We start from the raw sequence: 57534 nt of genomic DNA, 5'->3' as shown, positions 1-57534 counted from the left end.
ATCAGCTCAACTGATCGGTCACCAAACAGCCTGCTTCTCACAGGCTGTTTGGATTAGAACCCCCTCTATCAAACGCAGCGCGCGGTTTCACGTATTCTGGCGAAGCTCGCAACATGCCACCGCCCCATGCAGACGGTCGTGCGGGCGCATCGAATACGAAATGACACAAGGAGGAAGACGATGATTCAACTGACCCGCCCGTTGCGCACTCTGGCAATCGCAAGCGCGCTGCTCGCTTGCGCCGCACCTGCGTTCGCCCAAGCCGACAACCCCGTCGGCATGTGGCAGACGATCGACGACAACACGCATCAACCGAAGGCGCTCGTGCAGATCGCCGATGACGGCGAAGGCTCGCTGTCGGGCAAGGTCGTCAAGGGCCTCGGCGCCAACGACACGCCCGATCGCCGCTGCACCGCATGCACGGACGAGCGCAAGGATCAGCTCATCAAGGGCATGACGATCATCAAGGCGATGAAGAAGGACGGCGACCACTGGGACGGCGGCAATATCCTCGACCCGGAAAACGGCAAGGTCTACAAGTGCAAGATGTCGCTGGAAGACGGCGGCCAGAAGCTCGTCGTGCGCGGCTACATCGGCGTGTCGCTGCTCGGCCGATCGCAGACCTGGGTCCGCGCGCAATAACGCGAAGCGCATCGATACGCGCAACGCAATGAAAAATCGGCCTGACGACGACGTCGCAGGCCGATTTTGTTTTGATATCAGCGTGAATGAAATCGATCGACATCACGCCGCATGCTTCAGCGCGTCCGGTGCATAGCTACCGGGGGCACGATACGCAGGCGCCGCAGCACTGCGCACCTCCGCCGCCTTCGACTGCGCGTGCTTGCGCATGCGCGTGGACAGTTCCTTGCACAGATTCACGCCGGCGTCGCCGTACAGCTCGCGCATCACCTGCATCAACGTGCCGGTCTCGTGCCAGACCTTGAAGCGGCGATGGCATGTCTGGTACGAAGGGTAGCGACGCGGCATCGCGGACCAGGTCGCGCCACTGTAAATCACCCAGAGTACGCCGTTCAGGACGGCGCGCGTGTTGGCCAACGGACGGCCGCGCAACTCGGTGCGCGGCTGCATTTCGGGCAGAAGCGGCACGACGCAGCGCCACTCATGGTCGGTCAGATCGCGATACGGTGTCATGGACATCTCCAGCCTTAGGAACCATGACACACGATATCGACTGCCCTCAACCCTGAACATAAGACAAGTCCGAAAATACCCCGAGATTGCGGGAATTTGACCGGAATTGACGTTTGAACTCCGTCGCTTGTCGAAAACCGCGATCAGGTCAGCGAAGTATCGACGATACGGCGCGGCGTTTCGAGGTACTCCTTCGACTGCATCTCGACGATCCGCGATACCGTGCGCGCGAATTCGTTCGCCATCGGTCCTTCGACGTACAACTGCTCCGCCGGCACCGCGGCGGACATCAGCAGCTTGACCTTGTGGTCGTACAGCACGTCGATGAGCCAGGTGAAGCGCCGCGCCTCGGACGCCATTCGCGGCGACATCTGCGGCACTTCCGACAGCACGATCGCATGGAAGCGGCTGGCAAGCTCGAGATAATCGTTCTGCGAACGCGGGCCGCCGCACAGCGTCGCGAAATCGAACCAGACGACCCCGTCGGCCTTGCGCAGCGCCTTCAGCTCGCGCTTCTCGATATGCAGGATCGGGCTTTCGTCCGGCACCGCGGCGAGCTTCCCGAATGCATGACGCAGTTCGCGATCGGCGTCCGCGCCGAGCGGCGTGTGGTACATCTGCACCTGCGCGAGCGTGCGCTGGCGATAGTCGACGCCCGCATCGACGTTCAGCACGTCGAGCTTTTGCTTGATCAGCGCGATCGCCGGCAGCATGCGGTCGCGATGCAGGCCGTCGGGATACAGATCGTCGGGATCGTAGTTGGACGTCATCACGAACTGCACGCCGTTGTTGAACAGGCGATCGAGCAGCCGGTACAGGATCATCGCGTCCGCGATGTCCGACACATGGAATTCGTCGAAGCAGATCAGTCGGTAGCGCTTGGCGATGCGTCGCGCGAGCTCGTCGAGCGGATCGGCCTGTCCTTTCAGTTCCTCGAGTTCGCGGTGTACCTCACGCATGAATTCGTGGAAGTGCAGGCGCGTCTTGCGCTGCACGGGCACCACCGCGTAGAAGCTGTCCATCAGGAAGCTCTTGCCGCGGCCGACGCCGCCCCACATGTAGACGCCGCGCGGCAGGTCCGGATGAATGATGAGCTTCTTGAACGCGTTCGAGCGGCGCGACTTGTATTCGACCCACTCGTCGAAACAGCGCTGCAGGCGATCGACGGCCGCGCGCTGGGCGGGATCGGACTGATAGCCGCGCGTGGTCAATTCGCGCGTGTAGTATTCGGTGACGTTCATCGGGCAAACCGGAAAGAACGAAGGCGAGCGGGAAACCCCGCCCGCCTTCGTCATGAGACGGCTGCGCCGGCCGGTGGCCGGCAGGCGCTACACCGTGCTCAGCTGTTCAGCGAGCGCTTGTCGACGGCGAGCGCCGCTTCGCGCATCACTTCCGACATCGACGGGTGCGGATGGCAGATGCGGGCGATGTCTTCCGACGCCGCCTTGAACTCCATCGCCACCACGGCTTCCGCGATCAGGTCCGACGCGTTCGCGGCGATCACGTGCACGCCGAGCAGTTCGTCGGTCTTCGCATCCGCGATCATCTTCACGAAACCGTCCGGCGCGTTCATGCCGAGCGCGCGACCGTTGATCGAGAACGGGAACTTGCCCGACTTGATCTCGCGGCCTTCCGCCTTCAGTTGCTGTTCCGTCTTGCCGACCCATGCGATTTCCGGGTACGTGTAGATCACCCACGGAATGCAGTTGTAGTCGATGTGCGGCTTCTGGCCGTCGATCACTTCCGCGACCAGCACGCCTTCGTCTTCCGCCTTGTGTGCGAGCATCGGGCCACGCACCACGTCGCCGATCGCATAGACGTTCGGCACCGCGGTACGGCAGTGGTCGTCCACGTCGATGAAACCGCGCTCGTTCGCCTTCAGGCCGATCGCCTCGAGGCCGAGGTTGTCGGTGTTCGGCACGCGGCCGACCGACACGATCAGGCGGTCGGCGTCGAGCGTCTGCGCGTTGCCGTCCTTGTCGGTGTAGGCGATCGACACGCCGTTCGCCGTCGTCTTCACGTCACCGATCTTCACGCCGAGATGGATGTCGAGGCCTTGCTTCTTGAACAGCTTGGCCGCTTCCTTCGCGAGCGCTTCGTCGGCTGCGCCGAGGAACGCCGGCAGCGCTTCGAGCACCGTCACTTCGGCGCCCAGGCGACGCCACACCGAGCCGAGTTCGAGGCCGATCACACCTGCGCCGATCACGGCGAGCTTCTTCGGCACCGAGTCGAACGTCAGCGCACCTTCGTTGTCCGACACGATCTTGTTGTCGACCGGAATGTTCGGCAGGTGACGCGCCTTCGAGCCCGTCGCGATGATCACGTTCTTCGCGGTGACGACTTCGGCTTCACCCTCGCCGCTCACTTCGATCTGCACGCCGGCGTCGGTCTTGCCGGTGAACTTGCCATGGCCCTTCAGCCAGGTGATCTTGTTCTTCTTGAACAGGAACTCGATCCCGCTCGTCATCTTCTCGACGATCGCATCCTTGCGGCCGAGCATCTTCGCGACGTCGATCTTCACGCCGTCGACCGTGATGCCGTGGTCGGCCAGGTGATGCGACGTGTTCTCGAACTCTTCCGACGAAGCGAGCAGCGCCTTCGACGGGATGCAGCCGACGTTCAGGCAGGTACCGCCGAGCTTCAGCGCGCCGGCCGGGTTCTTCCACTTCTCGATACAGGCAACGGTCTTGCCGAGCTGCGCGGCGCGAATCGCGGCGATGTAGCCGCCGGGGCCGGCGCCGATCACGACGACGTCAAATTCCTTGGACATGACAATCCTTTCTACTTGTACGCCCGCACGGTCGCGCGTGTACGCGAGCGTGCGGAGCGGGTCAATGCAGTGAGACTCGGCTTACAGGTCGAGCAGCAGGCGTGCCGGATCTTCCAGCGCATCCTTCATCGCGACGAGCGACAGGACGGCTTCGCGGCCGTCGATGATGCGGTGGTCGTACGACAGTGCCAGGTAGTTGATCGGACGGATCACGATCTGGCCGTTTTCGACGACCGGGCGCTCCTTCGTCGCGTGCACGCCGAGGATGGCCGACTGCGGCGGGTTGATGATCGGCGTCGACAGCATCGAGCCGAACACACCGCCGTTCGAGATCGAGAACGTACCGCCGGTCATTTCCTCGATCGACAGCTTGCCGTCCTTCGCCTTCTGGCCGAATTCGGCAATCTTCTTCTCGATGTCCGCGAGGCTCAGTTGATCGGCATTGCGCAGGATCGGCACCACGAGGCCGCGCGGCGAGCCGACGGCGATACCGATGTCGAAGTAGCCGTGGTAGACGATATCGTTACCGTCGATCGACGCGTTCACGAGCGGGAACTTCTTCAGCGCATGCACGGCCGCCTTCACGAAGAACGACATGAAGCCGAGCTTCACGCCATGTTCCTTCTCGAACTTGTCCTTGTACTTGTTGCGCAGCTCCATGACCGGAGCCATGTTGACTTCGTTGAACGTCGTCAGGATTGCGTTGGTCTGCTGCGACTCGAGCAGACGCTCGGCGATACGCGCACGCAGGCGCGACATCGGCACGCGCTGTTCCGGACGGTCGTTCAGCCACGTCGCGGCCGACGCCGGCACCTTCACTTCCGGCAGCGACGGCTTTGCTGCGGCGGTCTTCGCCGGTGCGGCGGCCGGAGCGGCCTTCGGCGCGCTGCCTGCGGCCAGCGCGTCGCCCTTCGTGACGCGGCCGTCGCGGCCCGAACCCGCGACGTCACCTGCCGACAGGCCCTTCTCGGCCAGCAGCTTTGCTGCGGCCGGCGATGCAGCGGCCGAGCTCGATGCAACTGCGGCAGCCGGCTGCGCTGCCGGTGCGGCTGCAGCGGGTGCTGCTGCCGGCTTGACTTCGGCGGCGCCTGCCGCTGCTTCGGCAGCACCTGCCTTCGCTTCGGTGTCGATCGTCGCGATGATCTGGTCGGCGACGACCGTGTCACCGTCGTTCTGCAGCACTTGCGCGAGCACGCCCGCGGCCGGTGCCGGCACTTCAAGCACGACCTTATCGGTCTCGAGTTCGATCAGGATTTCGTCCTGCGCGACTGCTTCGCCCGGCTTCTTCTTCCACTGCAGCATGGTGGCTTCCGAAACCGACTCCGAAAGCTGGGGGACTTTGACTTCTACGATAGCCATGTGATTTTCCTGGATGCTTAATCTGGGTAATGACGAGGTTCGTGCGATTCCTTCGGCCGGTGCGGCGCGCGACGCGCCCGGCGGGCCAAAAGACACGGGAAAGCGCAGCGCGCCTTCCCGTTTCGCTTGACGTCGGTTATTTCGCGATCGATGCGCTCTTCAGGCGGCCGAACGCACCTTCGATGAGGGCCTTCTGCTGCTCGTAGTGCTTCGCGTAGTAGCCAACCGCCGGCGAGGCCGAAGCCGGACGGCCGCTGTATGCCAGCTTCTGCCCTTCCTTCATGCCTTCCTTCAGGTGGTGCTCGACGTAGAACCAGGGGCCCTGGTTCTGCGGCTCGTCCTGCACCCAGACCACTTCAGTCGCGTTCTCGTACTTCTTCATTTCGGCTTCGAACTGCTTGTGCGCGAACGGATACAGCTGCTCGATACGGATGATCGCGACGTCGTTCGCCTTCGCTTCGCGGCGGTGTGCGACGAGGTCGTAATACACGCGGCCCGAGCATGCCAGCACGCGCTTGACCTTCTTCGCGTCGATGCCGCCGTCGGTTTCGCCGATCACCGGCTGGAACGAACCCTTCGCGAGTTCCGACAGGTCCGACACCGCTTCCTTGTGACGCAGCAGCGACTTCGGCGTTGCGACGATCAGCGGCTTGCGGAACAGACGGATCATCTGGCGACGCAGCAGGTGGAAAATCTGCGCCGGCGTCGTCGGTTGAACGACCTGCATGTTGTGATCGGCACACAGCTGCAGGAAACGCTCGATACGCGTCGACGAGTGTTCCGGACCCTGGCCTTCGTAGCCGTGCGGCAGCAGCATCGTGAGACCCGACACGCGGCCCCACTTCACTTCGCCCGACGAGATGAACTGGTCGATCACGACCTGCGCGCCGTTGACGAAGTCGCCGAACTGGGCTTCCCACAGCACGAGCGTGTTCGGCTCGGCGGTCGAGTAACCGTATTCGAAGCCCAGCACCGCTTCTTCCGACAGCACCGAGTCGATCACCGTGAACTTCGCCTGGCCTTCAGCGATGTTCTGCAGCGGCACGTACGTGCCGTCGTTCCAGCGCTCGCGGTTCTGGTCGTGCAGCACCGCGTGACGGTGCGTGAACGTGCCGCGGCCCGAGTCCTGGCCCGTCAGGCGCACCGAGTAGCCCGATGCGACGAGCGAAGCGAATGCGAGGTGTTCGCCCATGCCCCAGTCGAGCGGCTGGTCGCCGCGCGCCATGTTGCGGCGGTCGTTGATCACGCGCTCGACGAGCGGGTGGACCTTGAAGTTTTCCGGGACCGTCGTGATGCGTTCGCCGAGGCGCTTCAGTTCGGCGAGCGGCACGGCCGTATCGGCTGCATCCGTCCACTTGCGGTTCAGGAACGGAACCCAGTCGACCGCGTACTTGCTCTTGTAGTTCGACAGAACCGGATCGACGGTGTGGTGGCCGTCGTCCATCGCCTTGCGGTACGCCTTCACGTAGTTGTCGGCGTCTTCCGCGGTGATCACGCCCTGCTGCACGAGCTTCTCGGCGTACAGCGCACGGGTGCCCGGGTGCTGCGCGATCTTCTTGTACATCAGCGGCTGCGTGACCGCCGGCGTGTCCTGCTCGTTGTGACCCAGCTTGCGGAAGCAGACGATGTCGATCACGACATCCTTGTGGAACTGCATCCGGTAGTCGATCGCGATCTGGATCGCGAGCACGACGGCTTCCGGATCGTCGCCGTTCACGTGCAGCACCGGCGCTTCGATCATCTTGACCACGTCGGTACAGTACAGCGTCGAACGCGCGTCGCGCGGGTCGGACGTCGTGAAGCCGATCTGGTTGTTGATGACGATGTGCAGCGTGCCGTGCGTGCCGTAACCGCGCGTCTGCGCGAGGTTCAGCGTTTCCATCACGACACCCTGGCCAGCGAAGGCCGCGTCACCGTGGATCTGAACCGGCAGCACCTGCAGGCCGTCTTCGTCGCCGCGACGATCCATCCGTGCCTTCGCCGAACCTTCGACCACCGGGTTCACGATTTCGAGGTGCGACGGGTTGAACGCGAGCGACAGGTGGACCGGGCCGCCTTCGGTCGACACGTCCGACGAGAAGCCCTTGTGGTACTTCACGTCACCTGCCGGCAGGTCGTCGACGTGCTTGCCTTCGAATTCGGCGAACAGGTCGGCCGGCATCTTGCCCAGCGTGTTGACCAGCACGTTCAGACGGCCGCGGTGCGCCATGCCGATGATGATTTCCTGCACGCCGGTCTTGCCTGCGTGCTGGACGACTTCGTCCATCGCCGCGATGAAGCTTTCGCCGCCTTCGAGCGAGAAGCGCTTCTGGCCGACGTACTTGGTGTGCAGATAGCGCTCGAGGCCTTCCGCTGCCGTCAGGCGATTCAGGATGTGCTTCTTCTTGTCGATCGAGAAGGACGGCGTCGCGCGGGTCGATTCCAGACGCTCCTGCCACCAGCGCTTCTGCTCCGGATCGCTGATGTACATGTATTCGGCGCCGATCGTGCCGCAGTACGTGTCACGCAGGCCCTTGACGATGTCGCGCAGCGAAGCCTGGTCGAAACCGAAATACAGGTTGCTTGCGCTGTACGTCTGGTCGAGGTCGCCTTCGGAGAAGTCGTAGAACGCGGGTTCGAGTTCGGGGATGGCGGGACGTTCGCGACGCTTCAGCGGATCCAGATTGGCCCATTGCGAGCCGAGGAAGCGATATGCGCTGATGAGGGACTGGACGTGGACCTGCTTGCGCGCGGTCGCCAGATTGCTCGTGCTTTCGCGCGGGATGAAGGCATTGGCCTTCGCACGCTCGGCAAACGATTCGACGATCGGGAAATGAGCAACGTCATTGGCATTCGAGCCGTCGGTTGCAGGCACGTTCTGCAGCGCGTCGAAATACTCTCGCCAATTCTCCGGCACCGATGCCGGATTGTTGAGGTATGCATCGTACAGTTCTTCAACGTACGAAGCATTGCCGCCGAACAGATAGGAGTTCAGCTGAAACTGCTTCATTACATCTGACATTTTACGCTCACCTTTCTTCGAGCTTCTCGAGAAATAGCGGGTTACTCAACCTTCCGCGACACGGCCTGACCGTTTAGCGGATTGCGAATCAAGTCTTGCTTGGAAGGACCTAAAACTTGCGTGCGCGCAGCATATCACAGAACCGATACCGGAGTTCACGACGAAATGTGCCTGAAAGCACCGCGTGGCGGCGTTTCGCCGGATTGCCACGACGCGCGGGAACAGTGTTTTGCAACCCGCCCGATTGCACACTGCGCAGATGCAAAAAAGGCCGCCCAAGGGCAGCCTTTTTCGTCATGCACGGGAACAGCCGATGCTTAGTCGACCGCGCCTTCGCGGCTCGCGCGGCGACGCTCGTGCTCCTTCAGGAAGCGCTTGCGCAGACGGATCGACTGCGGCGTCACTTCCACGAGCTCGTCGTCGTCGATGAATTCGACCGCGTATTCGAGCGACATCTGGACCGGCGGCACGAGACGCACGGCTTCGTCGGTACCCGACGCACGCACGTTGGTCAGCTGCTTGCCCTTGATCGGGTTGACGACGAGGTCGTTGTCGCGGCTGTGGATGCCGATGATCATGCCCTCATACAGCGCATCGCCCGGCTTCACGAACATGCGGCCGCGATCCTGCAGCTTCCACAGTGCGTACGCCACGGCAGCGCCGTCGTCCTGCGAGATCAGCACGCCATTGCGGCGCTCGAAGACCGAGCCGTCCTTCACCGGTGCGTACGAGTCGAAGATGTGGCTCATCAGGCCCGTGCCGCGCGTGAGCGTCAGGAATTCGCTCTGGAAGCCGATCAGGCCACGCGCCGAGATCTTGTACTCCAGGCGCGTGCGGCCGCGGCCGTCCGATGCCATGTCGAGCATTTCGCCCTTGCGGCGACCCAGCTCTTCCATCACGCCGCCCTGATGCTCGTCCTCGACGTCGACGGTCAGCAGCTCGTACGGCTCGTGCCGCACGCCGTCGATTTCCTGCATCACGACGCGCGGACGCGACACGGCCAGCTCATAGCCTTCACGGCGCATGTTCTCGACGAGAATCGTCAGGTGCAGTTCGCCGCGGCCCGACACTTCGAACACCGTTTCGTCGCCCGTGTCCTTCACGCGCAGCGCGACGTTGTGATTCAGTTCCTTCATCAGACGATCGCGGATCTGGCGGCTCGTCACGAACTTGCCTTCGCGGCCAGCCAGCGGCGACGAGTTGACGAGGAAGTTCATCGTCAGCGTCGGCTCGTCAACGGTGATCATCGGCAGCGCTTCCGGCGTATCGACCGCGCAAATCGTCGCGCCGATGCCGACGTCTTCGATACCGTTGATCAGCACGATGTCGCCGGCTTCCGCCGACTCGACCTGCACGCGCTCGAGGCCCTTGAACGACAGCACCTGGTTGATCTTGCGGTTCAGCACGTCGCCTTCCGGACCGAAGCGCATCACGACCGGTTGACCCGGCTTGATGCGGCCGCGCGTGATGCGGCCGACGCCGATCCGGCCGACGTACGTCGAATAGTCGAGCGACGTGATCTGGAGCTGCAGCGGCGCTTCCGGATCGGCCGGGCGAACCGGCACGTGCGCGAGAATCGCCTCGAACAGCGGGCGCATGTCGCCTTCGCGGGTCGCCGGATCGAGCGACGCGTAGCCGTTGAGGCCCGATGCGTAGACGATCGGGAAGTCGAGCTGCTCTTCGGTCGCGCCGAGCTTGTCGAACAGGTCGAAGGTCTGGTTGATGACCCAGTCGATCCGCGCGCCCGGACGGTCGATCTTGTTGATGACGACGATCGGCTTAAGGCCGAGCGCGAGCGCCTTCTTCGTGACGAAGCGCGTTTGCGGCATCGGGCCCTCGACGGCGTCGACGAGCAGCAGCACCGAGTCGACCATCGACAGCACGCGCTCCACCTCGCCACCGAAGTCCGCGTGCCCCGGCGTATCGACGATGTTGATGTGCGTGCCTTCATATTCGACCGCGCAGTTCTTCGCGAGAATCGTGATCCCGCGCTCTTTTTCGATGTCGTTCGAGTCCATCACTCGCTCGGCAATCTGCTGGTTCTCGCGGAAGGTGCCGGACTGGCGGAGCAGTTGGTCGACGAGCGTGGTCTTGCCGTGGTCGACGTGAGCGATGATGGCGATGTTGCGAAGGGCGCGGGTCATAGAAACCTGGAAATCGTTGAACGCGCAAACGCGCACGCTCGTCAGTCACCGGGACACGTGCGCGCGCGTTGCAGCTTGGAAACCACAAATTATAGCACGTGAGAGTGGCGAGAGCCGGGCTGTTCGTTGCAGCGCAACAAACGACCCCGCCCTTCCGCTGCCCAGCTCGCGACCAACGGGCCCGACGGCACGCCGAAAACCCTGACGCCGATAAGGGGATTTTGGGGCCACGGAGCGCGCCCTCGCCCGTTCGATTAACATTTGCCGCGGCAAGCAATTGTGCCTATACTGCTGCCTAGTCAACTATTGCAGCTTCAGGGTTTTATGTCGGATTCTCCTTCCCAATCGCCTGTTTCGCCGCTGTCTTCGTATCAGATGAACGACAGCGTCGGTTATCTGATGTCTCGCGTGAAATCGGTGATGACCAACCTCGTCACGCAGCGCACGCAGGAAGAGCTCGGCATCACGGGCACGCAGGCGAGCATGCTGTTCATGATCGCGGTCGGCAAATGCTCGACGGCCGCCGAGCTCGCTCGGGAATACGGGATCGACGCGAGCGCGGTCACGCGCCTGCTCGATCGGGTCGAGAAGCGCGGCCTGCTGTCCCGTGTGCGCAGCATCGAGGATCGGCGGGTCGTGCGCCTCGAGCTGACCGACGAAGGCCGCGCGCTGGCCGAGCGGCTGCCGCCGGTGTTTCGCAGCGTGCTCGACGAGCTGCTCGACGGCTTTACGCCGGAAGAAGTCGGTTTCCTGAAGAGCATGCTGCGCCGCATTCTCAGCAACTATTGCGAGACGGCCGGCGGCACCATCACGTAATAGTTGCCATAACAATTACTTTTGACAGATTAATGTAAGGAAATCCTTGCAGTGTCCATCATTCATTCCGAGTCAGAAAACAGCGCGATGAAATCCTCCCCGTTGTCCCTGCGCGCCGGGTCGTGCCGCGCCGCCGTCGCCGCTGCAGTCGCCGCGCTGGCGCTGGCGGGCTGCGCAAACTACATCGGCATCAAGAGCGACAAGCAGATCGCTCCCGCGTCGCAATTCGAAACCGCCCAGAGCCTGCCCGCCCAGGGCGGCCAGTGGCCGGCGCTCGACTGGGCAAACCAGTTCGGCGATCCGCAGCTGCCGAAGCTGATCGACGAGGCGCTTCAGGGCAGCCCGTCGATCGCGCAGGCACAGGCGCGCATCGCGAAGGCGTCGTCGTACATCGAATCGTCGCGCTCGAACCTGATGCCGAAGGCCGAAGCCAGCTACTCGTGGACGCGCGAACTGTATTCGTCGAACGCGCTGTTTCCGCCCCCGTACGGCGGCCAGTGGTACAGCGAGAACAACGCGCTCGCGAGCGCGTCGTGGGATCTCGACCTGTGGGGCAAGAACCGCGAGCGCCTGCATACGGCCGTGTCGCAGGAAAAAGCCGCCGAAGCGGACATGCAGCAGGCGCGCATCACGCTCGCATCGTCGGTCGCCCGCACCTACAACTCGCTTGCGCAACTGTACGCGCTGCGCGACATCGCGCAGCGCGAGATCACCAACCGCCAGACGGTCGGCAAGATCACCGACGGCCGCGTGTCGGCCGGCCTCGACACCAACGTGGAGCGCCAAACCGCGCGCGGCAACATCGCGACGACCCAGGCGTCGCTGTCCGACCTCGACGGCCAGATCACGACCGTGCGCTACCAACTCGCCGCACTGCTCGGCAAGGGGCCGGACCGCGGGCTGCAGATCGCCGCGCCGGTGATGAACCCGACAGGCGAAATCGCACTGCCCGGCAACCTGCCGGCCGACCTCATATCGCGCCGTCCCGACATCGTCGCCGCGCGCTGGCAGGTCGAGGCCGCGATGCACGACGTGAAGGAGGCGAAGGCCGAGTTCTTCCCGGACGTGAACCTCGCGGCAGGCTTCGGCTTCGATGCGTTCGGCTGGGGCAAATTCCTGAACTTCGCGAGCCGCCAGGCGCAGTTCGGCCCGGCCATCCATCTGCCGATCTTCGATGCCGGCGCATTGCGCGCACAGCTCAAGGGCCGCTATGCGGACTTCGACCTGTCGGTCGCCAACTACAACCAGACGCTGATCAACGCGCTGAACGACGTCGCCACCCAGGTCGCGTCGATCCGCGCGGTCGATCGCCAGATGGACGACGCGCAGCGTGCGCTCGACGCCTCGACGCGCGCGTACGACCTCGCCGTGATCCGCTACAAGGCCGGCCTGTCGCCGCAGCTGCAGGTGCTGACCGCCGACAGCAACCGCCTCGTGTCGGAACAGACCGTGACCAACCTGAAGATGCGCCGGCGCGACATGCAGCTCGCGCTGATCAAGGCGCTCGGCGGCGGGTTCGACGCGACCGGCACGCGGCTCGCCGCGCCCGACGCCGACCAGCACACGAAACAGGCCGCCAACTGATCCGGCGCCACCACTACGCAGACACTCGAAATAACGGACGGAGAAAATCGCCATGAGCGACCCTCAACAAAATGCCGCCAGCGCCCAGCCGCAGAACAACGGGAAGCGCAAGCGGATGATGACGCTGCTGATCGCGGTCATCGTGATCGCGGCCATCGCGTATGGCCTGTACTACTTCCTCGTCGCGCGCTTCCATGAAGAGACCGACGACGCATACGTGAACGGCAACGTCGTACAGATCACGCCGCAGGTCACCGGCACCGTGATCGCCGTGAAGGCGGACGATACGCAGACGGTCAAGGCCGGCGATCCGCTCGTCGTCCTCGATCCGGCCGATTCGCAGGTCGCGCTGCAGCAGGCCGAGGCCAACCTCGCGCAGACGGTGCGCCAGGTGCGCGGCCTGTTCGTCAACGACGACCAGTACCGCGCGCAAGTCGCGCTGCGCCAGTCCGACCTGTCGAAGGCGCAGGACGACCTGCGCCGCCGGATGGCCGTCGCGCAGACGGGCGCCGTATCGCAGGAAGAAATCTCCCATGCACGCGACGCGGTGCGCGCCGCGCAGGCGTCGGTCGACGCGGCGCAACAGCAGCTCGCGTCGAACCGCGCACTGACAGCGAACACGACGATCGCATCGCACCCGAACGTGTTGGCCGCGGCGGCGAAGGTTCGCGACGCGTACCTCGCGAACGCGCGTAACGTGCTGCCCGCGCCGGTCACCGGCTATGTCGCGAAGCGCTCGGTGCAGGTCGGCCAGCGCGTGTCGCCCGGCAACCCGCTGATGTCGGTCGTACCGCTGAACGCGGTGTGGGTCGACGCCAACTTCAAGGAAGTCCAGCTCAAGCACATGCGCGTCGGCCAGCCGGTCGAACTGACGGCCGATATCTACGGCTCGTCGGCGGTCTACCACGGCAAGGTCGTCGGCTTCTCGGCCGGCACGGGCTCGGCGTTCTCGCTGCTGCCGGCGCAGAACGCGACGGGCAACTGGATCAAGGTCGTGCAGCGCCTGCCGGTGCGCATCGAAATCGATCCGAAGGACCTCGAGAAGCACCCGCTGCGCATCGGCCTGTCGATGCAGGTCGACGTCGACATCAAGGACGAGCGCGGCGACCAGCTTGCGAACGCGCAGAACACCGTCTACGAGACGAACGTGTTCGCGAAGTATGGCGACGAAGCCGACGCCGAGATCGCGCGCATCATCGCCGAGAACGCCGGCGGCAGCGCGCCGGCCCCGGCCGCGGCGAAATCGACCAACGCCGCCAAGATGATGTAACGGTTCCGACTCCGGAAAACTACCGACATGGCACAGGCTCCTGTCTCCCACCCGCCGCTGCAAGGCGGGCAACTCGTGCTCGGGACGATCGCGGTATCGCTCGCGGTGTTCATGAACGTGCTCGACACGTCCATCGCGAACGTCGCGATCCCGACCATCTCGGGCGACCTCGGCGTGTCGTCCGACCAGGGCACGTGGGTCATCACGTCGTTCGCGGTCGCGAACGCGATCTCCGTGCCGCTCACGGGCTGGCTGACCGACCGGTTCGGACAGGTTCGCCTGTTCCTCGCGTCGATCATCCTGTTCGTCATCTCGTCGTGGATGTGCGGCCTCGCACCCAGCCTGCCGTTCCTGCTCGCGTCGCGCGTGCTGCAGGGCGCGGTCGCCGGGCCGATGATTCCGCTGTCGCAATCGCTGCTGCTGTCGAGCTACCCACGCGCGAAAGCGCCAATGGCGCTCGCGTTATGGTCGATGACGACGCTGATCGCGCCGGTCGCCGGGCCGATTCTCGGCGGCTGGATCTCGGACAACTATTCGTGGCCGTGGATCTTCTACGTGAACATCCCGGTCGGCATCGCCGCCGCGCTCGCCACGTGGTCGATCTATCGGACACGCGAATCGACGGTGCGCCGCGCGCCGATCGACGGGGTCGGTCTCGCGCTGCTCGTGCTGTGGGTCGGCTCGCTGCAGATCATGCTCGACAAGGGCAAGGATCTCGACTGGTTCGCGTCGACGACGATCATCGCGCTCGCGCTGATCGCACTCATCTCGTTCGCGTTCTTCGTGATCTGGGAGCTGACTGCCGAACACCCGGTCGTGGACCTGTCGCTGTTCCGGATGCGCAACTTCACGGGCGGCACGATCGCGCTCGCGGTCGGTTACGGCCTCTACTTCGGCAACCTCGTGCTGCTGCCGCTCTGGCTGCAAACCCAGATCGGCTACACGGCAACCGACGCAGGCCTGGTCATGGCGCCGGTCGGACTGTTCGCGATTCTGCTGTCGCCACTGACCGGCAAGTTCCTGCCGCGCACGGATCCACGCTACATCGCGACCGCCGCGTTTCTCACGTTCGCGCTGTGTTTCTGGATGCGCTCGCGTTACACGACCGGCGTCGACGAGTGGTCGCTGACGTTGCCGACGCTCGTGCAAGGCATCGCGATGGCGGGCTTCTTCATTCCGCTCGTGTCGATCACGCTATCCGGCCTGCCCGGCCACCGCATTCCCGCGGCATCGGGCCTGTCGAACTTCGTGCGGATCATGTGCGGCGGTATCGGCACGTCGATCTTCCAGACCGCGTGGGATCACCGCAACAACTTCCATCACGCGCAACTGGTCGAGCAGACCAACGTGTACAACCCGACGTTCAACCAGGCCGTCACGCAGATGGGCAACCTCGGGCTGACGCCGGACCAGGCGCATGGCCTCATCAACAACATGGCCACGCAGCAGGCCGCGCAGCTCGGCGTGAACGATCTCTTCTACATCTCGGCGGCGATCTTCGTGCTGCTGATCGGACTGATCTGGATCACGAAGCCCGAACGCGCGGGCGGCGGCGATGCGGGTGCGGCCGCGTCGGCTGCACACTGAGCCGGCCCGCGCCCCCACACGCTCACGCAGCAAAAAGCCCGGTCGAGACCGGGCTTTTTTCATTTCGATGGGCGCCAGCGCGCCGTGCATCATTGAGCCGTCACGACGAGACGTTCAGGCGCAAGCACGCCGTTTGCCTTGCGGGCGACGCCGAGCAGCCGCACCTCGTCGTACACGCGCACCCGCTCGCCTTCTGCCGCGTCGATCGGATCGAGCGCCGACAGCGGCAGACGCTGGCCATGCAGGAACCGCTTCGCGCAGGCTTCGTCGAGACGCACCAGCGGAAACGTCGACAGCAGCGCGTCGACCGGCTGAAGCCACGCGTCGCGCGCTGCTTCGGTGGCGTCGGACAGCGCGTCCAGCGTCACCGCGTGCTCGAGCGTCAGAGCGCCGACGCCCGTGCGACGCAGCATCGTCAGATGCGCGCCGCAACCGAGCGCCTCGCCGATATCCTCCGCCAGCGTGCGCACATACGTACCCTTGCTACAAGTCACGCGAAACGTCACGTCCGGTAGTTCGCAGGCCAGCAGGTCGAGCGCATGGATCGTCACGTTGCGGCCTTCCCGTTCGACGGTCTGGCCCGCGCGCGCATATTCGTACAGCGGCTTGCCGTCGCGCTTGAGCGCCGAATACATCGGCGGCACCTGCACGATCTCGCCGGTAAAGCGAGCGAGCGCCGCCTCCACCGCAGTCCGGTCGCATTCGACGGCGCGCGTGTCGAGCACGTCGCCTTCAGCATCGCCGGTGGTCGTGCGCACGCCGAGGCGCATCGTCGCTTCGTAGGTCTTGTCCGCTTCCAGCAAGTCCTGCGAGAACTTCGTCGCCTCGCCGAAGCACAGCGGCAACAGACCCGAGGCCAGCGGATCGAGCGTGCCGGTATGGCCGGCTTTCTTCGCGAGAAGCAGGCGCTTCGCGCGAATCAGGGCGTCGTTACTCGACAGGCCGACCGGCTTGTCGAGCAGAAGGACGCCGTCCAGCGCGCGCCGCGGCACGCGTGGACGCTGAGGAGCTGCAGTCGTCATTGGGGCACGCGCGCTCACTCGCCCTTCGCAGGCGCGTCGGCTTCGTCGTCGTCCTTCGCGCGCGTCGAGTTGGCTTCCTTGATCAGGCGCGACATTTCCACCGCCTTTTCGATCGTCTGGTCGTAATGGAAATGCAGCGTCGGCACCGTATGGATGTGCAGGCGCTTGAACAGCAGGTTGTGCAGGTGACCCGATGCGTGGTTCAGCGCTTCCTGCGTCTTCTCCGGATCGCCGGTGAGCGCCGTGAAATAGACCTTCGCGTGCGCGTAGTCCGGCGTGAGCTCCACACTCTGGATGGTCACGATGCCGATGCGCGGGTCCTTGACCTCGCGCATGATGAGTTCGGACAGATCGCGTTGAATCTGGTCTGCAATCTGAACGTTGCGATTGGGGGAAGTACGTTTCCTGGACATGATCGATCCGTGATCCGTTTATCAGGATAAAGCGGCGCGCTGTTGGCACGCCACCATGAAAATGGGCGGGACAGGCTCAAGCCTGCCCCGCCCAAGAGCCGATACGCGATGATTACAGCGTACGTGCGACTTCAGTTACTTCGAAGACTTCGAACTGGTCGCCTTCGATGACGTCGTTGAAGTTCTTCACCGACATACCGCACTCGAAGCCTTGCTTGACTTCCTTCACGTCGTCCTTGAAGCGCTTCAGCGATTCGAGTTCGCCCGTGAAGATCACGACGTTGTTGCGCAGCACGCGAACCGACGACGAACGCTTGACGATACCGTCGGTGACCATACAGCCGGCAACCGTACCGACCTTCGGCACCTTGAACACCTGGCGCACCTCGACCATGCCCGTCACGACTTCGCGCTTCTCCGGCGCCAGCATGCCCGACATCGCGGCCTTCACCTCATCCACTGCGTCGTAGATGATGTTGTAGTAGCGAATGTCGATACCGTTCGCTTCGGCCAGCTTGCGCGCCTGTGCATCCGCACGCGTGTTGAAGCCGATGATGACCGCCTTCGATGCCGTCGCGAGGTTGACGTCGTTTTCGCTGATGCCGCCCACCGCGCTGTGCACGATCTGCACGCGCACTTCGTCGGTCGACAGCTTGAGCAGCGACTGCACGAGTGCTTCCTGCGAGCCCTGCACGTCCGCCTTGATGATGAGCGGCAGGTTCTGCACTTCGCCTTCGCCCATCTGCTCGAGCATGCTTTCCAGCTTCGCGGCCTGCTGCTTCGCCAGCTTGACGTCGCGGAACTTGCCCTGGCGGAACAGCGCGATTTCGCGCGCCTTGCGCTCGTCCGGCAGCACGATCACTTCCTCGCCCGCACCCGGCACTTCCGACAGACCCTGGATTTCGACCGGGATCGACGGGCCGGCTTCCTTCGTCGGCTTGCCGTTCTCGTCGAGCATCGCACGCACGCGGCCATAAGCCGTGCCTGCCAGCACGATGTCGCCACGGTTCAGCGTACCGGACTGCACCAGGATCGTCGCGACCGGGCCCTTGCCCTTGTCCAGCTTCGCTTCGATCACGATGCCCTTGGCCGGCGCCTCGATCGGTGCCTTCAGTTCCAGCACTTCGGCCTGCAGCAGCACGTTCTCGAGCAGGTCGTCGATACCGGCACCCGTCTTCGCCGACACCGGCACGAACGGCGAATCACCACCGTATTCTTCCGGCACGACGCCTTCCGCGACCAGTTCCTGCTTGACGCGGTCCGGGTTCGCTTCCGGCTTGTCGATCTTGTTGATCGCCACGACGATCGGCACGCCACCCGCCTTCGCGTGAGCGATGGCTTCCTTCGTCTGCGGCATCACGCCGTCGTCGGCAGCCACCACCAGCACGACGATGTCGGTCGCCTTCGCGCCGCGTGCACGCATTGCCGTGAACGCCTCGTGACCCGGCGTATCGAGGAACGTGATGACACCGCGCGGCGTTTCGACGTGATATGCGCCGATGTGCTGCGTAATGCCGCCCGCTTCGCCCGCTGCAACCTTCGCGCGGCGGATGTGGTCGAGCAGCGAGGTCTTGCCGTGGTCGACGTGACCCATCACGGTGACGACCGGCGGACGCGGCAGTTGCTCCGCATCGGTACCGGTCTCGCCTTCGACCAGCAGTGCTTCCGGATCGTCCAGCTTCGCGGCGACCGCGCGGTGACCCAGTTCCTCGACGACGATCATCGCCGTTTCCTGGTCCAGCACCTGGTTGATCGTGACCATCTGGCCCATCTTCATCATCACCTTGATGACTTCGGAGGCCTTGATCGACATCTTGTGTGCAAGATCGGCAACCGAGATGGTTTCCGGCACGTGCACTTCACGCACGATCGGCTCGGTCGGTGCCTGGAACGTCGATGCGCTGTCCTGGTGACGGCCGCGACCCTTCGGGCCGCCGCGCCAACCGCGGTCGACGCCACCGCTCGAATCGCCGCGCGTCTTGATGCCGCGGCGCTTGGCCGCGTCGTCCTGCCAGCCGCCCTTGCCGCCGCCCGGCTTCTTGTTGCGGTCGCCCGCGCCTGCCGGTGCCTGCGTCGTCGCCGGCGCTGCGCCGGCCGGCTTCTTCACGGCCGGACGTGCCTGCGCGCCTGCGCCTGCCGGCTTGGCCGGCTTGTGCAGCGTGCCCTTCGCTTCGGCCGGCTTCGGCGGTTCCACCGGCTTCGGCGGCTCGACTGCCTTGACCACGGCCTTGCGCGGCGTGTTCATCATTTCGCGGATCGCGCGCGCTTCGGCCTCGGCCGCCTCGCGACGCTTGCGAATCTCTTCCTGCTCGGCCCGCGCCTTGTCGGCCGCCTCGCGGGCAGCGTCCTCGGCCTTCTTCGCCGCTTCACGCTGGGCCGCACGTTCGGCGGCCGCGCGTGCTTCGTCCTGCGCGGACTGCGCACCGGTTGCTTCCTGCTTGGCTTCAGCGGCCTGCTGGGCCGCAGCCTGCTGTGCCGCTGCGGCTTCGGCCGCGGCGCGCTTCGCCGCTGCTTCTTCCTCGGCACGGCGGCGCTCGGCTTCGGCCGCTTCCTCGCGGGCACGGCGCTCGGCTTCCTCGCGCTCGAGGCGTTCCTGGCGCTCGCGCAGTTCCTGCGCCTGCTTTTCGAGCAGCTCGGCCTCGCGGCGCGCTTCTTCCTCGCGACGCTTCAGATCCGCATCGTCATCCGCTTCGGCGACTTGCGCCTGACCCTGCTCCGCACCCTCGGCCACGTCGTCGCGCTTGACGAACGTACGCTTCTTGCGGACCTCGACCTGAATGGTGCGAGCCTTGCCCGTCGCGTCAGACTGCTTGATCTCCGACGTATGCTTGCGGGTCAGCGTGATCTTGCGCTTGTCGCCGTCGGTTGCGCCGTGCGACTTGCGCAAATGATCGAGCAGACGCGCCTTGTCCGCCTCGGACAGCGCATCGTCTTCACTCGCTTTCTGGACGCCCGCTGCCTGCAGCTGTTCGAGCAGCACACCAGCAGGCATTTTCAGTTCCGCGGCAAATTGGGCTACGTTGTTACTCGCCATTCATTCCTCTTAGTGCAAGGACCGATTCCTTGCGGTTAGCATCGGGTCAGGCCATACGGCCGCCATCAAATCAGTGCGCCATGGTCATTTCTCACTGGAACCAGTGTTCACGTGCTTTCATGATCAACGCCTTAGCGGCATCCTCTTCCATCCCGGTCATGTCGACCAGTTCATCCACAGCCAGCTCGGCGAGATCGTCCCGCGTCTGCATGCCGTGTTCGGCCAGCTTCGCGAGCAACTCCGGCGTCACGCCGTCGAGGCCCTTCAAATCCAGCGCTGCGTTTTCGACCTTTTCTTCGTTCGCGATCGCCATCGTCAACAGTGCGTCGCGCGCGCGGTTGCGCAACTCGTGCACGGTGTCCTCGTCGAACGCCTCGATTTCGAGCATTTCGTTGAGCGGCACGTAAGCGATCTCTTCGAGGCTCGTGAAGCCTTCGTCGATCAGGATGTCGGCAACTTCTTCGTCAACGTCGAGACGCGCCATGAACAGCGAACGCAGTCGATCGCGCTCTTCACCCTGCTTCAGGGCGGATTCGTCCGGCGTCATGATATTGATCTGCCAGCCGGTCAGCTCGCCGGCAAGGCGAACGTTCTGACCGCTGCGGCCGATCGCGACAGCCAGCTCGTTCTCGTCGACGACGACGTCCATCGAGTGCTTTTCTTCATCGACGACGATCGACTGGACGGCTGCCGGCGCGAGCGCGCCGATCACGAACTGGGCGGGATCCTCGGACCATAGCACGATGTCGATGTTTTCGCCACCGAGCTCGTTGCGCACGGCCTGCACGCGCGAACCGCGGATGCCGACGCAGGTGCCGATCGGATCGATCCGCTTGTCGTAGGCGATCACGCCGATCTTCGCGCGCACGCCCGGATCGCGAGCGGCTGCCTTGATCTCGAGCAGGCCCTGCTCGATTTCCGGCACTTCCATCTCGAACAGCTTCATCAGGAACTCGGGCGCCGTGCGCGAGAGTTCGATCTGCGGGCCGCGCGCGGTGCGGTCGACCTTCGCGATGTATGCACGCACGCGGTCACCCACGCGCAGGTTTTCCTTCGGGATCAGCTGGTCGCGGCGCAGCAGCGCTTCGACACGGCCCGATTCGACGATGAAGTTGCCCTTGTCGAGGCGCTTCACCGTGCCCGTCATGATCTTTTCGCCGCGCTCGAGGTAGTCGTTCAGGATCTGCTCGCGCTCGGCGTCGCGCACCTTCTGCAGGATCACCTGCTTGGCGGCCTGCGCGCCGATACGGCCGAACTCGATCGACGGCACCGGCTCCTCGATGAATTCGCCGACTTCGACGTCGGGCTTCTGCTCACGCGCTTCGAACAGCAGGATCTCGCGATCCGGCTCCTGCAAGCCTGCCTCGTCGGGCACGACGAGCCAGCGACGGAAGGTTTCGTGCTCGCCGCTTTCGCGATCGATATGGACGCGGATTTCGGCGCCTTCGTCGAACAGCTTCTTGGACGCGGACGCGAGCGCAGCCTCGAGGGCGCCCAGCACCACATCCTTGTCGACGTTTTTCTCGCGCGCCAGCGCATCCACCAGCATCAAAACTTCGCGACTCATTATTTGCGGCTCCTAAAGTCAACTTGCGGAATCAGGCGGGCTTTGTCGATATCGGCCAGCGTGAAATCCAGCATGGCTGCCTCGCCCTTCTTCCTCTCAAATTCCAAACCGATCGTTTCGCCATTCGGCGCGTGCAGAATGCCCCGGTACGTCTTGCGCCCGTCCAGCGGCTTTTTCAAGGTCACGGAAACTTCGCTGCCAGCGAAGCGCTCGAAGTCGGCCAGCTTCTTCAACGGGCGGTCGAGCCCCGGGGACGAGACTTCGAGCCGTTCGTAATCGATGTTTTCGACCGTCAAGACGTGCTGGAGCTGACGTGTGACCTTTTCGCAATCTTCGAGCGAGATGCCGGCAGGCTGATCGATATAGATGCAAAGCATGCCGCGCCCGGTGCGCTCGAGATCCACCAGCTCGTAGCCGAGCCCGGTGACCGTGGTTTCTATCAGTTCCGTCAGTTGCACAGTGTCCTCTCAGGTGTTCGCGCCCGCCGCTCGCGATTCACCCGCGGGCGCGCGCCTTAGCCGGCGCAGGAAGCGCTACCCGAGATGCCTAACCGTTTCAGCAAAAAAAAATGGGCGGAACGCCCATCTTCTTACTGGTGGTCGCACCTGAGCCGCACATTGAATCCGTACGCCCAGCGACTCCGCGATTATAGCGATTTTTGGCGCAAACGCCAAGCCAGCCGGTAAAAGCAGCGTCCAGACCGCCTTTACCGACCAAAAATGCGAAACCGGACTGTCCGACCAGGCGGCACAATCCGGCAGCGCGATATATATACAGTCAAAAGCAAACCACGCAAGGCGAAGTGCCGACCCGACCGGACTCGCACCGATATTGCCGGCACACCGGCGGCTTCACGCCGCCGACCGCCCGGAAACGCTCAGCGACTGCGCGAGCGACTGCGCTGCGGACGCTGGCCGCCGCGCGCGCCACCACCGCCGTTGCCGGCGCCTTCGGCGCGATTGCCGTTGGGATTGCGATTGCCGCCCTTGCCGCCGCTGCGCTTGCCGGCCGCGCCTTCACGCTTGGGGCCGGCGCCATACGACGCGCGATTGCCATCGACATCGCGACCGCCACCCGAGCGGTTGCCATAGCCCGACGGCGAAACCGGCAGGCTGCCGTAGCCGCTCAGGCCGGGCAAGCCCGGGGCGCCACGTCGACCGCCACCGCGACGCGGCTGATCGAGCTGACCGTGCGTGGTCAGCACCGGCTCGCGGCTGATGAAGCCCATCGATGTCTGCATCGGATCCGGCTGGCGGCGCTCGGCCTGCCCGCCACCACCACGCTTGCCCTTTTCCTCGGACGGCGCCTTCAGGCCGACGGTCGCCATCAGCTTGCGCACCTGCGCTTCGTCGAGCTCTTCCCAACGACCGCGCTTCAGGCCGCGCGGAAGCGGAATCGGACCGTGACGGGTACGGATCAGGCGACTCACCATCAGGCCGGCCGCCTCGAACATCCGGCGCACTTCGCGGTTGCGGCCTTCTGCCAGCGCGACGTGATACCAATGGTTCGTGCCTTCGCCGCCGCCGTCGCGGATGCGCAGGAAGTTCGCCGGGCCGTCATCGAGTTCGACGCCGTGCAGCAGCTTCTGCCGCATCCCTTCGGACAGTTCGCCGACGACGCGCACCGCATACTCGCGCTCGACGCTGTAGCGCGGATGCATGAAACGGTTTGCGAGATCGCCCGACGTCGTCAGCATCAGCAGACCTTCGGTGTTGAAGTCGAGACGACCCACCGCGAGCCATTTCGCCGTCTTCATCGGGGGCAGGCGATCGAACACCGACGGACGACCTTCCGGGTCCGCGTGGCTGACGATCTCGCCCGTCGGCTTGTGGTACAGCAGCACGCGCGGCGGCTTGTTCGGCAGCTTGCGCTTGACCGGCTTGCCGTTGATACGGACCTGGTCGGTCGGCATGATGCGCTGGCCGATGTGCGCGGGCTCACCGTTCACCGACACGCGGCCGGCGACGATCAGCTCTTCCATTTCGCGGCGCGAGCCCATGCCGGCTTCTGCGAGCACCTTGTGGAGCTTCGGCGCGTCGTCGTCCGGCGACAGCACGCGCTTGTTCGTCGGCTGGTTGCGGCCGCGACGCAGCATCGGCGCACGTACGCCGCTGCCGCCCGCCGAATTGTCGGCATCGAACGCCGGCGACGTCACATAGGCGAACAGGTCGTCCTGCGACGCTGCGTCGCCGTCGGCCTTCGCTGCGCCGCCCTCGGCCTTCGCTGCGCCACCCTCGGCCTTCGCCGAACTGCCGCGCCGCCCCTGGCCGCCTTGCCCGCCCTGGGCACCCTTGGCCGCACCTTCACGCTTACCGGCCGGCTTGCGGCCGCCCTTGGCCGCGCCTTCCTTGCGCGGCGCGCGTGCGGGCTGAGCTTCCGCGGCCGCGGCCGGTTGCGCGTCCGCGCCCTCGCCGCCCTGCGACTCGCCATCGCCCTTCGACTTGGCCGCCGCGCGGCGGCGCGCGATCAGGCTGCGCGGGCCGCGCCGCAGCCCGCGGCGGGGACGCTCGTCACCACCCGTAGCCGGAGCATCCTGCTCCGGCGCATCGTCGGCACGCGCGGCCTGCACGGCAGGCGCGGACGATTCAATATCGTGGATATCAGTCAAAACAACCTCAAAATGTCAGGTCTCGCGCCCGGCTCGGGCGCGGCAAGAAGTCGGCCGCAATCAGGCGCGGCGCTGTTCGGGTTCTGCTTCGTCGTCCGGCAGTGCGTCGGCGCCGATGGGCGCGCTCGCACTGCGTACGGCGTCGGCGAGGCTGTCGGACGTATCGTCCAGCAGCTCGCCGTCAGCGGGACGGGCGCGTGAGGCATCGGCCTGGCCAGCCTCGCCCGGCATGTCGCCGGCCGCTTCCGCTCCGTCTCCGGCAACCGCGTCGGCGGTCGCCTTGCGATCTTCCTCGTTCCCTTCCGCGCGCAGCGGCTCGGGCTGCCCGCCGGCCGGCGCTGCGTCGGCGCCGCCCTGTTCCATCTGAACGCGATCAGTTCCCAGCGTATCGCGGTTCGGCATTTCCTGCGTCGATGTACCTTCCGCCGCGGCGTCGTCCGGCAATTCATCCGGCCGCATGTGCGACACGTCGGCCGCCGCTTCGCCGGCTTCCGGCACCCCGTCCGCTACCGGCGCATCGCCGTCGAAGTCCATCGCCTGCTGCGCGAGCAACGCGGCCTCGATGTTCGCGGCCGGCTCCTCGAGCGCCGGCAGGTCGTCGAGCGCCTTCAGTCCGAGATCGTCGAGGAACTGCTTGGTCGTCGCGTATAGCGCCGGACGTCCCGGCACGTCGCGATGCCCGATCACCTCGATCCAGCCGCGATCCTCGAGCTGCTTGACCACCTGCGTATTGACCGTGACGCCGCGAATCTCTTCGATGTCGCCGCGCGTGACGGGTTGCCGATACGCGATGATCGCGAGCGTTTCGAGCACCGCGCGCGAATATTTCGGCGGCTTCTCGGGATGCAGCCGGTCCAGATACTGGCGCATCACCGGCTTACTCTGAAAGCGCCATCCGGTTGCCAGCGCCACCAATTCGACACCGCGGCCGGACCAATCCTGTTTCAGATCTTCGAGCAACGTGCGGACCGTGTCAGCCGACACGACGTCGGCAAAGAGCTTGCGCAAATCGCCGAGTTTCAGCGGTTCTTGCGCGCAGATCAAGGCAGTCTCGAGGACGATCTTCGCCTCTTGGGTATTCATGCAGCTAGGCCAGACCCTGTGGTCAAACGAACCGGATCAACAAACAGACGAAAGGAACGGAAGACGCGCTCGCCCGATTCTGATCGGTCATATTGATGGGAGCACGAACCGGGGGCGGCGAACCAACTTCAAGCCAGGCCCAAACCGGACGGAACAGCACGGCTCAACGACGGAACCGCGTGACTGAGCGCCATCTTACGCAAAATTGCCCGGTGCGTAAAGATGAGCCGAACGGCCCGCCGCCGCAGCTCGGTCCCGCCTCAACGCAGGCCCGCGCCGCGCGCGACGAACGCCCGCAGGCGCTCGACGCCCGCGTCGAGCCGCACCGGATCGCACGCGTAGCACCAACGCACGAACCCTTCCCCCTCCGGGCCGAACGCGCGCCCCGGCGCGAGCCCAAGCCCGACCTCGCGCACCAGCGACTTGCAAAACGCGAGACTGTCGTCCGCGCCCGGCAAACGCAGGAACAGGTACATCGCGCCCGGCGGAGGCGGCACATCGACGCCCGGCAACGCGCGCAGCGCGGCAACCAGGTGGTCACGTGCGCCACGCAGCGCCGCAACGAACGACTGCACGAACGGCTCGCCGTCGCGCAGCGCGACTTCCCCCGCGGCCTGGATGAAACCCGGCGCGCACGACGTGTTGTATTCGACCAGCTTCGACAGATCGCCCATGATCGACGCCGGCGCGACCAGCCATCCGAGCCGCCAGCCCGTCATCGCCCCGGCCTTGGAGAACGAATTCACGACGATGACCCGCTCGTCGCGCGACGCGATGTCGAGAAACGACGGCGCGCCGTCTGCGCCGAACGCGAGCCGTTCGTACACTTCGTCGGAGACGACCCAGATGCCGTGACGCCGGCAATGCGCAAGCACGGCCTGCTGGTCGTCGCGGGACATCGCCCAGCCGGTCGGATTGTTCGGCGAGTTCACGAACAGCATTCGTGTGCCGGGCGTCAGCGCCGCGAGCAGCCGGTCGATGTCGAGCCCCCAGCCCGCATCACCATGGAGGAGCGGTATGCACTCGACTTGTGCACCGAGTATCTTCGGGATTTCAACGAGGTTCGGCCAGAGCGGCGTGACCGCGACCACGCGATCGCCCGGGCCGACCAGCAGCTGCGCGACCAGCATCAGCGCGCTCACGCCCGAACTCGTCACGGCGATCGCATCGGCCTCGGTCGCGCCGTGACGCGCGCTCACATAGGCCGCAATCGCGTTGCGCAACGGTACCGTGCCGAGATTGTGCGTGTAGAAGGTTGCGCCGTCGCGCAGTGCCGCGGCAGCCGCGTCGCGAATGAATGCCGGCGTCACGCGATCGGATTCGCCGAACCAGAACGGCAGCACGTCGGGCACGCCGAAGCCGGCGTTCGCGACTTCCCTGATCAGCGACGGACGCAGCGCCTGGACCGCGCTGCGAGCCGTCGGCTCACCCGTCGCCGGGCCGACATCTGCGGAATGCGTCATCGAGAACCGCCACCGAGGAACACGATCCACGCAGTGTACCGGTGTGCGCGCCGGATCAGCACCCTCAGTCGAGGTCTTCCGCCCGCGCCGGCATCTGGCGCGCGAGTTCCCAGATCGCCTGCGCGGCCGGCGACAGCGACCGGTCGCGGCGGCGCACCAGCTCGACGGTGCGCTCGGTACGCGGCGTCAGCGGCCGCGCAACCAGCGACGATCCCGCCGGCAGCGGCAGCGACAGCCACGGCTGCACGCTCACGCCGACACCAGCCTCGACGAGCGCGAATACCGTCGCCGAATGCCCGAGTTCCTGCATGACCGTCGCGTTCACCCGATGGGCAGCCAGCGCGGCGTCGATCAACGGCCGGCTTCCGGACGCATGATCAAGCAGGACGAGGCGCTCGCCGTCGAGCGCCGTCCAGGGCACCTCGGCCCGCGCCGCGAGCGGATGATTGGCGCGCGCGACCAGGCAGAACGAGTCGGTCATCAGCGGTTCGCAGACGAGGTCCGCGACGGCGAGCGGCCCGATGACGACGCCGAAATCGACCTCGCTCGACTTCACCTTTCGCAGCACGTCGCTCTGCACGTCGTCGCGCAGGCCGAGCGTGACGAACGGAAACTGGCGCTCGCAGGCCGCGACGACGCGCGGCATCAGCCGGCACGCAATCGTCGGACTCGCGGCGACGATCACGCGCCCCCGCCGCTGCTCGCCGATCTCGCGAATCTCGCGCAGCGTGTCGTCCAGATCGTCGATCAGGCGGGACACGCTCGCGATCAGGTTCACCCCGACGTCGGTCAACTGCACGTCGCGGGTCGTCCGGTCGATCAGCTTCAGCCCGAGCTCGGCCTCGAGTTCGCGCACGCAACGACTGACCGCAGACTGCGTGAGTCCGATCTCGTCACCCGCGCGACTGAAGCTCCGCAGCCGCGCAACCTCGATGAATACGCGAAGCTGGCGCAGCGTAACGTTCATCTCCTCACCTCATCAATCGTCGATACCGATGCACGATTTTAATGCGCGAAATCGGCTCCGATGTGCGAATCCGGCACCGGCCACACATGTTTCGCTGCGGTGCAATATCCACGGAAACGCACGTGGCACGGGCGAGTTGCACAAGATTGGTGATTGTCCTGATTTGCTGGCGGGTTATTTTGGCGTCTTATACGCCCCTAGCTGACTTAGCCGTTAGCCCGCTGCCAAGCGGCTCTCGAGGGAATCGCCTCCGACATGGCACACATCGTGCTTTACCTGACGCACAGGGCGCAGGTTTAGTCGGACGGAAGGCAGAAACGCCGCTGCCGGTCAACCGGACGCCCCCACCCGGCACTCGACGCTCGAGTGCTTGAAGAGTGCGCGGCGCAGGGCAGCGCACCGGAGTTAGCTTCGCTGAGGTGAGGACATGATGCTGTTCGACGATTTGAGAGATAACGAGTGGGCGCTGGTCGAAGGTCTGTTTTGCTCGGAACCCGCACGCAGTGAACGGCGCGGCCGCCCCCGCGTGGAGGCCCGCTCGGTGGTAAACGCCGTGCTGTGGGTACTGTCGACGGGTGAAGGCTGGTCGAAGCTGCCGGGTCGCTATCCGTCGCCGCCGACCTGCCGCCGTCGCTTCGACGAATGGCAGGCAGACGGTACGCTCGCCGAAATCGTCAAGCGCCTCGGCACGAGCGGCCGTCAGATCTCGCTGCGCGGGCGCATCGGGGCAAGCGCGGCGAAGCCGCCTGCACCGCCGAGCCGCGACCGATTGCGCGGCGCCTTCTGGACCAATCCGGAATCCTGGCGCGCCCCCGTGAAGATGGCGTAACGCATGCTCGATCGGGCGGCTTCGGCCGCCCGGCTTCTTTCGGCGCCACGCGCTTTTCGCGGCGCCCGCGTCGTCGATTACCGCTGTCGTGCCGCGATACATCTATTTACTATTATTTACAGCTAGCCTGCACTCCCTCGCTTACCTTAGCGACATATCAACAAGCCGCGCCGATGGCTTGAAGGGAGCCCCGCCATGAAACCAATGTCACTGCTCGTCGCATGCGGCATTGTCATTTCGTTGGCGTCGACCGCCCCCGCTCACGCCGACGATCGCGCGAAGCCACCTCACCGCCAGCAGGATCACCGAAACACCCTTCGCCAGCAACCGCCCGCCACGCCGCTCAATCGACCGACCGTGCCGCGCGGCGATTTGCGCGGCGACATCGCCAGCAACGCACGTGCGCGCATCGGCTCGCAACCGACGGACACGCCGCGTCATCCGTAGTCCACAGGATTTCGTCAAAGAAAATTCCCGAATTCGGGAACTGCTCGACATACGACAAGTCACATCCGTTGCCATGAGCACAGCGTGGCAACAGCAAAAGTATCCGGTACGCCCGTATCCTCGCGATACGGGCTTTTTTTTGAGTGTCGCCGGCGACGGCGCGAGGTCAGGAGTGCGCCGCTACAGGCGGCTTTCGAGAATCGCCACGGCGCTCGCTTCGCTTAACGCGTAGTCGTCCATACGGCGATCGGTCCAGGAAAGTAATTTTTCGTCGCGCTCGAGTCGCGCGCATTCGGCCCGACCACTATCGGTCAGCACCGCGATGTCGACCGGTGCATGGAAACCCGGCGCGGGGGCAACCGTCTTCTGCCTGACCGTGTCCATCAGCCCCAGTGACCGGAGATACTCGAACACGCCCGGGCGGCGCGCCCACGGTACCTGGCGGTACTGCACTCGTCTCAATGCGTCGAGCACCGCTTCGTTGGAATACGTGGCCATCTCGATTCTTTCTTAAAGTGCAGCGACAATGCGAAGCGGCGCGCCGGGCGGGAGCTCCACCCGCCGATACCGCCACCGATTCTGGGGGCCGACGTTCGGCATCGCGTCAGGGCCGGATCGTCAGCCGTCCATAAAAAGACACCATACCCCAATCAAATTGATTCTGTTCGATTCATTTGTACTTCTCTTCATCGGTTTCATGCTCTTCCGCAAGCGGCTAAGACTCATCGCGATCGCGAGCGTCGCGCTGCTCTGGCTGCTTGCGACAGGCTGGCTCACCGCGCCGCTCATCGCATGGACCGAGGCGGGCGTGACGCCGGTCGAGCACCCCGACATGCACGGCCGCACCACACTGATCATCATCGGCATCGGCACACGGCGCAGTGACACCGGCTTGCGGCCGCCGCCCGACGGGGAAGCACGCATCCGCACGACCGCGGCGCTCTACCGCACGTGCCGCGAGCAGGCCACCCGTTGCACCGTGGTGATGTCGGGCGGCGACCCGCAACATCACGGCGAAACCGAGGCGGCCGTCTACGGACGCCGGCTGATCGCGGAAGGCGTCGCTCCAGACGACCTCGTTCTCGAGCCGAACAGCCGCACCACCTATGAAAATGCGAAATTCACCGCTTCTATACTACGCTCACAACATGACGACTCGCGCATTCTCGTCGCGTCGTCCTACCAGATGCGCCGCGCATTGCTCGATTTCCGCCGCTTCGGCATCGATCCGCAGCCCGTTTATTCCAACCGCCGGCGCGCGCAAACGGGCTGGCTGCCCCGCTGGCACAACCTGGAAGACGCGAATCAGGCATTGCACGAGTTGATCGGCATCGCGCAGTTCCACGTCTACCGGTGGCTCGGCTGGTTTTGATGGCGACGCGTGCAAAAACGACGGCGCCTCCCCCTGGATGGCATGCGCATGACGGAATGCACGAAGTGTTGCGCGACTTCAACGGGGCCTTGCGCTGCACGGCGATCCGGTGCACATTGATCCGTCACTTTTGTTACACTCGACACGCACTCGATTGCAGTCGCCAGACAAAACGGCAACATTCGGGTTCATCACCACTTAGCGGAGGTAAAGCAATGAAGAAGACGTCCCTGGCTATTCTGGTCGCGATGTCGGCGCTGACTGGCGCAGCGTATGCGCAAGAGAGCACGCAAATCCAGACCATCACCGACCCGGCCAAGATCGCCGAGATCGAGCAGCGCGCACAGGCACTGCAACAGCAGCAAGCAGCCGAGGCTGCACAGCCGGCGGCTCAGGAAGAGCACCACGGCAAGAAGGCTGCTCACCACAAGGCAGCGAAGAAGGCTGGCAAGAAGGCCGCCAAGGCCGCTCCGGCAGACGCTGCCAGCCAGTAAGTTCGGCGGCACCGCACAAGCGAAAGGCCGAATCCGGGCAACCGGGTTCGGCTTTTTTGGTTGCGGCGCCTGCGCGCTGTGCTAAAGTCGCGCACCGAAATTTTCCACCCGTGCGCACCCCGGTGCGGAGGACAGCATGAGCAACATTCAACTCGACATCGAGTGGACAGAAGCAGCCACTCGCAAGATCAAGCAACTGATGCCGCGCGGCTCGGAAGACGCCTTCCTCGCGCTGCCGCCGATCGAGTGCCTGCCGATGGAGGGCGACGTGCTGTTCCTCGGCCCGCAAGGCAAGCAGCAACCGTTCATCGTCGCCGAACGCCAGTATCACCACGACGGCGACGCCGACTGGACGATCATCCTGATTCTCGACGTACCCGACACGTCGCACTGACGCGTCGCGGCGGCCGGCAACGTGTCCGGCCGCACCACCCTGCTCACGCGAGCTTCGACAGCACACGGATCCCGGGCCGGTCAATCCAGTCCAAGGCCGCGTCGCGACAAGCCGGACTGTGCGCGGAACGCGCATGCACGGCCAAAGCGACCTGGCCGTCGCGGCACTCGACGAACACGCGCCAACGCCCCCAATTCAGAAAAGATTGCGAATCAGCGAATCCAGTACCCGCCGGATCGCCATGCCTCGCATTTCGGCCGCACCAAAAAAATTGCCCGCGCTTCAGAAGAAGCGCGGGCGAAACCGTCGCCCTACGAGGATAGGCGACGGGGCCATCGAGACCCGCGCGCGGCGCGGGTCGTCATCGGTTACGCCAGCGCTCGCAGCGCTGGCATCTGAAGACGTCGAAACCGTTGTCCGGGCGCTCGCGACACCCGCCCGGTCTCTGACGCCATCCTCCCTGTTCTAACGATTCCCACTTATAAAGCAGTTTGCGTGCCAGGTGCACTTTCGAAAGCATGCCATTGATCCATAAGGATATTTTTCTCGGTCACGACGATGTAACACCCGTTCCGCCGCCGTAACGCGCGAATGTTACGTAACGTCACGATAGAGGGACACGAACGTCCCGCACACGCCAGAATCGGCAGGTGCGCGCGACCATAAAAAAAGCCCGCCGGAAGGCGGGCTTTTTCGAAGAGCGGGAGCGTACCGCGATCAGCGCAGCTGATTCACGAGCAGCCCCATGATCTGCCGGGCCGGACCCGACGTATCGATCGCGCCCGAGTCATCGACGACTGCCACACGCGTCTGGTCGGGTGTCAGCGCCTTCACGTTGACGCGATACTGCTTCGCCTGCTTTTCCTTCTTGCCGTGGAACAGCTGGCTCCAGAAGCCCTGCTCGGCCGAGCTGAGATCCTTCGGATCGACATAACGCACGAAAAACAGACCCTTCGTGCGATCGCGATCGTCAACCGTGAAGTTCGCGCGATCGAGTGCGAGGCCGACATGCAGCCACGACCGGTCGTACGGCTCGCCGAGCGTAACTTCGGACGGCACCGCGGCCGAATCGACGTCGTTCGCTTGCGACGACGTACGCGCGACGTTCTGCGCAGCGATCGCAGCGGCGGCGGCCTTCGATGCGTCGGTATCCGCCTTCTTGTCCTTCTGCACCGTGTTGTCGTTGATGTTCGCGATCGGCGGCTCGCCATTCTTCGCGCGCTGATCGTTCTGTGCGAGCACCGCCATCAACCGCTTCAGGTATTCGGTCTCGAGCGCCGGATCGTTCGGTTTCGCTTCCCACTTGCTCGAATCGTTGTTCGCGCCGGTGATCGCCTCACGCATGCCCTTCTGGCTGATGAACACGTAGGTGCCGCCGTTCGGCGCCGAATCGAGGCGCGTGCGGTACTTGTTGCGCTCGGCGGTCACGTACGAATTGCCCATCGCCTTGGAGATCACGCTGCGGATCAGGCCGTCGTTGATCTGCGGATGGGTTTCGTTCCAGTCGGTTTCCATCACGCCCTTGTCGCGCTGGTCGACGACGAGCAGGAAGCCCTGCTCCTGCCAGAAACGGCGAACTTGCGGCCAGATGTCGGCGGGCTTCTTGCTGTCGATCACGAGCCAGCTCTCGGTGCCATCGCGCTGAATATGCATGCCGGTCACGGCGGGCGCGACGGTGTCCGTCGCGGGCGCCGCGTGCTGCACCCGCTGAAGCGCGGACAGGGAAGTCGCGCCGCCCTGTGGCGGCAGCGAACGCTGATCGGCCGTCTCGTCGAGCATGTTGGGCGGCACTGCGAGCGACGCTTCCTTCGATTTCGAATCGCTCTTGTAGTCCACTTTCGTGGGCGACGACGTACCGCAACCGGCAACGAGCGCGCCGGTGGCGAGCACTGCAGCAAACCGCATGGTAAGACGAAGATCAGTCATGTTCGGGGAATCCTCTTCCGCTAAATCACGGCGCTTTCCGTGGATCAACCTTGCATTTTACCGGGGCCGCGCCGGGATGTGCAAAAAAGCGACCGGCAAGAAAAAACCCGCGTCAGCCTGAACTGACGCGGGTTCTTTGTCTGGTCGGGGCGAGAGGATTTGAACCTCCGACCACCTGCACCCCATGCAGGTACGCTACCAGGCTGCGCTACGCCCCGAAAGAAAAAAATTATAACAGACAGTTGGCCGGTTTAGAACGGGTCGCATGCATTTTGTGCATGTTCCCGTGAAATTTTTTGCGACATGATCAAACGGGACAAGACGGCTTCGATACGGGCGGCAACGTGCATCCCGCTCGTCACGCTCCGGCCATGCGATCCGCCGCATGCTTACCGTCGACGCGCGACACAGATGACCGTGAGGCCCGCCACCCGGTTGAACCGGAACATCGGTAGCTCGGCTCGGCAGATCAGCTTGAGCAAACCGTTGACGACCGGATGGTGCCGGCGCAACTGCGACGCCGGTTCGCGCGGTTGTCGACGCGCCCGCTCGCTCAGTCGCAATGCCGCCGCGAGCGGGAACGTGAGGCCGAAATAATACGCGCCGCGCTCGACCTCCAGCCCCGCACGACGCGCGACGTCTTCGAGACCGGCGAGCGTATACCTGCGCTTGTGCTCGAGAAAATCGTCATGCGCGCTCCACAGGAACTGAAACGCGGGAACCGTGATCAGGAACCGGCTGCCCTTCGGCGCGCCCGCCACGTAGCGGGCAAGCAACCCGACATCGTCGTCGACGTGCTCAAGGACATCCATCAGCAGCACGAGATCGGCATCGAATCGATCGACGGCACGGCGAAAATGGACGGGCTTGCCGGCCGCCTCCCCGTCGGTATCGTCGGCATAGCTCGTATCGACACACCATGCTTCCGTCGCCTGCGTGCGCTCGAGCAAATGCTTCGAAAAGAAGCCCGAGCCGGCACCGACGTCGAGTATGCGGTTCGTGTCCGACGTGCCCAGAAACCGACGGATCGCGCTCGCCTTCGACGCGTAGTACCAGTGATCGCCTACATCCGCTCCCAGTACGTCGAGCTCCTTCAGATCCATGACGCCTCCCCCGTGTCGGCCACCATGCTTTGTGATCCATCCAGCCACTGATGCCGATCTTACCGCGCCGCCGCCGTCGCACGTGCGGCAAGTTGCGCGATTCGCAGGGGCAACCTGTGTCGCGCCTTAATCGAAAAGGACGATGGCCGATTCGTCGCGGATCGCTACCGTGCGCTTGCCCGGCGCGAGATCAATGCGCACGGCACATCGTCCGACTGCATGCCGATCGATATGGCACATCTCCGCTTTGCCGCGCTGCGCGGCACGCCGGCGGCGGTTTCGATCGCAACGGCGGTCGCGACGTCCCGTCACCGTCTCAGACAAAGGCCAGTGAATGACTCAGAAAAACGACATTTCCCGTCGACACTTTCTCCGGCTGGGTGCCGGCACGATCGGCATCATGCTGGGAGACGCGTATCTTCTGTCCGCGTGCGGCGGCGACTCGATCGCGGTAGCCCCCGTCACGACGCCCAGGCTCACTTCGGCAGCGAACTTTCGCGACACCGGGGGACCGGACGGAACGGGCTATGCCTCCGCGAGTGGTTCAGCGATGAAGAAAGGCGTGATCTACCGGTCGTCCGCGCTCGCGCTGTCCGCGGCCGACCTCGCAACGGTCGATACGCTCGGCATCACGCACGTGTACGACCTGCGCACGACCGCGGAGATTCACGCGCAGCCGGATGTGCCATTGGCCGGCGCCACCTGGCAGAACCTCAACGTGCTCGGCGCCGCCAGTATTGGTCCGCTTCCGACCGATGGCGCGACTGCCACGGCCTTCATGCAAAGCATGTATCGGGCGTTCGTGACGTCGGAAACGGCGCGGACGAGTTTCCACACGCTATTCGCCGGCTTTGCCGCGTCCGGCGGCAACCTGGTCTTCCACTGCACGGCCGGCAAGGATCGCACCGGCTGGGCGACGGCCATTCTGCACACGATTCTCGGTGTCCCACGGCAGACGATCCTCGCCGACTATCTGCTGACCAACATCTACAGCGCGTCGGAAATCGCCGCCTATGTCGCACAGGCGCGCAAGAGCGGCGGGCAGGATGCGGCCGACATGATGGCCGCGCTGCAGGGCGCGCAAGCCGCCTATATGCAGGCGGCATTCGATCAGGTCGTCGCGTCATACGGCTCGATGGCGTCGTACATCGATAACGGTCTGCAACTGGACCAGACGACGCAGAATGCAATCCGGCAGAGCATGCTGGTCTGATCGGTCCGCAGGCGGCGATAGCGCAGGTGCGTCCGTCGCCCCCGCCCGCCGTCTGCGCCCCGGATCGGACACCGCCTTCATCCGGCATGTAACCCCGCGTCAGCCAACGCCGACGCCGGGTTTGCCGATCCGGCGCAACGCGCGCCGCCCGCTTCGACCGCAAAACCAAACAACCGTTTGATTTTTCCGCCCCGCCGCCGCGAATCCATTGTCCCGTCGCGCGCCGGCCGGTCCTGCCCGGACGCCCGCTGTTTGGTTACGCCGCTCTAGCACGCTATGCCACACTGCACGGCATCGACGTCCGCGCCGCGCATCCGCCGCACGCCCTCGCCGAGCACAACAAGACATGGAGACAGACGATGCGGAATGCGGTCCGGCGCGGCCATCGCACGCCTTTGGCATTTTTCGACTGGATGAGCGGCCCGCGACGCGCGGCCGCGTCGGTTTCACTTGGCACCTCTCGTGCGCTCGGCTGCGGCGCGCTTGCGCTCGCGCTGTTCTGCGCCGGCTGCGCGGAACCCGGCGCACAGCGCGACGGGACCGCGTCGGTCTCGTCGACGAAGATCGAGCGCACCAAGGCCGAACGCCTCGCCCGCGAACAGCAGATCGCCCGCACGGTGCCGTCGCTCGCGTCGCTCAGCCTCACGCAGCCGCGCCCGTTCACGCTGCGCGACTCGGGCCAGAGCGGTGCGATGACATTCCTGCGCGATGTCGATTTCCGTATCGTCAACAACCTTGGCTTCTTCATCCATCAACTGTCCGCGACACTCGTGCCGACGCAGGCCGGCGCACCGATCGTGTTCGACGATCCGACGAGTTTCGAGATCGACGTGCATGAAGGCACGGTCACGCTCGACAACGCGAAGCTAACCGCCCTCTTCAACACGTACATCTTCGGTTACCGCAACGCGCCGCTGCGCAACCTCGCCGTATCGGCAGGCGATGGCGTGATCCATCTGCAGGGCGAGATGCAGCGCGATGGCTGGGTGCCGTTCTCGCTGACCGGCACGCTCACGATTCGCGACGGCAGCCAGCTCGTATTCCACCCGACCGGCGTGCGCGTGTCGGGCATCAACGCGCAGCCGGTGATGCGTGCGGCCAACGTGAAGATGGCCGATCTGTTGAAGATCGAGACCCCGATCGCACGGCTCGCCGGCGACGACCTCGTGATGTCGGTCGACAAGTTGATGCCGCCGCCGCGGCTGAAGATCAGGATCACCGCGCTGCGCGTGACGCCGGCCGGCCTCGACCTGAAGCTCGACGACGGCTCGCACGCCGGCTTCGCGCTGCCCGCGAACGCGCCGCAACAGGCGATGTACATCCGCGGCGGCGACGTGAAGTTCATGCGCTCGATGCCGATGAACGCGGATATCCTGATCAGCCCTGTCGATCCGACGAAGCGTGACCAGAATTTCGTGTTCGACCTGTATCACTATCGCGATCAGGTATCGGCCGGCTATTTCAATTTCGACGAAAGCGGCGCGATGGCGATCCGGATGCCGTCGTACGCGGGCCCCGCGAGCGGCGCTGCGCTCGGCAGCACGGCCGCCCGCCTGAACGACAGCTTCCTCGCCGCGCAGCAGACTACGCTACACGACTCGCGCCAGCACTGGGAAGCGTTTGCACTCGCGGCCGGCACGACGCAGCCCGGCATGCAGAAAGTTGCGATGCGGCGCTCGTCGGCCATTCCGTTCAACGAACGGCACGTGTCGAACCGCAATCCGACGATCCATCTGCACAATGTCGACTTCAACCTGTCCGGCGACATCGGCTTCCACGTCGAGGATCTCGACGTCCAGCTCATCGCGAAACGGCCAGGCGAACCGGTCGACCTCGACGATCCGAACCAGTACGACATCCGCATTCTCGGCGGGACGGTCGTCGAATCGTGGAAGGCGATGTCGGCGCTCTTCAACAACTACCTGCTCGACTACTCGCCGCGCTCGCTGAACGACCTGCAGTTGAGCGCGGATGGCCAGGACCTGCGCGTCCAGGGCGGCATCAAGCTCTGGAATCACGTGCCCGGCGTGTGGCTTCCGACCGACATGAAGGGCTCGCTTTCGGTGCTCGACGACCGGCACCTCGCGTTCCGGCCGTCGCAGGTGTCGGTGCTCGGCATCCCGCAGGCGAAGCTGCTGCGCTCGCTCGGCATCGAGCTCGCGTCCCTGACGCCGCTGCAGCGCCGCGGCGCGGAACTGCGCGGCGACACGCTCGTGCTCGACCAGTACACCGTCTTTCCGCCGCCCGTGCTGAACGGCAAGCTCGGCCAGGCCACCGTCGAACGCGACGGATTGCGCCTGACGTTCCGGCGGGTTGCCGACGCACCCGCGCCGAAGCGGCCGCAGATCGACGCACCGAGCTACATGTGGATGGAAGGCGGAGACATGAAGATGTTCAACGTGCTGGAACTGAACGTGCGCGCGCTGATCCGGAACTCGGCCGAGGCAGGCCCGATGCGCTTCGACCTGTACGGCTACCGCAGCCAGGTCGCGCAAGGCTCGGTGCGGATGCTGCCGGACGGCACGCTGGTCGTCGACATGGGCAAGCCAAATCCGCTCGCGTCGCGCTGATCCGGGCGGGCCCGCGTGCATGAAAAAAGCCCGGTGGCGCTTCGCACACCGGGCTTCATTTTGATCCGAGCGTTGTGCTCAGTGGTGCTTCAGTCCGTCGATCACGTCGAGGAGCGCCTGCCTCAGCGCGATCACGTCGACCGTTGCCCCCGGCTTGCCCGATGCACGCGCATCGGCGGCCAGCACGTCAGGCTCGACCGGTGCGCCGGCAGCGCGCTCGCCGCTCGGTGAATCGAGCCGGTTGCGTGCCCCGTTGATCGTGAACCCCTGTTCGTACAGCAACTCGCGAATCCGCCGGATCAGCAGCACTTCATGATGCTGGTAATACCGACGATTGCCGCGCCGCTTCACCGGCCTAAGCTGAGTGAATTCCTGTTCCCAGTAACGCAGCACATGCGGCTTGACCCCGCACAATTCGCTGACTTCACCGATCGTGAAGTAGCGCTTCGCGGGAATCGGAGGCAAGACGACTTTCTCAACCGTAGTGGTCATCGTCGGTTAACCGTCGTTAAGGATGCGCGGCGGCCGCGCGGAGACGTCAGCGCGCGGGCGTTACTCCGCGCCGTTTTCGACCAGCGCCTTCAGCTTCTGGCTCGCGTGGAAGGTTACCACCCGGCGGGCCGCGATCGGAATCGCCTCGCCCGTCTTCGGATTGCGGCCCGGACGCTGCGGCTTGTCGCGCAGCTGGAAGTTGCCGAACCCCGACAGCTTGACGCTTTCGCCGTTTTCGAGCGCGTCGCGGATCACTTCGAAAAACGCCTCGACCATGTCCTTCGCTTCACGCTTGTTCAGCCCGACGCTGTCGAACAGCAGCTCTGCCAGTTCCGCTTTCGTCAGCGTCGGCGTCTCGGTGGACGCCGGCGCCGAAGCGTCGCGGTTCATGGCACTGCGTTGCGCCGTCAGGAGGGCTTCGAATTCACTCGAGGTCATGTCGTTCATATCTGCCATACAGCGCGTTAAACCAAAACTTACGATGGGGAAGAGCCGCCCGCGAGGGGGCGGCCCGTCTCCCTAGCCGCGCAGGCGGGCACCAGCACGAGCCATCCGCTCGACCAGCGTCTGGATCGCCTGATCGACGACCTCGTCCTGTAGCGTGCCAGCCGCGTCCTGCAGCGTCACGCGGAAGGCAAGGCTCTTCTCGTGCGCGGCGAGACCACCGGAAGTATTTGATTTTGCACGAAATTCGTCGAAGAGTACAACCTTCTGAACGAATCGGCAGGCGTCTTCGGCCAACGCCTTCTTCATTTCGTCGAAAAGCGCCTGAACCTCGACCGCCTGATCGACCACGACCGCGATATCGCGCCGCACCGGCGGGAATTTCGACACGTCGGTCGGTGCCGGCAGCGCACGTGCGATCAGCGCATCCGCGTCGATTTCGAACATCACCGGCGCGTGCGACAGCTCGTACTTCTGCATCAGGCGCGGATGGAGCTCGCCGATCCAGCCGACCGCGCGGCCATCGACCTCGATGCGCGCGCTGCGGCCCGGATGGAGGGCCGGATGCTCGGCCTTCACGAAGCGCGCGGTGGCCGGCGCGAGCAGCGCCTCGAGATCGCCCTTCACGTCGAAGAAATCGACTGCGCGGGTCGCGACACCCCACTGTTCGTCGACCGCCGGACCGTACGCGAGCGCGCCGACACGCTTCGGCTGCGAGTAGCCTTCGACGGTCAGTTCGCCGGCCTTCACCGACGGATCGGCGAGAAACACGCGGCCCGTCTCGAACACGCGAACGCGATCCGCGCGACGGTTCAGGTTGTGGCGCAGCACCGAGATCAGGCTGCCGAACAGCGTCGTACGCATCACCGACAGCTGGCTCGCGATCGGATTCAGCAGGCGGATCGGGGTGTCGTTGCCGGCGAAGTCGTGCTCCCACTCCGCATCGACGAAGCTGAAGTTGACCGTTTCGGCATAGTCGCGCGCCGCGAGCGCGTGACGGATATCGTGGATCGAACGTCGCGTCTCGTTGGTCGCGCGCATCTCGCTCGTCGCGACCGGCGGACGGGCCGGGATCTTCTCGAAGCCGTAGATGCGCGCCACTTCCTCGATCAGGTCTTCCTCGATCTCGATGTCGAAGCGGTGCGACGGCGGCGTGACCAGGAATGCGTCGTCGTCACGCTCGAACGGCAGGCGCAGGCGCGTGAAGATGTTCGCGATCTCGTCGGCGTCGATCTTCACGCCGATGATGCGGTTCGCGCGCGACACACGCATCTTCACCGGCGCGCGCTGCGGCAGGTTCACTGCCTGGTCGTCGACCGGGCCGGCCTTGCCGCCGCAGATCTCGAGAATCAGCTGCGTGATGCGCTCGACGTGCTCGACGGTCGTCGCGTAGTCGACGCCGCGCTCGAAGCGATGGGCCGCATCGGTCGAGAAGTTGTACTTGCGCGCGCGGCCACGGATGCTGTCCGGCCACCAGAACGCGGCCTCCAGGTAGATGTTGGTCGTGTCGAGCGTGACGGCCGTGCTGTCGCCGCCCATGATGCCCGCGAGGCTTTCGACCTGACGGTCGTCCGCAATCACACCGACCGTTTCGTCGAGTTCGACCGTGTTGCCGTTCAGCAGCTTCAGCGACTCGCCGCGCTTGCCCCAGCGAACCTCGATGCCGCCGTGGATCTTGTCCAGGTCGAACACGTGCGACGGACGGCCGAGCTCGAACATCACATAGTTCGAGATGTCGACAAGCGCCGACACGCTGCGCTGGCCCGAACGCTCGAGGCGCTCGATCATCCATTGCGGCGTCTTCGCATGCGCGTTCACGCCGCGGATCACGCGACCCGAGAAACGGCCGCACAGATCGGGGGCGGTGATGCGCACGGGCAGCGTCTCATCGAGCTCGACGCGCACCGGACGGATGTCGACCGGCGTCAGCGGCGCGCCGGTGATCGCGGCCGTCTCGCGCGCGATGCCGAACACCGACAGGCAGTCGGCCTTGTTCGGCGTCAGCTTGATTTCGAAGATCGTGTCGTCGAGATTGAGCGTGTCGCGGATGTCCTGACCGACCGGCGTGTCTTCCGGCAGGATCAGCAGGCCGCTGTGGTCCTCGGACAACTTCAGCTCACGCGCCGAGCACAGCATCCCCTGGCTCTCCACGCCGCGCAGCTTCGACAGCTTGATCGCGAACGGCTTGCCGCCCTCTTCCGCCGGCGGCAGTTCCGCGCCGACCAGCGCGACCGGCACCTTGATGCCGGGCGCCACGTTCGGTGCGCCGCACACGATATTCAGCGTCGCGCCGGTGCCGGCGTCGACCTGGCAGACATTGAGCTTGTCCGCATCCGGATGCTTGACGACTTCGAGCACGCGGCCGACGACGATCTTCGACGTCGGCGGCGCAGCCTTGCTCAGCGATTCGACTTCGAGCCCCGCCATCGTCAGCGCGTGCGACAGTTCGTCGGTCGTCAGCTGCGGGTCGACAAAGGTTCTCAACCAGGATTCAGGGAATTGCATGGATGTCTACGTTCGAAACAGGTTAGATCGGCGCCCGGCCCCCGTCGGAAACGTCCGGCGGGGCACGCGCGGGCACATGTCGGCGCGGCGCGTGCGTTATGCGAACTGGCGCAGGAAACGCAGGTCGTTCTCGAAGAACAGCCGGAGATCCTGCACGCCGTAGCGCAGCATCGTCAGGCGCTCGAGGCCGCTGCCGAACGCAAAGCCGATGTAGCGCTCGGGATCGAGGCCCATGTTGCGGATCACGGTCGGATGCACCTGCCCCGAGCCCGAGATCTCGAGCCATTTGCCGGCGTTCTTGCCGTGCTCGAACATCATGTCGATCTCGGCCGACGGTTCCGTGAACGGGAAATACGACGGACGGAAGCGCACGAGGATGTCGTCGCGCTCGAAGAATTTCTTCAGGAAGTCGGTATAGACGCCCTTGAGGTCGGCGAAGCTGATGTTTTCGTCGATCCACAGCCCCTCGACCTGATTGAACATAGGCGAGTGGGTCGCATCGCTGTCGACGCGATACGTGCGGCCCGGTGCGATCACCTTGATCGGCGGGCGGTTCATGCGCGCGTAACGCACCTGCATCGGGCTCGTGTGCGTGCGCAGCAGCAGCTGGCGGCCGTCGGCATCCTTGCCTTCGACGTAGAAGGTGTCCTGCATCGAACGCGCCGGATGGTTCTCCGGGCTGTTCAACGACGTGAAGTTGTACCAGTCGGTCTCGATTTCGGGACCGTCGGCCACGTCGAAGCCGATCGAGCGGAAAATCTGTTCGACGCGCTCCCACGTGCGCATCACGGGGTGCAGACTGCCTGCACCGGCGCCGCGGCCCGGCAGCGTGACGTCGATCGCCTCGGCGGCGAGGCGCTGGTTCAGCAGCGCCTCGGCGAGCGCCTGACGACGTGCGGTCAGCGCGGCTTCCACCTGCTGCTTCGCGACGTTGATGCGTGCGCCTTCGGTCTTGCGTGATTCGGGATCGAGCTTGCCGAGGCCCTTGAGCAACTCGGTCAGCGCACCCGACTTGCCGAGAAATCGTGCTTTCTCGTTTTCGAGCGTGGTGATGTCGGCAGCCTGTTCGAAGGACTGCTGCGCGTCGGCGACAATCTGGTCCAGATCCATAGATCCCATCATTTCCAACGTCATTCGGTCTTGGCGAGCGAAATCGCCCATCCAAACAAAAAAGGGGCTCGGAAGAGCCCCGTTTTCGCTGCAGCGGCCGAGACTACCGGAACATCGCTGCAACTAACCACGCAGTGCTAATTTCGCAATTAGGCTGCAACGGCGGCTTTCACCTGCTTGACGATCGCAGCAAAAGCAGCCTTGTCGAACACCGCCATGTCGGCCAGGACCTTACGGTCGAGTTCGATCGACGCCTTCTTCAGGCCGTTGATGAACACGCTGTAGGTCATGTCGTGCTGGCGAACTGCCGCGTTGATACGCGTGATCCACAGTGCGCGGAACACACGCTTCTTGTTGCGGCGATCGCGGTACGCGTACTGACCAGCGCGCATCACCGCCTGCTTGGCGATGCGGTAGACGTTATTGCGACGGCCGCGATAACCCTTGGCCAGGTTGATGATCTTCTTGTGGCGGGCCCGTGCGGTTACCCCACGTTTGACTCGAGGCATGTTTCTCTCCTTGGAGTATCAGTTGAGGGGTTACGCGAACGGCAGCATTGCGCGGACGGAGTTCAGATCGGAATCATGAACTGCCGTTGCGCCGCGCAGGTGACGCTTGTTCTTCGTGGTTTTCTTGGTCAGGATGTGACGCTTGAAGGCTTGACCGCGCTTGACGGTACCGCCCGGACGCACCACGAAGCGCTTTGCAGCACTCTTCTTGGTCTTCATCTTAGGCATGACGAACAACTCCAGTTTATTTGATGGCGATGGGTGTGCGGTTGGCTTGCGCCCTTGACCCGCCCTTCGAAACCCAGTCCACTTGTGTACGGCAAACCGCTTGCACAGTTGCCGTCATTGTTGGCGCGCCGCCCTGACCGGGCGACGCACCGAACCACTCTCGAACCTGCGCGGCATGCGCGCGGGCCCGTTACTTCTTTTTCTTCGGCGAAAGCACCATGATCATCTGGCGCCCTTCCATCTTCGGCATCTGCTCGACCTGGCCGACTTCCTCGAGATCCGTGCGCAGACGCTCAAGCATCCGCATACCGATTTCCTGGTGAGCCATTTCGCGGCCGCGGAAACGCAACGTGATCTTCGTCTTGTCGCCTTCTTCGAGGAAGCGCACGAGATTGCGGAGCTTGACGTTGTAATCCCCGTCATCGGTACCCGGGCGGAACTTGACTTCCTTGACCTGGATGACCTTCTGCTTCAGCTTCGCTTCGTGCTGCTTCTTCGATTCCTGGTACTTGAACTTGCCGTAATCCATCAGACGGCAAACCGGGGGAACCGCTTGCGGCGCGATTTCCACCAGGTCAACATCCAGTTCTTCCGATTTACGGAAAGCATCAGCGAGTTTTACGATACCGAGCGGTTCGTTCTCGATCCCGACCAGACGCACTTCCGGCGCAGTGATTTCACCGTTGATGCGATGCGACGACTTATCAGTAGCGATGTTACGTTTCCTCTAAAAATTAAAAAAACGAGCCGCGCTGCCAGGGCGGTTACTTGAACGAGCGCAGGTCTTCCTGCAGACGCTCAACGAAGGCTTCGACCGGCATTACGCCAAGATCGACGCCGCCACGGGCACGCACGGCTACCGTTTGCGCATCACGCTCCTTATCCCCCACGACGAGGAGATAAGGCACCTTTTCCAGCGTGTGCTCGCGTATTTTATAGCTAATCTTCTCATTGCGCAAATCGGCCGTCACTCTAACCCCTTGTTTTTGCAACGATTGGGCCAGAGACTGCGCATATTCTGCCTGACTTTCGGCAATATTGAGCACAACTGCCTGGAACGGCGCGAGCCACGCCGGCATTGCACCAGCGTGGTGCTCGATCAAAATGCCGAGGAAACGCTCCATCGAACCGACGATCGCACGGTGCAACATCACCGGACGGCGGCGGCTGCTGTCATCCGCGACATACTCGGCGCCGAGGCGCTCCGGCAGCACCATGTCGAGCTGCAGCGTGCCGCACTGCCACGAACGGCCGAGCGCATCCTTGATGTGGTACTCGATCTTCGGGCCGTAGAAAGCGCCTTCACCCGGCAGTTCTTCCCAAGTGAGGCCGCAGGCCGTCAGCGCGTCGCGCAAGCCCTGCTCGGCGCGATCCCACGTCTCGTCCGTGCCCGCACGCTGGTCCGGGCGCAGCGACAGCTTGATGTCGATGTGATCGAAACCGAAGTCCTTGTACACGCTCATTGCCAGCGTGTTGAACGCGATCGATTCCGAGATGAACTGGTCTTCCGTACAGAAGATGTGCGCATCGTCCTGCACGAAGCCGCGCACGCGCATCAGGCCATGCAGCGCGCCCGATGCCTCGTTGCGATGGCACGAACCGAATTCCGCGTAACGCAGCGGCAGATCGCGGTACGAGCGCAGGCCGTGCTTGAATACCTGGACATGACCCGGGCAGTTCATCGGCTTGATCGCGTAGTCGCGCTTCTCCGACTCCGTCGTGAACATGTTCTCGCGGTAGTTCTGCCAGTGGCCCGACGCTTCCCACAGCGAGCGGTCCATGATCATCGGCGTCTTGATCTCGAGGTAGCCGGCTTCGTTCACCCGGCGGCGCATGTACTGCTCGACCTGCTGCCACAGCGCCCAGCCCTTCGGATGCCAGAACACCATGCCCGGCGACTCTTCCTGCATGTGGAACAGGTCGAGCTGCTTGCCGAGCTTGCGGTGGTCGCGCTTTTCCGCTTCCTCGAGCATGTGCAGGTATTGATCCTGGTCTTCCTTCTTCGTCCAGGCCGTGCCGTAGATGCGCTGCAGCTGTTCGTTCTTCGAGTCGCCGCGCCAGTACGCGCCCGCGACCTTCATCAGCTTGAAGACCTTCAGCTTGCCGGTCGACGGCACGTGCGGACCACGGCAGAGGTCCGTGAAGCCGCCGTGCGAGTACAGCTTGATTTCGTCGCTTTGCGGAATCGATTCGATGATCTCGGCCTTGTACTTCTCGCCGAGGCTGCGGAAATAACCGGCCGCCTCGTCGCGCGACACGACGCGGCGCGTCACCGGCTCATCCTTCTTCGCGAGCTCCTGCATGCGCTTTTCGATCTTTTCCAGATCTTCGGGCGTAAACGGGCGGTTATACGAGAAGTCGTAGTAGAAGCCGTTGTCGATCACCGGGCCGATCGTCACCTGCGCATCCGGATACAGGTCCTTCACCGCGTAGGCAAGCAAATGCGCGGTCGAGTGACGGATGATGTCGAGACCGTCGGCATCCTTGTCCGTGACGATTGCGAGCGATGCATCGCGATCGATGACCGTGGACGTATCGACCAGCTCGCCGTCGAGCTTGCCACCAAGCGCAGCCTTCGCAAGGCCGGGACCGATCGAGGCCGCAACCTCGGCAACTGTCACCGGATGCTCGTATTGTCGAACTGAGCCGTCAGGCAAGCGTATCGAAACCATAGCAATCTCCGTGATGCCGACAGTGGGCGGCAAACCAAGCACGCGATATCAAAGTCACGCGCGAAAATTTCGCGACAAAAAAAATGCGGCCCCGCTTTCGAGGGGCCGCATTCGATACTTCACTCAAACTGAAAGGGCGAAAACGTTCCTCGACTAGCGTCGCTCCGAAAAGGTTTCGATCAACGTTCGCGGTGTCATAACCGTATTCGCCTTGTTCGCGTTGAGTTATTTACTGCATCGAACACCCGAAAACCGGGCATTCTCAATTCGTTGGTAGGCTCGATTGGACTCGAACCAACGACCCCCACCATGTCAAGGTGGTGCTCTAACCAGCTGAGCTACGAGCCTAAAGAAGCTAAGATTATATGGGGCTATCGTTCACTTGGCAAGCGCTTTTATGCGGTCGCAGCAAAATGATCGTGCTCCACCCCCATTTACGAGGGCGTCACGCCTTGCGCCCCGCCCGCACCACGCCCGGCACTTCGCCGAGCAGCGTGCACGCACGCTGCACCTGCGCGGAATTCGACACCTCGACCGTGAACTGCATGAATGCCGCATTCCGGCGGCTCTGCGTCTTCACGCCCACCACGTTCATCTTCTCGCGCGCGAATACTTCGGAGATATCGCGCAGCAAGCCTTGCCGGTCGCTCGCCTCGATCATCAGGTCGACCGGATAGACGGACACGCCACGGCCGCCCAGCACGTCGGCCGACCAGGTTGTCTGCAGCACGCGCTCCGGCGCCCGTTCGGCCATCCGCCGGAACGTCGGGCAGTCACTGCGGTGAATCGACATCCCCTTGCCGCGCGTCACGAAACCGCTGATCGGGTCGGGCGGCGCCGGACGGCAGCAGCGCGCAAGCTGGGTCAGCAGCGCATCGACGCCAACCACCAGCACGCCGGTCGACGCGCCGTGCGCGACACTCGCCCCGCTGCTGCGCTTCTCGAAATCGGCGGGCGCCTCGGGCGCATGCTCGGGCGGCGGCGCATCCGACAGCGCATGCTCGACGTTGCGCAGGCTGAATTCTTCCTTGCCGACGACCGAGAACAGTTCCTCGGGCGACTTGAAGCCGAGCTTCGCGGCGAGGTTGTCGAGATTGACCGACGTCTTGCCCTCGCGCTGCAGCGTCTTTTCGACGAGCGCGCGACCATGCGCGATGTTCTCTTCCTGCTCGATCGAGTTGAACCACGCGCGCACCTTCTGCCGCGCACGCGGACTCTTCAGGTAGCCGAGCTGCAGGTTCAGCCAGTCGCGTGACGGCCCGCCCTCCTTCACCGCGACGATCTCGACCGTCTGCCCGTTCGCGAGCGACGTATTCAGCGGGACCATCACGCCGTCGACGCGCGCGCCGCGGCAACGGTGGCCGAGTTCGCTGTGCAGGTGGTACGCGAAGTCGACCGGCGTCGCGCCCTGCGGCAGCGCGATCACGCGCGCCTGCGGCGTCAGCACGTAGATGTGGTCGTCGTCGAGCGACGTCTCACGCAACTGCGCCCACGCCTGGTCACCCGACACTTCGGTACCATCCTCGACGTCGTCCTTCCACGCGAGCAGCTGGCGCAGCCACGCGATCTTCTCGTCGTACTTGTCGCTCGCCGAAAACTGGCCGCCGTAGCCGCGTGCTCCCGCTTCCTTGTAGCGCCAGTGCGCGGCGACGCCGTACTCGGCGAAACGGTGCATTTCCTGCGTGCGGATCTGCACTTCGAACGCGCGGCCGTCGTCGCCGATCACGACCGTATGCAGCGACTTGTAGCCGTTCGGCTTCGGACGCGAGATGTAATCGTCGAATTCCTTCGGCACCGGCTGCCACAGGTGATGCACGATGCCGAGCACCGCGTAGCAATCCTTGATGTCCGGCACGATCACGCGGAACGCGCGCACGTCGTACAGCTCGGAGAAGTCGAGCTCCTTGCCGCGCATCTTGCGCCAGATGCTGTAGATGTGCTTCGGCCGCCCGCTCACATCGGCCGGGATGTGCGCTTCCGCCAGTTCGTGCTGCAGCCGCTCGATCGCCTGCGCGACGTACGCCTCGCGTTCGATACGCTTTTCGTCGAGCAGCTTGGCGATGCGCTTGTAGGTGACCGGATCCTCGAAGCGGAACGCGAGGTCCTCGAGCTCCCACTTCAGTTGCCAGATACCGAGACGGTTCGCGAGCGGCGCATAGATCTCGAGCGTCTCGCGCGCGACGTCGGGAGGCGGATCGATCTTCGCCGCCGCGTAGTAACGCAGCGACTGCAACCGCGACGCCAGCCGGATCAGCACCACGCGGATGTCCTGCGCAAACGCGAGCAGCATCTTGCGCAACGCCTCGATCTGCGTACGCCGCTCTTGCGCGGCGTCGCGCCCGGCATCGGGCATCACGCTCTGCGCGGCGCGCAGGCTGACGGTGCCGAGCCGCAGCAGCTTGCGCACGTCGGATACGAGCCGGGCGACCTCTTCGCCGAACCGTTCGGTCAGCTCCCGCTCGGGATCATTCAGGTGCGGTGTGAGCACGAACAGCGCGGCCGCCTGCATTGCGTGCGGGTCGACGTTCAGCGTGCGCATGATCGACGCCGTGCCCGCCGAGTGATCGGCGAGCAGTTCGCCCGAAGACAGGCGCGCGTCACCGGCACGCTCGCGCACGAACGCGAGCACGTCGTCGAACGACGGCGCTGTGACGGAAGAAGCGGAAACGGACTCGGTCATCGCACGGCCAGGCGTATCGCGGTCATCGGAATGCTTCGCTTCGATCAGCTCCGTTGCGCGGCGACGACGACGATCTCGACGAGCAGCGCCGGATCCGCGAGCTTCGCCTCGACGGTCGCGCGCGGCGGCGTATTGCCCTGCGCGACCCACGCGTCCCACTCCGCGTTCATGCCTTCGAAGTTCGCGAGATCCGAAATGTAGATCTGCACCGACAGCAGATGAGCCTTGTCGCTGTTCGCTTCGGCAAGCAGCCGGTCGATGTGGCCGAGCACTTCGCGCGTCTGGCCCTTGATGTCCTGGGTGGTGTCTTCGGCGATCTGGCCGGCCAGATACACGGTACCGTTGTGGATCGCGGTTTCGGAGAGACGCGCTCCGACGTGGTGACGAATGACTGCCATGGAATGTTCCGGTCGTGTGAGTGGGTGAGAATCGGCGACGACGCGGCCCGCGTGCCGCCGAACCGCATATTATGACGCGTTTATGCGCCGCCTTCGACGAAAAACCGGCGGGCGAGCGCAATCTGGTCGACGCCGATGAACGCCGGTGCATGGCCCGCGCCCCGGATCTCGGCCTGCGTCACGTGCCGGCCGCGACGCACCATCTCCGCCACCGTGTCGCGCGACAGCAGGTCGGAACGCTCGCCGCGCACGACGAGCAGCGACGCATCGGTGGTCTCGATCGCGCGCCACAGCGCGGCCTCGCCGAGCGCGGCCAGCTCGGGCGTCGTCGCCTTGAACGGTTCGGCGATGCGCGGATCGTAGCGCATCGTCCAGCCCCCGTCGGGCAGCTCGCGCAGCAACGGCCCATTGATCTCGCGCCATTCGTCGTCGGTCAACGCACCGAACGGCAGCGACAGCGACGTCAGATAGTCGATGCCCTCCTGTTCGGTCGCGAAGCACGGCTGCACGCCGAGGTATTCGCCGATGCGCGTCAGCGAATCGGGCTCGATGCGCGGGCCGACGTCGTTGACGATCATCCGGCGCAGCGGCGAACCGGGCAGCCCCGCGAGCGCCATGCCGATCAGCCCACCCATCGACGTGCCGAACCAGTCGACCGACTCGACGTCGAGCCGCGCGATCAACGTGACCATGTCGGTCACATATTGCGGGATCGCGTAAAGCCGCGGATCGGCGAGCCAGTCGGAACGCCCGCGCCCGACGACGTCGGGGCAGACGACGCGATACGTATCGGACAACGCGGCGGCAAGCCGGTCGAAGTCGCGCCCCGAGCGGGTCAGCCCGTGCACGCAGACCAGCACACGCGGATTGGCGGGGTCGCCCCATTCGGTATAGGCGACGTGGTGAAGGCCGGCGGCGCTCGCACACTGCACACGTCGCTGACGGGGAACCGGGGGATTCGCAGAAGTTGATGGCATCGTTGGCATCCTGTCGAACGGGGGCGGTGCGGCGGGCAACACTCGCGCCGCCCGATGCGAACGATTGTAAACCGCTTCGCAACGACGGGCCGTCACGCGGCCGCAGTCATCCGACGCATCGTTCGCAACCGCTCACGCACTGCGGCGCCACGTCTCGCGCAACTGGTCGCGCAGGAAATCGACGAAGGTCCGCACGCGCAGCGGCACGTGACGGCCGCCGGGGTATACGGCATGGAGCGGTGCGGCAGGCGCCGCGAACGTCGGCAGCACACGGACGAGCCGGCCGGCCTCCAGATCGGCACCGACGTCCCAGATCGACTTCAGCGCAATTCCGGCGCCCTCCAATGCCAACGTGCGAGCCGCACCCCCGTCGTTCGTCAGCAGTGCGGCCGTCACTTCGACCGCCACTGCACCGTTTGCACCGTCGAACCGCCACTCCGTACGAGGCTGGTCACCCATCACGATGCATCGATGTGCGCGAAGTTCGGCCGGATGAGCCGGCATCCCGTGCACGGCGAGATAGCTCGACGACGCGCATAGCACGCGATGATTCGGCGCCAGTTCGCGCGCGATCATCGTCGAATCGGCAAGGCTGCCGATCCGCACGGCAACGTCGATGTCCTGCGCGAGCAGATCGACGATCGTGTCGGTCAGCATCAGTTGCACGGTCAACTCCGGATGTTGCCGTTGAAACGCCGCGACGAGCGGCGCAATCCGCAGCCGGCCGAGTTCGCCGGGCGCCGTCAGGCGCAGCACGCCGCTGACCGTGCCGCGACGATCGCTCATCAGCGTTTCGGCGCGATCGACCTCGGCCAGGATGCGCAGCACCTGCGCATGGAACTGCGCACCGTCGTCGGTCAGCGTCTGCTGCCGCGTCGTCCGGTGCAGCAGACGCACGCCGAGCTGCGACTCGAGATGCGCGAGCCGCTTGCTGACGACGGACAGCGACAAGTCAAGCTCGCGCGCCGCCGCGGACAGGCTGCCGGCCGACACGATTCTCGCGAAGGTATCGAGCGCCGGGAGATCGTCGATCAGCATCGCGGCACCTGTCCAGCCTCGACATTTCCTTTTGTCGAATAATCCATTCGCCTTTTCCCCGTATTTAAGCTCGAAATGGAAACCTACCATACCTGTAGCGCGTCGCCCCACGACGCCATCCACAGGACACCCGAAACCATGTCGATTCACTTTCCTCCGATCGCACGCCCGATTACCCGCGTCATCGCTGCAGCGGCCTGTGTCGTTGCACTGTTGCCTGCAGCGTCCCGCGCCGCCGACCTTCTCGATCCGCACAGCCTGACCGTCGCGACCGACGTGCCGGCTACGCAGGCACGTGCGCAAATCCTCGCCGCGCGTCGCTACGGCACGTTCTGGAATACCGGTGATGCGACCCTCGCCCGCACCGCGCTCGCGGCCGATTTCGTCGACCGGACATTGCCGGCCGGCCGTGAGCAAGGTGTAGCGGGACCGCTCGCGGCGTCCAGCACGATGCGCACAGCCATCCCCGACCTGCGTTGCGACATCGAACAGATGATCGTGGCGGGCGACCGTGTCGTCGTGCACCTGCACTTTCGCGGACATTTCACCGGCACGTTCAATGGCACGACCGGAAGCGGACAGTCGATCGACTTCATCGCGACCGACATCTACCGGATCGACCATGGCCGGATAGCAGAAAACTGGCACATCGAGGACAACCTGACGCTGATGCGTCAGCTCGGGCTCGTCGGCTGACGGAGGAAACGATGACTGACAGCAATCACGGTTCGACGACGCATCCGGCTCGCCGCACGTTTCTTGCACAAGCGGGTGCCGGGCTGGCAGCCGGCATCGCGATGGCCGCGGGCGCCTCCGGGTCGGCAACGGCCGCCCCGACACCGGGCCCCGCATCGACAGGTACCGGCAGGTTCTGGCAAGGCGACACGCGCCTCGTCATCTCGATCTCGATGCAGTTCGAGGCCGGCGGACAACCGCCCAAGGGCGCGGACAGCCCGTTCCCGTCCGTCGAATTTCCGTCGTCGGTGCCGATCGATCTGGCCTCGGCCACGTGGTTCGCATATGGCTACCGTGAAGGAATTCCGCGCCTTCTCGACCTGTGGGACCGGCATGGCGTGAAAGTCACGTCGCACATGATCGGAGAGGCCGCACGCCGGCATCCCGAACTGGCACGCGAGATCGTGACGCGCGGCCACGAAGCGGCCGCGCACGGCCCGACGTGGCGATCGCAATTCGCGATGAGCCGCGACGACGAGCGCCGCTTCCTCACCGAAGCTCGCGACATGGTTGAAGCAGTGACGGGACAGCGACCGATCGGCTACAACTGCAACTGGCTGCGGCGCGGACCGAACACGCTGCCGCTGCTGCAGGAACTCGGCTACGTGTATCACATCGACGACGTCAGCCGTGACGAGCCGTTCATCGAAACCGTCGACGGCCGCGATTTCGCGGTCGTTCCGTACACGTTGCGCAACAACGACATCCTGCTGATCGAAGGCCGCAACTATTCCACGACGATGTTCCTCGAGCAGATCAAACTCGATTTCGACCAGTTGTACGCGGAAGCCGGACAGCGGCGGCGATTGATGTCGATCAGCGCGCACGACCGGATTAGCGGCACGCCGCAGATGGTCCGCGCATGGGACGCATTCCTGCACTACGCTCGATCGCATCCGGGCGTAGCCTTCATGCGCAAGGACGACATTGCCCGCTTTGCCCTGCACAGCCCGTCGACGGTGCGCGAAGCCGAAACGATCTGACCGGATTGCGCCCACCTCTTCACCTCGGAAGGACCACCATGAACGATTCACTCCACGGAAAGAAGGTACTCGTCGTCGGCGGCAGTTCCGGCATCGGTGCCGCCGCCGCGAAAGCATTCGCACAACTTGGCGCTGTCGTCACGATTGCATCGCGCGACCCGGCCAGGGGTAATGCAGATGCCACGCCGGGCGCGCACGTGCGCACCGAAGCGCTCGACATCACCGATACGGCGGCCGTCGATGCGTTCTGCGCGCGCATCGGGCAGTTCGACCACGTCGTGATTTCGGCCGCGAAGACGGCGACGGGCCCGGTCCGCACGCTGCCGCTTGCCGACGCGCAAGCCGCGATGGACAGCAAATTCTGGGGCGCATACCGCGTCGCACGCTCGATCGATATCGCGCCCGGCGGTTCACTGACGTTCGTGTCGGGTTACCTGAGCGTACGGCCGAACGCATCGTCGGTACTGCAGGGCGCGATCAACGCGGCGCTCGAGGCGCTCGCCCGCGGCCTTGCACTCGAGCTGGCACCCGTGAGAGTGAATGCCGTGTCACCCGGCCTGATCGCGACGCCGCTGTGGGACAAGCTCGCACCCGATGCGCGCGATGCGATGTACGCGGGCGCCGCGCAGCGCCTTCCGGCACGCCGCGTGGGCCAGCCGGAGGATGTCGCGAATGCGATCGTATATCTGGCGGCAACGCCTTATGCGACTGGCTCGACGGTGCTGATCGACGGCGGCGGTGCGATCGCGTAATGTATGCGGCCATGACAAAACGCCCCGCGTTCCATAGGGGAACGCGGGGCGTCGAGCGTCGTGCCGGAAAGCCGGCGCTTACACGACCGCGCTCACATCGAGCGGCGCGCCTGTCTTCGCCTGGATCTCTTCCGCGCTCACGCCGTCGGCAAGCTCGAGCACTTTCAGGCCATTCGGCGTCACTTCGATCACGCCGAGATCGGTGATGATCAGGTCGACCACGCCAACACCCGTCAGCGGCAGGTTGCATTCGTCGAGGATCTTGTGCTGATCGCCCTTCGCGACGTGCTCCATCAGCACGACGACGCGCTTCACACCCGCGACGAGGTCCATCGCGCCGCCCATCCCCTTGATCATCTTGCCCGGGATCATCCAGTTCGCGAGGTCGCCCGTCTTGCTGACCTGCATCGCGCCGAGGATCGCGAGGTTGATGTGGCCGCCGCGGATCATCGCGAACGAATCGGCCGACGAGAAGATGGACGAACCCGGCAGCGTCGTGACGGTCTGCTTGCCGGCGTTGATCAGGTCGGCGTCGACTTCGTCCTCGGTCGGCGACGGGCCGATGCCGAGCAGGCCGTTTTCCGACTGCAGCCACACCTCGACGCCCGCCGGCACGTGGTTCGCGACGAGCGTCGGCAGCCCGATGCCGAGGTTCACATAGAAGCCGTCCTGCAGTTCCTTCGCCGCGCGCGCGGCCATCTGGTCACGATTCCAGGCCATGTCAGTCTCCTTTCGCGCGTACGACGCGTTGTTCGATGCGTTTTTCGGGCGTCGCGTTCAGCACGATGCGCTGCACGAAGATCCCCGGCGTATGGACCTCGTCCGGATCCAGCGTGCCGTTCTCGACGATCTCCTCGACTTCCGCCACGGTGATCTTGCCCGCCATCGCGCACATCGGGTTGAAGTTGCGCGCGGTGCGGCGATAGATCAGGTTGCCGGACTTGTCGGCCTTCCACGCCTTCACAAGCGCGACGTCGGCCGTCAGCGACGGCTCGAGCACGTAGTGGCGATCGCCGAACTGGCGTGTTTCCTTGCCTTCCGCGATCACGGTGCCGTAGCCGGTGTTCGTGAAAAACGCCGGGATGCCGGCACCGCCCGCGCGCAGCTTCTCGGCGAGCGTGCCCTGCGGCGTGAATTCGAGCTCGAGTTCGCCGGCCAGGTACTGCCGCTCGAACTCCTTGTTCTCGCCGACGTACGACGAGATCATCTTCTTGATCTGGCGCGTTTCCAGCAGCAGGCCGAGACCGAAGCCGTCGACACCCGCGTTGTTGCTGATGCAGGTGATGCCCTTGACGGCGGAATCGCGCAGCGCCGCGATCAACGCCTCCGGAATCCCGCACAGGCCGAAGCCGCCCACCGCGAAGGTCTGTCCGTCGCGGACGATCCCTTCCAGCGCGGCCGCCGCGCTTGGATAGACTTTGTTCATCTGTATGTCCCTTCCTCTATGGAAACCAGCAAAACCGGTTCACGCGCCCACTGGGCCGCAAGCCCGCCGCATCATTCTATGCATGCACGGCGATACCTGCGTCGAAGCGCGCTGTTTTTATATCGCGACAAGGCGCCGCGAGATGCCTGAAAGGGTACGATGCGGCGCGGATGCGGCACAATACGCAAAAATACATAAGCGTTTGCCTCCGCTTGCCTGCGCCATGCCCGCTCTCGATTACCAGACTGCCTTTCACCTCGCGCCGCTCGGCCTCGTGATGTCGCGCGACCGCGTGATCGAGGACTGCAACGACGCGCTCGCGTCGATCTTCCGCTGTGCGCGGGCCGATCTGATCGGGAAGTCGTACGAGGTGCTCTATCCGTCGCCGGACGAATTCCAGCGCATCGGCGAGCGCATCTCGCGCGTGATGATCGCGAACGGCACCTACGCCGACGACAGAATCATGAAACGAGCCGACGGCGAGCTATTCTGGTGCCACGTGACGGGGCGCGCACTCGACCGCACCGCACCGCTCGCGGCCGGCGTCTGGACGTTCGAGGACCTGAGCGCGACGCGCCGCGTCGCTGTCGAGCTGACGCCGCGCGAGCGCGAGATCGCCGCGCAGCTCGCGACCGGCAAGACCAGCAAGCAGATCGGGCGCGTGCTCGACATCAGTTCGCGCACGGTCGACATCTATCGGGCGCGGTTGATGCGCAAGTACGGCACGAACAATACGCCGGAACTGCTGCAGCGCCTGCTCGGCCAGTAAAACGCACCCGGGAATGGCCATCGGCCGCGGGAAGCGGCCGATTCGGGAAATCAACGGGAAATGGCGACACACCGGCGCCCGAGCGCCGGCTTCGGTGCCGCCGCGCTCAGCCGACCTTCGCCGCGAGCGCGCGCTCGATCGTATCGCGCAACAGTTGCGGCAGCGGCACCGACTTGCCGAGCGCGTAGTCGACCCACACGCATCGCGCGTTGCCGCGCGCATAGACATGCTCCGGATCGTCCGCGCGCGTCAACTCGAAACCAGTGTCGAAGCTGCTGCGGCCGGGCTTCGCGGCCGACATCCTCGCGATCACGTCACCCGGATAGTGCAGTTGCTTCAGGAACTCCATCGAGGCCGTGACGATCACGGGCCCCTGCCCCTCGCCGTTGCCGCCAGCGATGCCGAGTTCCTCGAACCACGAGATCCGGGCCTGCTCCATGTAGCGGAAATAGACCGTGTTGTTCACATGGCCGAATGCATCCATGTCGCCCCAGCGGATCGGCATCGACATTTCAAATACGGGGGAATATTCGCTCATTGCAGTCTTCTTTGTTGCTGAATGTCATCCACTCAGGCGAGGCCGAAGCCATCATCGGCGGAGATAATCGAGCCGTTGATGAACTGCGACTCGTCGGCCGCGAGCAGCAACAACAGCCCGTCGAGATCCTGCGGCTTGCCGACGCGCCGGCGCGGCAGCATCGACTGCAGCTTCTGGCCCTGCTCGGTTTCCCACAGGTAATGATTGATTTCGGTATCGATGTAACCCGGACAGATCGCGTTGACGTTGATTCCGTGGCGGCCCCATTCGAGCGCCATCGCACGCGTCATCTGCACGACCGCCGCCTTGCTCATCGCATACAGCCCGATCTGCGGAAACACGCGCAGCCCGGCTACCGAAGCGATGTTGATGATCCGGTACGGCGGCTTGCCGTTGCCGTTCGCGCGCATGATCATCCGCTTCGCGACTTCCTGCGCGACGAAAAACGCGCCGCGCGTGTTGGTGTCGAACACGAACTCGAAATCGGCTGGCGTCACGTCGACGAGCTTCTGCATCGTCGAGACGCCCGAATTGTTCACGAGGATGTCGATCGTGCCGGCTTCCGTTTCCGCGTGCGCGATGGCCGCCTTGATGCTCTGCACGTCGGTGACGTCGAGCGACACGACGTGCGCGGCACCGCCCGCCGCCTCGATTTCCGCGCGCAGCTCCTTCAGGCGCTCGACGCGGCGGCTCGCGAGCACGACCTTCGCGCCGGCCTGCGACAGCACCTGTGCAAAGCGCTGCCCGAGGCCGCTCGATGCGCCCGTGACCAGTGCGACCTTGCCTTCCAGATTGATCGATCGACCCATTGCACATCCCCTTTCGATGTCGTTTCGCCGCCGCGGGCGCCCTGTCCCACGCAGCATAACCCTAGCACAAAAAATAGAACGATCGTGCTAATCTACGCGCATGCTGTTGCGGCAAGCGTTTCGTTTCGCAGACAATACGCTCCCGAATAAAAGCATTCTAACGGTTAGAGGAACGCCAATGACCCCCGCAAGCCTCATCGAGCAATACGGCCCGCGCGAATCGATGGAATACGACGTCGTGATCGTCGGCGGCGGCCCCGCCGGGCTGTCGGCGGCGA

50 protein-coding genes, 2 tRNA genes and 1 pseudogene (1 of these 53 only partly in view) are annotated in these 57534 nt (G+C 64.5%); 17 read left to right on the top strand and 36 right to left on the bottom strand.

Annotation, left to right across the window (positions count from 1 at the left end; genetic code table 11):
• Together BTE28158_RS27540 and BTE28158_RS27535 are read left to right on the top strand one after the other, a co-directional pair.
• On the top strand, positions 1-14 hold the 3' portion of the coding sequence (locus BTE28158_RS27540) for a ShlB/FhaC/HecB family hemolysin secretion/activation protein (protein ID WP_059608550.1). Its footprint begins 1672 nt before the window's first position; 14 of the gene's 1686 nt are visible here — the last part of the coding sequence; the start codon falls outside the window, past its left edge; the stop codon is at positions 12-14.
• A gap of 166 nt (positions 15-180) precedes the next feature.
• Positions 181-642: a DUF2147 domain-containing protein gene (locus BTE28158_RS27535; protein WP_124625684.1), complete on the top strand. Its 462-nt coding sequence runs from the start codon at positions 181-183 to the stop codon at positions 640-642.
• Positions 643-744: 102 nt separating this feature from the next.
• Here BTE28158_RS27535 and BTE28158_RS27530 read toward each other — a convergent pair whose 3' ends face one another.
• The 6 genes from BTE28158_RS27530 to typA all read right to left on the bottom strand — a co-directional run bounded on the left by BTE28158_RS27530 (position 745) and on the right by typA (position 10429).
• Positions 745-1155 (bottom strand): transposase, encoded by a 411-nt coding sequence (locus BTE28158_RS27530; RefSeq protein ID WP_059608552.1) that lies wholly within the window; start codon positions 1153-1155, stop codon positions 745-747.
• A 143-nt stretch (positions 1156-1298) separates the two neighbouring features.
• Complete coding sequence (gene zapE / locus BTE28158_RS27525) at positions 1299-2396, bottom strand: cell division protein ZapE (protein ID WP_124625682.1); 1098 nt, start codon at positions 2394-2396, stop codon at positions 1299-1301.
• 98 nt (positions 2397-2494) lie between these two features.
• Positions 2495-3925 carry a dihydrolipoyl dehydrogenase gene (lpdA, locus tag BTE28158_RS27520; protein ID WP_057924323.1) on the bottom strand — a complete coding sequence of 477 codons (1431 nt, stop codon included), beginning with the start codon at positions 3923-3925 and terminating at the stop codon, positions 2495-2497.
• Between the two features lie 81 nt (positions 3926-4006).
• Positions 4007-5284: a 2-oxoglutarate dehydrogenase complex dihydrolipoyllysine-residue succinyltransferase gene (gene odhB, locus BTE28158_RS27515; RefSeq protein ID WP_059608554.1), complete on the bottom strand. Its 1278-nt coding sequence runs from the start codon at positions 5282-5284 to the stop codon at positions 4007-4009.
• 136 nt (positions 5285-5420) lie between these two features.
• Positions 5421-8285, bottom strand: a complete 2865-nt coding sequence (locus BTE28158_RS27510) for a 2-oxoglutarate dehydrogenase E1 component (protein WP_059608555.1) — start codon at positions 8283-8285, stop codon at positions 5421-5423.
• 317 nt (positions 8286-8602) lie between these two features.
• Positions 8603-10429, bottom strand: coding sequence for a translational GTPase TypA (gene typA, locus BTE28158_RS27505; protein WP_059467636.1), 1827 nt, complete (start codon positions 10427-10429; stop codon positions 8603-8605).
• Positions 10430-10753: 324 nt separating this feature from the next.
• On the opposite strand from typA, the gene BTE28158_RS27500 reads away from it, so the two are divergent.
• The 4 genes from BTE28158_RS27500 to BTE28158_RS27485 all read left to right on the top strand — a co-directional run bounded on the left by BTE28158_RS27500 (position 10754) and on the right by BTE28158_RS27485 (position 15686).
• Positions 10754-11245 (top strand): MarR family winged helix-turn-helix transcriptional regulator, encoded by a 492-nt coding sequence (locus BTE28158_RS27500; RefSeq protein WP_059608556.1) that lies wholly within the window; start codon positions 10754-10756, stop codon positions 11243-11245.
• 87 nt (positions 11246-11332) lie between these two features.
• Positions 11333-12829 (top strand): efflux transporter outer membrane subunit, encoded by a 1497-nt coding sequence (locus BTE28158_RS27495; RefSeq protein WP_151048707.1) that lies wholly within the window; start codon positions 11333-11335, stop codon positions 12827-12829.
• A 52-nt stretch (positions 12830-12881) separates the two neighbouring features.
• A complete protein-coding gene (locus tag BTE28158_RS27490; RefSeq protein ID WP_151048708.1) occupies positions 12882-14099 on the top strand; it encodes an HlyD family secretion protein in 1218 nt (405 codons plus the stop codon).
• Positions 14100-14126: 27 nt separating this feature from the next.
• Entirely contained in the window at positions 14127-15686 is a 1560-nt protein-coding gene (locus tag BTE28158_RS27485) for a DHA2 family efflux MFS transporter permease subunit (RefSeq protein WP_151048709.1), read from the top strand.
• 89 nt (positions 15687-15775) lie between these two features.
• On the opposite strand, the gene truB is transcribed toward BTE28158_RS27485, so the two are convergent.
• From truB to BTE28158_RS27440, 9 genes are all read right to left on the bottom strand, one after another.
• Positions 15776-16708 carry a tRNA pseudouridine(55) synthase TruB gene (gene truB / locus BTE28158_RS27480; RefSeq protein WP_151048710.1) on the bottom strand — a complete coding sequence of 311 codons (933 nt, stop codon included), beginning with the start codon at positions 16706-16708 and terminating at the stop codon, positions 15776-15778.
• 14 nt (positions 16709-16722) lie between these two features.
• The gene (gene rbfA / locus BTE28158_RS27475) at positions 16723-17043 is read right to left on the bottom strand and encodes a 30S ribosome-binding factor RbfA (RefSeq protein ID WP_409360411.1); all 321 of its coding nucleotides are present in this window, start codon (positions 17041-17043) and stop codon (positions 16723-16725) included.
• Between the two features lie 190 nt (positions 17044-17233).
• Complete coding sequence (gene infB / locus BTE28158_RS27470; RefSeq protein WP_059608562.1) at positions 17234-20155, bottom strand: translation initiation factor IF-2; 2922 nt, start codon at positions 20153-20155, stop codon at positions 17234-17236.
• Positions 20156-20246: 91 nt separating this feature from the next.
• A complete protein-coding gene (gene nusA / locus BTE28158_RS27465) occupies positions 20247-21722 on the bottom strand; it encodes a transcription termination factor NusA (RefSeq protein WP_124625665.1) in 1476 nt (491 codons plus the stop codon).
• On the bottom strand, positions 21722-22180 hold the full coding sequence (gene rimP, locus BTE28158_RS27460) for a ribosome maturation factor RimP (protein WP_014897219.1): 459 nt from the start codon (positions 22178-22180) through the stop codon (positions 21722-21724). The genes nusA and rimP overlap by 1 nt, the downstream gene beginning before the upstream one ends.
• A 419-nt stretch (positions 22181-22599) precedes the next feature.
• Positions 22600-24330, bottom strand: a complete 1731-nt coding sequence (gene rluB, locus BTE28158_RS27455) for a 23S rRNA pseudouridine(2605) synthase RluB (protein ID WP_174920189.1) — start codon at positions 24328-24330, stop codon at positions 22600-22602.
• 60 nt (positions 24331-24390) lie between these two features.
• On the bottom strand, positions 24391-25413 hold the full coding sequence (gene scpB / locus BTE28158_RS27450; RefSeq protein ID WP_151049092.1) for an SMC-Scp complex subunit ScpB: 1023 nt from the start codon (positions 25411-25413) through the stop codon (positions 24391-24393).
• Between the two features lie 260 nt (positions 25414-25673).
• Positions 25674-26876: a pyridoxal phosphate-dependent aminotransferase gene (locus BTE28158_RS27445; protein ID WP_151049094.1), complete on the bottom strand. Its 1203-nt coding sequence runs from the start codon at positions 26874-26876 to the stop codon at positions 25674-25676.
• A gap of 64 nt (positions 26877-26940) precedes the next feature.
• Positions 26941-27843, bottom strand: a complete 903-nt coding sequence (locus tag BTE28158_RS27440) for a LysR family transcriptional regulator (protein ID WP_151049096.1) — start codon at positions 27841-27843, stop codon at positions 26941-26943.
• A gap of 430 nt (positions 27844-28273) precedes the next feature.
• Between BTE28158_RS27440 and BTE28158_RS27435 the strand changes: the two are divergent.
• Both BTE28158_RS27435 and BTE28158_RS32625 read left to right on the top strand, forming a co-directional pair.
• A pseudogene (locus tag BTE28158_RS27435) lies at positions 28274-28669 on the top strand (transposase); the annotation flags it as partial.
• A 198-nt stretch (positions 28670-28867) separates the two neighbouring features.
• Positions 28868-29119 (top strand): hypothetical protein, encoded by a 252-nt coding sequence (locus BTE28158_RS32625; protein WP_151049098.1) that lies wholly within the window; start codon positions 28868-28870, stop codon positions 29117-29119.
• Between the two features lie 180 nt (positions 29120-29299).
• Here BTE28158_RS32625 and BTE28158_RS27430 read toward each other — a convergent pair whose 3' ends face one another.
• Positions 29300-29617 carry a hypothetical protein gene (locus tag BTE28158_RS27430; RefSeq protein ID WP_059510817.1) on the bottom strand — a complete coding sequence of 106 codons (318 nt, stop codon included), beginning with the start codon at positions 29615-29617 and terminating at the stop codon, positions 29300-29302.
• A 157-nt stretch (positions 29618-29774) separates the two neighbouring features.
• Here BTE28158_RS27430 and BTE28158_RS27425 point away from each other — a divergent pair, with 157 nt between their 5' ends.
• From BTE28158_RS27425 to BTE28158_RS27415, 3 genes are all read left to right on the top strand, one after another.
• Positions 29775-30491 carry a YdcF family protein gene (locus BTE28158_RS27425; RefSeq protein WP_151049100.1) on the top strand — a complete coding sequence of 239 codons (717 nt, stop codon included), beginning with the start codon at positions 29775-29777 and terminating at the stop codon, positions 30489-30491.
• A 215-nt stretch (positions 30492-30706) separates the two neighbouring features.
• On the top strand, positions 30707-30985 hold the full coding sequence (locus BTE28158_RS27420; protein WP_059608570.1) for a hypothetical protein: 279 nt from the start codon (positions 30707-30709) through the stop codon (positions 30983-30985).
• A gap of 136 nt (positions 30986-31121) precedes the next feature.
• Entirely contained in the window at positions 31122-31379 is a 258-nt protein-coding gene (locus tag BTE28158_RS27415; protein WP_059608571.1) for a hypothetical protein, read from the top strand.
• A 717-nt stretch (positions 31380-32096) separates the two neighbouring features.
• Here the strand turns inward: BTE28158_RS27415 and bamC are convergent.
• From bamC to BTE28158_RS27400, 3 genes are all read right to left on the bottom strand, one after another.
• The gene (bamC, locus tag BTE28158_RS27410) at positions 32097-33305 is read right to left on the bottom strand and encodes an NlpB/DapX family lipoprotein (RefSeq protein ID WP_151049102.1); all 1209 of its coding nucleotides are present in this window, start codon (positions 33303-33305) and stop codon (positions 32097-32099) included.
• Between the two features lie 141 nt (positions 33306-33446).
• Positions 33447-33523 (bottom strand) — tRNA-Pro (locus BTE28158_RS27405).
• 171 nt (positions 33524-33694) lie between these two features.
• A complete protein-coding gene (locus tag BTE28158_RS27400; protein ID WP_151049104.1) occupies positions 33695-34408 on the bottom strand; it encodes a class I SAM-dependent methyltransferase in 714 nt (237 codons plus the stop codon).
• A gap of 400 nt (positions 34409-34808) precedes the next feature.
• On the opposite strand from BTE28158_RS27400, the gene BTE28158_RS27395 reads away from it, so the two are divergent.
• Positions 34809-35621, top strand: a complete 813-nt coding sequence (locus BTE28158_RS27395; RefSeq protein ID WP_239007418.1) for a tyrosine-protein phosphatase — start codon at positions 34809-34811, stop codon at positions 35619-35621.
• A 359-nt stretch (positions 35622-35980) separates the two neighbouring features.
• Positions 35981-38191 (top strand): hypothetical protein, encoded by a 2211-nt coding sequence (locus tag BTE28158_RS27390; protein WP_151049106.1) that lies wholly within the window; start codon positions 35981-35983, stop codon positions 38189-38191.
• A gap of 78 nt (positions 38192-38269) precedes the next feature.
• Here BTE28158_RS27390 and BTE28158_RS27385 read toward each other — a convergent pair whose 3' ends face one another.
• From BTE28158_RS27385 to BTE28158_RS27325, 13 genes are all read right to left on the bottom strand, one after another.
• On the bottom strand, positions 38270-38683 hold the full coding sequence (locus tag BTE28158_RS27385; RefSeq protein ID WP_151049108.1) for a MerR family transcriptional regulator: 414 nt from the start codon (positions 38681-38683) through the stop codon (positions 38270-38272).
• Between the two features lie 60 nt (positions 38684-38743).
• Entirely contained in the window at positions 38744-39130 is a 387-nt protein-coding gene (locus BTE28158_RS27380) for an integration host factor subunit alpha (protein ID WP_006486093.1), read from the bottom strand.
• A gap of 72 nt (positions 39131-39202) precedes the next feature.
• Positions 39203-41632, bottom strand: coding sequence for a phenylalanine--tRNA ligase subunit beta (gene pheT / locus BTE28158_RS27375; protein ID WP_151049110.1), 2430 nt, complete (start codon positions 41630-41632; stop codon positions 39203-39205).
• A 96-nt stretch (positions 41633-41728) separates the two neighbouring features.
• Entirely contained in the window at positions 41729-42742 is a 1014-nt protein-coding gene (pheS, locus tag BTE28158_RS27370; RefSeq protein ID WP_170296429.1) for a phenylalanine--tRNA ligase subunit alpha, read from the bottom strand.
• Positions 42743-42891: 149 nt separating this feature from the next.
• On the bottom strand, positions 42892-43251 hold the full coding sequence (gene rplT, locus BTE28158_RS27365; RefSeq protein WP_004192938.1) for a 50S ribosomal protein L20: 360 nt from the start codon (positions 43249-43251) through the stop codon (positions 42892-42894).
• Positions 43252-43281: 30 nt separating this feature from the next.
• Positions 43282-43479 carry a 50S ribosomal protein L35 gene (gene rpmI / locus BTE28158_RS27360; protein WP_004191477.1) on the bottom strand — a complete coding sequence of 66 codons (198 nt, stop codon included), beginning with the start codon at positions 43477-43479 and terminating at the stop codon, positions 43282-43284.
• Between the two features lie 190 nt (positions 43480-43669).
• Positions 43670-44194 (bottom strand): translation initiation factor IF-3, encoded by a 525-nt coding sequence (gene infC, locus BTE28158_RS27355; RefSeq protein WP_071734130.1) that lies wholly within the window; start codon positions 44192-44194, stop codon positions 43670-43672.
• Positions 44195-44243: 49 nt separating this feature from the next.
• Positions 44244-46151 carry a threonine--tRNA ligase gene (gene thrS, locus BTE28158_RS27350; RefSeq protein WP_059608581.1) on the bottom strand — a complete coding sequence of 636 codons (1908 nt, stop codon included), beginning with the start codon at positions 46149-46151 and terminating at the stop codon, positions 44244-44246.
• Positions 46152-46422: 271 nt separating this feature from the next.
• Positions 46423-46499, bottom strand: a tRNA-Val gene (locus BTE28158_RS27345).
• Positions 46500-46596: 97 nt separating this feature from the next.
• Positions 46597-48831 (bottom strand): RelA/SpoT family protein, encoded by a 2235-nt coding sequence (locus tag BTE28158_RS27340; RefSeq protein WP_151049112.1) that lies wholly within the window; start codon positions 48829-48831, stop codon positions 46597-46599.
• Between the two features lie 44 nt (positions 48832-48875).
• Entirely contained in the window at positions 48876-49229 is a 354-nt protein-coding gene (locus BTE28158_RS27335; RefSeq protein ID WP_014897238.1) for a RidA family protein, read from the bottom strand.
• Positions 49230-49309: 80 nt separating this feature from the next.
• On the bottom strand, positions 49310-50206 hold the full coding sequence (locus BTE28158_RS27330; RefSeq protein WP_151049113.1) for an alpha/beta fold hydrolase: 897 nt from the start codon (positions 50204-50206) through the stop codon (positions 49310-49312).
• Positions 50207-50338: 132 nt separating this feature from the next.
• The gene (locus BTE28158_RS27325) at positions 50339-51244 is read right to left on the bottom strand and encodes a LysR family transcriptional regulator (RefSeq protein WP_124625977.1); all 906 of its coding nucleotides are present in this window, start codon (positions 51242-51244) and stop codon (positions 50339-50341) included.
• 138 nt (positions 51245-51382) lie between these two features.
• Between BTE28158_RS27325 and BTE28158_RS27320 the strand changes: the two genes are divergently transcribed.
• From BTE28158_RS27320 to BTE28158_RS27310, 3 genes are read left to right on the top strand one after another with little or no spacing between them, the layout of a single operon-like run.
• Positions 51383-51940: an ester cyclase gene (locus BTE28158_RS27320; protein WP_151049115.1), complete on the top strand. Its 558-nt coding sequence runs from the start codon at positions 51383-51385 to the stop codon at positions 51938-51940.
• Between the two features lie 11 nt (positions 51941-51951).
• Positions 51952-52962 carry a polysaccharide deacetylase family protein gene (locus BTE28158_RS27315; RefSeq protein WP_151049117.1) on the top strand — a complete coding sequence of 337 codons (1011 nt, stop codon included), beginning with the start codon at positions 51952-51954 and terminating at the stop codon, positions 52960-52962.
• A gap of 38 nt (positions 52963-53000) precedes the next feature.
• Positions 53001-53714 carry an SDR family oxidoreductase gene (locus tag BTE28158_RS27310; RefSeq protein ID WP_151049119.1) on the top strand — a complete coding sequence of 238 codons (714 nt, stop codon included), beginning with the start codon at positions 53001-53003 and terminating at the stop codon, positions 53712-53714.
• Positions 53715-53792: 78 nt separating this feature from the next.
• On the opposite strand, the gene BTE28158_RS27305 is transcribed toward BTE28158_RS27310, so the two are convergent.
• The gene (locus tag BTE28158_RS27305) at positions 53793-54434 is read right to left on the bottom strand and encodes a CoA transferase subunit B (protein WP_059608588.1); all 642 of its coding nucleotides are present in this window, start codon (positions 54432-54434) and stop codon (positions 53793-53795) included.
• Between the two features lies 1 nt (position 54435).
• Positions 54436-55140 carry a CoA transferase subunit A gene (locus BTE28158_RS27300; protein ID WP_151049121.1) on the bottom strand — a complete coding sequence of 235 codons (705 nt, stop codon included), beginning with the start codon at positions 55138-55140 and terminating at the stop codon, positions 54436-54438.
• A gap of 223 nt (positions 55141-55363) precedes the next feature.
• Here BTE28158_RS27300 and BTE28158_RS27295 point away from each other — a divergent pair, with 223 nt between their 5' ends.
• A complete protein-coding gene (locus tag BTE28158_RS27295; RefSeq protein ID WP_059447349.1) occupies positions 55364-55909 on the top strand; it encodes a LuxR C-terminal-related transcriptional regulator in 546 nt (181 codons plus the stop codon).
• A gap of 106 nt (positions 55910-56015) precedes the next feature.
• Here the strand turns inward: BTE28158_RS27295 and BTE28158_RS27290 are convergent, their stop codons facing one another.
• Both BTE28158_RS27290 and BTE28158_RS27285 read right to left on the bottom strand, forming a co-directional pair.
• Positions 56016-56447, bottom strand: a complete 432-nt coding sequence (locus BTE28158_RS27290) for an acyl-CoA thioesterase (RefSeq protein ID WP_059608589.1) — start codon at positions 56445-56447, stop codon at positions 56016-56018.
• 32 nt (positions 56448-56479) lie between these two features.
• On the bottom strand, positions 56480-57256 hold the full coding sequence (locus BTE28158_RS27285) for an SDR family oxidoreductase (RefSeq protein ID WP_059608590.1): 777 nt from the start codon (positions 57254-57256) through the stop codon (positions 56480-56482).
• Positions 57257-57534 lie beyond the last annotated feature (278 nt).

It is taken from the genome of Burkholderia diffusa, from assembly GCF_902499115.1.
Taxonomy (GTDB): domain Bacteria; phylum Pseudomonadota; class Gammaproteobacteria; order Burkholderiales; family Burkholderiaceae; genus Burkholderia; species Burkholderia diffusa.
This window is presented reverse-complemented; position numbering and strand designations above follow the sequence as displayed.

Bases quoted from the DNA above. Each gene is read 5' to 3' on its own strand.
- BTE28158_RS27535 (WP_124625684.1), top strand. From the start codon at position 181: ATGATTCAACTGACCCGCCCGTTGCGCACTCTGGCAATCGCAAGCGCG.
- BTE28158_RS27530 (WP_059608552.1), bottom strand. From the start codon at position 1,155: ATGACACCGTATCGCGATCTGACCGACCATGAGTGGCGCTGCGTCGTG.
- zapE (WP_124625682.1), bottom strand. From the start codon at position 2,396: ATGAACGTCACCGAATACTACACGCGCGAATTGACCACGCGCGGCTAT.
- lpdA (WP_057924323.1), bottom strand. From the start codon at position 3,925: ATGTCCAAGGAATTTGACGTCGTCGTGATCGGCGCCGGCCCCGGCGGC.
- odhB (WP_059608554.1), bottom strand. From the start codon at position 5,284: ATGGCTATCGTAGAAGTCAAAGTCCCCCAGCTTTCGGAGTCGGTTTCG.
- BTE28158_RS27510 (WP_059608555.1), bottom strand. From the start codon at position 8,285: ATGTCAGATGTAATGAAGCAGTTTCAGCTGAACTCCTATCTGTTCGGC.
- typA (WP_059467636.1), bottom strand. From the start codon at position 10,429: ATGACCCGCGCCCTTCGCAACATCGCCATCATCGCTCACGTCGACCAC.
- BTE28158_RS27500 (WP_059608556.1), top strand. From the start codon at position 10,754: ATGTCGGATTCTCCTTCCCAATCGCCTGTTTCGCCGCTGTCTTCGTAT.
- BTE28158_RS27495 (WP_151048707.1), top strand. From the start codon at position 11,333: ATGAAATCCTCCCCGTTGTCCCTGCGCGCCGGGTCGTGCCGCGCCGCC.
- BTE28158_RS27490 (WP_151048708.1), top strand. From the start codon at position 12,882: ATGAGCGACCCTCAACAAAATGCCGCCAGCGCCCAGCCGCAGAACAAC.
- BTE28158_RS27485 (WP_151048709.1), top strand. From the start codon at position 14,127: ATGGCACAGGCTCCTGTCTCCCACCCGCCGCTGCAAGGCGGGCAACTC.
- truB (WP_151048710.1), bottom strand. From the start codon at position 16,708: ATGACGACTGCAGCTCCTCAGCGTCCACGCGTGCCGCGGCGCGCGCTG.
- rbfA (WP_409360411.1), bottom strand. From the start codon at position 17,043: ATGCGCGAGGTCAAGGACCCGCGCATCGGCATCGTGACCATCCAGAGT.
- infB (WP_059608562.1), bottom strand. From the start codon at position 20,155: ATGGCGAGTAACAACGTAGCCCAATTTGCCGCGGAACTGAAAATGCCT.
- nusA (WP_124625665.1), bottom strand. From the start codon at position 21,722: ATGAGTCGCGAAGTTTTGATGCTGGTGGATGCGCTGGCGCGCGAGAAA.
- scpB (WP_151049092.1), bottom strand. From the start codon at position 25,413: ATGAATACCCAAGAGGCGAAGATCGTCCTCGAGACTGCCTTGATCTGC.
- BTE28158_RS27445 (WP_151049094.1), bottom strand. From the start codon at position 26,876: ATGACGCATTCCGCAGATGTCGGCCCGGCGACGGGTGAGCCGACGGCT.
- BTE28158_RS27440 (WP_151049096.1), bottom strand. From the start codon at position 27,843: ATGAACGTTACGCTGCGCCAGCTTCGCGTATTCATCGAGGTTGCGCGG.
- BTE28158_RS32625 (WP_151049098.1), top strand. From the start codon at position 28,868: ATGAAACCAATGTCACTGCTCGTCGCATGCGGCATTGTCATTTCGTTG.
- BTE28158_RS27430 (WP_059510817.1), bottom strand. From the start codon at position 29,617: ATGGCCACGTATTCCAACGAAGCGGTGCTCGACGCATTGAGACGAGTG.
- BTE28158_RS27420 (WP_059608570.1), top strand. From the start codon at position 30,707: ATGAAGAAGACGTCCCTGGCTATTCTGGTCGCGATGTCGGCGCTGACT.
- BTE28158_RS27415 (WP_059608571.1), top strand. From the start codon at position 31,122: ATGAGCAACATTCAACTCGACATCGAGTGGACAGAAGCAGCCACTCGC.
- bamC (WP_151049102.1), bottom strand. From the start codon at position 33,305: ATGACTGATCTTCGTCTTACCATGCGGTTTGCTGCAGTGCTCGCCACC.
- BTE28158_RS27400 (WP_151049104.1), bottom strand. From the start codon at position 34,408: ATGGATCTGAAGGAGCTCGACGTACTGGGAGCGGATGTAGGCGATCAC.
- BTE28158_RS27395 (WP_239007418.1), top strand. From the start codon at position 34,809: ATGCTGGGAGACGCGTATCTTCTGTCCGCGTGCGGCGGCGACTCGATC.
- BTE28158_RS27390 (WP_151049106.1), top strand. From the start codon at position 35,981: ATGCGGAATGCGGTCCGGCGCGGCCATCGCACGCCTTTGGCATTTTTC.
- BTE28158_RS27385 (WP_151049108.1), bottom strand. From the start codon at position 38,683: ATGACCACTACGGTTGAGAAAGTCGTCTTGCCTCCGATTCCCGCGAAG.
- BTE28158_RS27380 (WP_006486093.1), bottom strand. From the start codon at position 39,130: ATGAACGACATGACCTCGAGTGAATTCGAAGCCCTCCTGACGGCGCAA.
- pheT (WP_151049110.1), bottom strand. From the start codon at position 41,632: ATGCAATTCCCTGAATCCTGGTTGAGAACCTTTGTCGACCCGCAGCTG.
- pheS (WP_170296429.1), bottom strand. From the start codon at position 42,742: ATGGATCTGGACCAGATTGTCGCCGACGCGCAGCAGTCCTTCGAACAG.
- rplT (WP_004192938.1), bottom strand. From the start codon at position 43,251: ATGCCTCGAGTCAAACGTGGGGTAACCGCACGGGCCCGCCACAAGAAG.
- rpmI (WP_004191477.1), bottom strand. From the start codon at position 43,479: ATGCCTAAGATGAAGACCAAGAAGAGTGCTGCAAAGCGCTTCGTGGTG.
- thrS (WP_059608581.1), bottom strand. From the start codon at position 46,151: ATGGTTTCGATACGCTTGCCTGACGGCTCAGTTCGACAATACGAGCAT.
- BTE28158_RS27340 (WP_151049112.1), bottom strand. From the start codon at position 48,831: ATGACCGAGTCCGTTTCCGCTTCTTCCGTCACAGCGCCGTCGTTCGAC.
- BTE28158_RS27335 (WP_014897238.1), bottom strand. From the start codon at position 49,229: ATGGCAGTCATTCGTCACCACGTCGGAGCGCGTCTCTCCGAAACCGCG.
- BTE28158_RS27330 (WP_151049113.1), bottom strand. From the start codon at position 50,206: ATGCCATCAACTTCTGCGAATCCCCCGGTTCCCCGTCAGCGACGTGTG.
- BTE28158_RS27325 (WP_124625977.1), bottom strand. From the start codon at position 51,244: ATGCTGATCGACGATCTCCCGGCGCTCGATACCTTCGCGAGAATCGTG.
- BTE28158_RS27320 (WP_151049115.1), top strand. From the start codon at position 51,383: ATGTCGATTCACTTTCCTCCGATCGCACGCCCGATTACCCGCGTCATC.
- BTE28158_RS27315 (WP_151049117.1), top strand. From the start codon at position 51,952: ATGACTGACAGCAATCACGGTTCGACGACGCATCCGGCTCGCCGCACG.
- BTE28158_RS27310 (WP_151049119.1), top strand. From the start codon at position 53,001: ATGAACGATTCACTCCACGGAAAGAAGGTACTCGTCGTCGGCGGCAGT.
- BTE28158_RS27305 (WP_059608588.1), bottom strand. From the start codon at position 54,434: ATGGCCTGGAATCGTGACCAGATGGCCGCGCGCGCGGCGAAGGAACTG.
- BTE28158_RS27300 (WP_151049121.1), bottom strand. From the start codon at position 55,140: ATGAACAAAGTCTATCCAAGCGCGGCGGCCGCGCTGGAAGGGATCGTC.
- BTE28158_RS27295 (WP_059447349.1), top strand. From the start codon at position 55,364: ATGCCCGCTCTCGATTACCAGACTGCCTTTCACCTCGCGCCGCTCGGC.
- BTE28158_RS27290 (WP_059608589.1), bottom strand. From the start codon at position 56,447: ATGAGCGAATATTCCCCCGTATTTGAAATGTCGATGCCGATCCGCTGG.
- BTE28158_RS27285 (WP_059608590.1), bottom strand. From the start codon at position 57,256: ATGGGTCGATCGATCAATCTGGAAGGCAAGGTCGCACTGGTCACGGGC.